Genomic DNA, 57,671 nt, shown 5'->3' with positions numbered 1-57,671 from the left:
ACAGATTCGGCACAAAACCTTCCCATTCAAAAATTTCAATATCAGAAAACGGGCCCCACTGTTTAAACTCAGCCTTTCCTTCTACAATTGCCTCAAGGATGCCGAGAGTATCTTTTGGCTGTACCTTTTTGCCCATAAATTCTCCGGTATTAATAATGTAACAATCTACATTTTTGCTCTCTACCAGCGTCTTAAATTTATCATAATCATGAGCCAGCGGATAGGTTCTGAATGGATTTGCATATGGCTCCACAACCAGTGCATTTGGATCTACCCCTTCTTTTAAACGTTCCGCTGTACTTCTCTTAGTCGCCAGTGTCGCTCCCATCACAGAGGCCAGACTTGCTCCTTTTAATTTTACTACCGGCGGAATAGTAGGATCTTTCATAATCCAGAAAATGGAATTTACAGGACTGTCAATTTTATCTACCCGGTTTGGTGACCAGAGCTTTGACTTAATGGCACGCCCGTTGCCATTTCTGATATCTTCTGTTACCAGAACCACTTTTCCGTCTTCATCCATTGTAGCAGAACAGTTCTGTGCTGTCAGAAGATATTTATTATCCTCGCAGGCCGTAGGGTAATCTGCTGTTTTATCAAAATATGTCGGCTCAAGAGCTACAGATGCGCAGGTCTCAGCATTAATAATAAACGCATCATCATGAAGCACATTGATCAGTTCATATTTATTGTCATGCTTTGCATGTGTCAGAGTTGACTTTCCGGAGCCGGAAAGGCCGAATACTGCGGCTACATATTTGCTGCCGTCAGCCAGTGTGTATTCCTTCTGGCCTCCGTGGCAGGACGCATAACCGTTACGGTTTGCAATGGCCCATGCAAGTGTCAATGTACCTTTTTTATGTTCCCCGAAATATCTCATTCCAAGAATTGCCGCACAGTTGGTGTCTGTATTGAAATAGCACAGGCAGTTTGGATCCGAAATATCTACCTGATCTGTTCCTTTCCACTGAGGATCAGAGAAAATATAAATATCGGCTTCATTTTCGTACATTTTAGATTCTTTGTACATTTTTACATAGTATTCAGACATATACTGGAAATTTAACATCCAGGAATACATCAGATTTTCTTCTCCTTCCGGAATCAGAAGATGTGCTTTTACCATAAACTCTGTATCCAGACCGATAAATACTTCTGCGTGATACATTTTTTTCCATCTTGTATCATAAATCGCATCCATCACAAGCTTATCCAGTTTATCGCACTCTACCCCAGGTTCTCCGGTAATACGTCTTGCCGGAGCATACCGTCCTGTAATAGCGCCGTCGTTGAAAAGAAGAACTTTTGCATCACAATCCAGTCCAAATTCTTCCCCTTTATAAACCGGCATATCGGTTACAATCGTACCCGGTGAATTTTTTGCCAGCTTATACGCCTCTTTTAATGTATTAACTTTTACCACATTGTTTCCATAAAAAGCCGCTTCAATAATAGATCTGGTTTTTGAAAACCCTACTTTTCCAGGTCCGATTTCGCTCCTTTTATAATTAGCCTTTGTTGCCATCTTTTAACTTCCTCCTGCTACATTTATTATTTCAATTAAAAACCAAATGACTCCGGAAGCAGTTCTCCCAATGTCATGATTTTATAATCTCCGTTACTGCGGCACATCAGAATCTGAAAGTCCGTACCGCAAAATTCTGCCAGGGCCTGTCTGCACACACCGCATGGGGAAACATAATCTGCGGAATCACTGACCACCGCCAGAGCCAAAAACTCCTGTTCTCCTTCTGACACAGCCTTAAAAAGGGCTGTTCGTTCTGCACAGTTTGTAACGGGATATGCTGCATTTTCAATATTGCATCCGGTATATATCATCCCGCTTTTTCCAAGAAGAGCCGCTCCCACACGAAAACCAGAATAGGGCGCATACGCTTTCTCTTTAACCATTTGCGCCATTTGAACCAGCTGCCCAAAATCTATCATCGCTGCTCTCCCGCTTCCAGCATCGTAATTGCACTGCTGGTGCCGATACGGTCTGCCCCTGCTGCAATCATGGCTTCCATTTCAGCCTGACTTCTGATTCCGCCTGCCGCTTTGATCTTTACATTGGGCCCGATATGCTTTTTCATAAGTTTCACATCAGAAAGCACAGCACCGCCTGTACCAAATCCTGTAGAAGTTTTAATATAATCAGCACCTGCCTCTGTTACAGCCTGACACATAGCAATTTTCTCATCCTCATTCAGATAACAGGTTTCTATAATGACTTTTAAAATATGCTCTTTGGTTATCTCTTTTAAAAGCCGGATTTCTTCTCTCACAGCCTCATAATTTCCGTTCTTTACCTCAGCAATATTAATCACCATATCAATCTCTGCGGCACCATCAGCCAAAGCCTGTCTGGTTTCTGCAGCTTTGGCGGCAGTATTGCAGTTTCCTAGCGGAAATCCCACTACCGTACAGATTGAAAGATCCGGATAAACCTCATGGACCTTTTTTATATAACAGCCAGGGATACAGACAGACGCCATATGGTATAACAGCGCTTCCTTACACAGCCGGTCTATTTCTTCCCAGGTCGTAAACGCTTTTAACGCAGTATGGTCTACATACCGGTATAACTCTTCTTTTTTCACACATGCCACCTCATTTTTGAAAATACCATCTTTTTTATTTTATACTATTTACAAAAAAAAATCTATATGAACCGCTAAAATCTGCCGTTTCGGCAATTATTTTTTTGTATTTTTATCAGAACAAAAATTTCTCCTATGTGAAATTTATTATTATAATTTTTTTTGTATTTTTATTCTTTGTGCAAATTTTTTTAGATATTTATTGTATTTTTATACAAAATTATGGTAACATAAATGGTATAAATTATTTAAAAAGGGGGTACACAGCTTGACAACACGTTTTTATGAAATCACACCAGAGCTTTTAAGCCTTTCTGACAAATGTGCAAAAGCTTCCAAAATTGATCCGGAGTTTTACACAAAATATGACGTAAAACGCGGGCTGCGCGATATCAACGGAAAAGGCGTCCTGGTAGGCTTAACAGAAATTTCTGATGTCTGCGCAACAAAAACAATAAACGGTGAGCTCGTCCCTGCCAATGGTGAACTTTATTACCGGGGATATAATATTAAAGACATTATACATGGTCTAAAAGACAGCAATCACTTTGGTTTCGAGGAAAGCACATATCTTTTATTATTCGGAAAACTGCCAGACCAGCAGGAATTAAATGAATTTACTTCACTTCTTTCCGGATACCGCACCCTTCCAACCTCTTTTGTCAGAGATATTATTATGAAAGCACCCAGTAAGGATATGATGAATACACTTGCCCGAAGCGTGCTTACATTATATTCCTATGACGAAAGGGCAAATGACACATCCTTTTCCAATGTACTGCGTCAGTGTCTTCAGCTAATCAGTCTGTTTCCGCTGTTATCTGTTTACGGGTATCAGGCATACAAACATTATCATGACGGAGCCAGTCTGTTTATCCATTCCCCTAAACCGGAATTTTCCACTGCGGAAAATATACTGCATATTTTACGCTCAGACAGCAGTTTTACTCCTTTGGAGGCCAAGCTGCTTGACATTGCATTAATCATTCATATGGAACATGGCGGCGGTAACAACTCCACCTTTACTACCCATCTGGTGTCTTCTTCCGGAACCGATACATACTCTGTCATCGCCGCATCTCTTGGCTCATTAAAAGGACCGAAACACGGCGGCGCCAACATTAAAGTTGTGCAGATGATTGAAGATATGAAGGCCAAGCTGAAAGACTGGAGCGATGAGGAAGAGGTTGGAAACTATCTGCGGGCGTTACTTCACAAAGAAGCTTTTGACCATGCCGGTCTGATCTATGGCATGGGGCACGCAGTATATTCACTTTCCGATCCCCGAGCAGAAATTTTCCGTTCTTTCGTACAGCGGCTTTCCAAAGAAAAAGGCCAGGATAAAGAGTTTGCTCTCTACAGTCTGGTGGAACAGCTTGCTCCAAAAATTATCGCTGATGAACGGAAAATGTATAAAGGTGTCTGCCCTAATGTAGATTTTTACAGCGGATTTGCATACAGTATGTTAAATCTTCCCCTGGAACTTTATACTCCGATTTTTGCAATTGCAAGAATTGCCGGCTGGAGCGCCCACCGGATGGAAGAAATCGCCGGAAACGGCAAAATTATGCGCCCTGCATATAAAAATATTCAGGAACATTTAGAATATGTTCCAATGCCCCAGCGTGACTAAAACAAATCCAGAACTTACGCTGCAGGCAATGTTTTTGACATCAAAAAAGGAGAAACTGACCGATACAGTTTCTCCTTTTTTCAAATAACAATTATTGGATTTTTAAAATCGTTTTTACTGTTTTTGGCATATCTTCTACCTCACAGACTGTATCATGAAGTACTTTAGCATTTCTGATCTCTTCAATAGCCTTAGGCACCTTTACATTTGCAATTTTAGACAGCTCATCTACCAGCTCAAAATCTGACATAGCATCATATTTTTCATCAATGGCATTCATAACGCTTCTGGTAAATTTGAAAGGACTTGCCGTGGAAGCAATTACCGTTTTTGCAGTATCCTTTGTTTCTGCTTTGTATTTTTTATATACTTCGGCGGCAACTGCTGTATGTGTATCCAGAACATAGCCTGTTTTTTCATAAATTTCTTTGATAACAGCCGCCGTTTCCGCTTCACTGGTGTAATTTCCATAGAATGAATCCAGCTGCTCTCTCATTCCCGGAGTCAGAGTGTATTTTCCCTCTTTGGCAAGCTCACCCATGAAAGATGCGTTCTTTTTGGCATCATCTCCGGCAATCCGGTAAATCAGACGCTCCAGGTTGCTTGATATCAAAATATCCATAGACGGAGACGATGTCAGCATAAACTCACGGTTTTTATCATAAGTTCCGGTCTGGAAAAAGTCATAGAGTACTTTATTCTCATTGGAAGCGCAAATGAGCTTATGAATTGGAATACCCATATTTTTAGCATAAAATGCCGCAAGAATATTACCAAAATTTCCGGTAGGAACTACTACATTGATTGCCTCATCCTTTCCGATAGCGCCATTGGCGTACATCTTTGCATAAGCATATACATAATAAACAATCTGGGGCACCAGGCGGCCGATATTGATGGAGTTTGCAGAGGAAAACTGATATCCTGCTGCTTCCATTTCTTTTGCCAGTTCAGGATCTGAAAACATCTGTTTTACACCAGTCTGAGCCTGGTCAAAGTTTCCGTTGATCCCCACAACATAAGTATTTTCTCCCTTTTGTGTTACCATCTGTTTTTCCTGAATGGGGCTGACACCGTTTTTGGGATAAAATACAATGATTTTTGTGCCCTTTACATCTGCAAATCCAGCAAGAGCTGCCTTTCCGGTATCTCCGGAAGTAGCTGTTAAAATTACAATATCATTTTTTACATGATTTTTCCGGGCTGCTGTAATCAAAAGGTGCGGCAGTATTGACAGGGCCATATCTTTAAAGGCAATGGTTGCACCATGAAACAGCTCCAGATAATAAGCCTGATCGGCTTTCTTCAGCGGAGCAATTTCTTCCGTATCAAACTTCGAATCATAAGCGCTGTTGATACAGTGCTTTAATTCCTCTTCGGTAAAATCTGTGAGAAACCTGCTCATAACTTCATATGCCGTCTCCTGATATGTCATTTCTGCAAGGGCTTCCACTGTAATGTTCAGTTTTGGAATGCTGACAGGTACATACAGACCGCCATTTTTAGCAAGTCCGTTTAAAATTGCGCGGGATGCAGTTACTTTTTCTGACGCGTCTCTCGTATTTGTATATAAAATATCCATTCTACCTTCCTTATCTTTTCTTATACTATTTCTGGTTGATATAGTTTACAAGGCCTTCACATGCAATAATTTTCTGCATAAACGGCGGGAAAGCCTGCCCCTGATAAGTAGTCCCTTTTGTTTTATCAGTAATCACACCGGTATCAAAATTCACTTCCACAACATCTCCCGCTTCAATTTCTTCTGCCGCCTTTGGACATTCAATGATAGGAAGACCAATATTTATAGAATTGCGGTAAAAAATTCTTGCGAAGGTATCTGCTATTACACAGCTGACACCTGCCGCTTTAATTGCGATGGGTGCATGTTCTCTGGATGAGCCGCACCCAAAATTCTTTGCCGCTACAATAATATCTCCTTCTTTTACCTGATTTACAAACTCTTTATCAATATCTTCCATACAATGAGCTGCAAGTTCCTTAGGATCAGAAGAATTCAGATATCTTGCCGGGATGATAACATCTGTATCTACATTGTCACCATATTTAAATACTGTTCCGCATGCTGCTTTCATACTGTTACCTCCTACATTCTGGCCGGGTCTGCGATTTTTCCGGCGATTGCGCTGGCAGCTGCAACTGCAGGACTTGCCAGATAAACTTCAGACTCTACATGTCCCATACGCCCCACAAAATTACGGTTTGTGGTAGACACGCAGCGCTCTCCAGCTGCCATAACACCCATATAACCGCCCAGACATGGTCCGCAGGTTGGTGTACTTACAACTGCACCGCATTCAATAAATGTTCTCAGAAGTCCCTCTTCCATAGCTTCAAGATAAATCTGCTGTGTAGCTGGAATCACAATACATCTTACATTTTTAGCAACTTTTCTGCCCTTCATAATATCCGCCGCCACACGAAGATCTGTAATATGTCCGTTTGTACAAGAGCCGATGACTACCTGATCAATCGACACCTCTCCCACCTGGTCAATGGTACGTGTATTCTCAGGAAGATGCGGGAAGGAAACAGTTGATTTTAAAGAGCTTAAATCAACGGTATACACTTCATCATATTCGGCATCTTCATCAGCTTCGTATACTTTATACTCACGTTTGGAATGTTCCTTTAAATATTCCTCTGTTACTGCATCCACAGGGAAAATTCCGTTCTTTCCGCCGGCTTCAATGGCCATATTCGCAATGGTAAAACGGTCATCCATATTAAGATACTGGATACCATCCCCGGTAAACTCCATAGATTTATAAAGGGCTCCATCCACACCAATCATTCCGATAATATGTAAAATAATATCTTTTCCACTGATATACGGCGCCGGTTTTCCTGTGAGAACAAATTTTAATGCAGATGGTACTTTAAACCATGCTTTCCCGGTGGCCATCCCGGCCGCCATATCTGTGCTTCCAACACCTGTAGAAAATGCTCCCAGAGCTCCATAGGTACAAGTATGGGAATCTGCCCCGATAATCACATCTCCGGCAACAGTCAATCCCTGCTCCGGAAGCAGCGCATGTTCAATTCCCATCTGTCCAACATCAAAAAAATTAGAGATCTCATGCTTGCATGCAAATTCACGTACACATTTACAGTGCTCCGCAGATTTGATGTCTTTGTTTGGCACAAAATGGTCCATAACAAGGGCTATTTTATCTTTGTGAAAAACACCGTCTACTTTCATTTTTTCAATTTCATGTATTGCCACCGGTGATGTAATATCATTTCCCAGTACGAGATCCAGATCCGCCTCAATTAACTGTCCGGCACTTACCGAATCCAAACCTGCGTGAGCGGCAAGGATTTTCTGTGTCATTGTCATTCCCATTGGACAAAACCTCCTGTTTTTTCTTAAAAAAGCAATATTGTGCCTTACACACAATATTGCTTTTGATTACTCTATGTATCAATCTGAATTAGTTGTTGATTAATTTATCACTTTCATCATTCCAGCTGTATAATTTACGGAGCTCTTCACCCACTGCTTCAGAAGGATGTTCAGAAGCAAGCTTTCTCATAGCGCTGAAATGTACCTGGCCTGCTGCCTGCATATCTAACAGGAAATCTTTTGCAAAGGTACCATCCTGGATATCGGATAACACTTTCTTCATTGCTTTCTTTGTATCTTCTGTAATGATCTTTGGTCCTGTAATATAATCACCGTATTCTGCTGTATTGGAGATGGAATATCTCATGCCTGCAAATCCTGACTGATAAATCAGATCAACAATTAATTTCATCTCATGAATACATTCAAAATATGCATTCTCCGGAGCATATCCTGCCTCTACTAATACTTCATAACCAGTCTGCATTAATGCACATACACCGCCGCAGAGAACCGCCTGCTCACCAAAAAGATCTGTTTCTGTTTCCACACGGAAAGTAGTCTCTAAGACACCTGCTCTTGCGCCGCCGATTGCCAGAGCATATGCCAGTGCCATATCTTTTGCTTTTCCTGTTGCGTCCTGCTCTACAGCAACCAGACATGGAACACCTTTTCCAGCCTGATACTCGCTTCTTACTGTATGACCCGGTCCTTTTGGAGCGATCATAGTTACATCAACATCTGCAGGAGGTACAATCTGTTTAAAGTTGATTGCAAAACCATGTGCAAACATCAGCATATTTCCTGCTTCCAGATTTGGTTCAATAGATTCTTTATACATCTGAGCCTGTTTCTCATCATTGATTAAGATCATGATAATGTCAGCTTTTTTTGCAGCTTCCGCTGCTGTATATACTTCAAATCCCTGTGCTTGTGCTTTGGCCCAGGATCTGCTTCCTTCATAAAGACCAATGATAACATTGCAGCCGGATTCTTTTGCATTAAGGGCGTGTGCATGTCCCTGACTTCCGTAACCGATTACTGCAATTGTCTTTCCTTCCAGTAATGAAAGATTGCAATCTTCCTGATAATAAATTTTTGCCATTTTTTTATCCTCCTGATTTAAAATTAATCAATAAATGTCACATTTGCAATTCCTCTAGAAAGGCCGGTGATACCGGTTCTTGCCAGTTCCAGGATCTCATATCCTGCCAGCAGATCACAAAATGCTTCCAGTTTTTCCTGGTCTCCTGTCAGCTCAATTACCATGGAATCTTTCTGTACATCCACAATTTTTGCTCTGAAAATGCTGGTAATTGAAAGAATCGCCTGTCGGTCTGTATCCTTTGCACGAACCTTTACCAAAATCAGTTCTCTGCAGACAGACTCGCCGTCCTGAAGCTTTTTGATGTCAATCACATCTTCTAATTTCGCAAGCTGCTTTTCAATCTGCTCCAAAATCAGTTCATCTCCGCTTGATACAATGGTTATTCTTGTAAAACGGGGATCTGCTGTCACCCCTGCGGAAATACTGTCAATATTGTATCCACGTCTGCTGAATAATCCTGATATATGACTCAGTACATTGGAAGTGTTCTCAACCAAAATAGATAATGCCAGTTTTCTCATAAGAAACCTTCCTTCTATCGCACTTTATCGTACTTCTTTACGATAACTGTAATTCTAGCAATATATAATTTTTTTGTCAATAGTTACTAATTTAGCACCATACCGCTTTACTGCGCTAAATATCTGTGTTTTTTCATCTTCAGATTCCGCCAGACATTCCACTGCTGCAATTCCCGAATAATTTCTCAGGACTGTCTCTACCGTCTCAGCATGGCGGGATGCAATGACAACCGGGAGCGAAACCACTGAGGTCACTTCCTGTATCAGAGAAAGCAGCGCCTCAGCCTCATCAATTCCATCCGCATCGGCAAAGAACCGGAGAGCATCGGCCTCATCATCCAGAAGATCGAAGGCCAGGTCTGTTGCAGTCTCATACTCATCCCGCCGCAACTCTTCCATCAGCTCCTCATCCTTTGTCACATCAATACCCTCTCCCAGCTTCAGCTGCTGCCCTTCTGTAAATGCAAACACTTCCCGTTCAGAAGCAAGATACAGTTTTGACTTACCTGTCTTTACCGGTCTTTCAAAGGACTTTGTCAGCGCTTTTAACTCTGCAATATATTCCGGATTAGTTCCGCAGCAGCCGCCAATCAGCTGTGCACCCTCACCGATCAGCTCCTTCATGTAAGTACAAAAATCCTCTTTATTCATATCGTAAACAGTATTTCCGTTTTCATCCAGAGAGGGAAGGCCCGCATTTGGTTTTGCAATCAGAGGAATTTTGGACACTTCCGCCATTTTTTTCAAAACCGCTTTCATTTTGTCCGGTCCCGCAGAACAGTTAAGCCCCACAGCATCTACACCAAGCTCCTGCAGCACTGCCACTGCAGACTCTGCACTGGCACCGTACAGTGTTTTTCCCGCTTCCGTAAAACTTAACGCAGCCATTACCGGAAGTTCAGGGCAGACTTCCCTGGCCGCAATAACGGCGGCTCTTGTTTCCTGCAGACTCATCATGGTTTCTATGGCAATCAGATCCACTCCCGCTGCCGCCAAAATAGAAAGCTGTTCTTTATATACTTGTATCAGTTCCTCAAATTTCAAATCCCCAAGGGGCTCAAGCTGCGCACCTGTCATGGTAATATCCGCGGCTGTCAAAACATGCCCCGCCGCGTTTTCTTTGCAGATTTGTACAAGCTTTGTATTAATTTCCTCTAATTGATCACCAAGTCCATATTCTTCCATTTTTATACGGTTTCCGGAAAAAGTAGGAGCATATAAAATGTCACTGCCTGCCTTTATGTATTCTGACTGCAGCTGCTGTAAAGTCTCCGGATGCTCTGTAATCCAAAGTTCCGGACAAATTCCCGCCGGCATCCCCCGCTTCTGAAGATTAGAACCCGTTGCCCCGTCAAGAATCAGGATTTTCTGATCTGTCAATTGTTTAAATTCTTTTTTTGTCATAGTTATCCTCTCTATACTTTTTTATACAACAGAATCGAAGGTTTCCTGGTGTATAAATTGCATAAAAAATGTGGTACCTGTTTAAGATACCACACTTTTGTGATTTTTTACAGTACAAGTGACGGCGCTGTATAGGTACGTGCAGCCAGCTCGCTGTTTAACATATATAAACTCTTAGGATCAGAACCAAACATATTCATTTTATCAATGAGATCTCTTGCATTTGTTTCCTCTTCCCCCTGCTCTTTGATAAACCAGTCCAGAAACTGCATCGTCCTGAAATCTTTTACTTCAAAAGCAGCTGCATAGATATCATTAATCAGAGATGTCACATACTGCTCATGAGCAAGCCCTTCTTTTAACGGGCTCATATTGTTTTCAAATTCCAGATCCGGTTTTGCAATGGCTTCAAGGGTTACTTTTACATCATTGTTTTGCATATACTGATAAAACAGCATTGCGTGGTCACGCTCTTCCTGCGCCTGTACTTTATACCAGTTGGCAAATCCATTCAACCCGGCTGCTTCATAATAATTGGAAAAATCCAGATAAAGATAAGCAGAATAAAATTCTTTATTTACCTGCTGGTTTAATAATTCAGAAACTCTTTCGTTTAACATTAGCCTCTCCTCTTTTTTGTTCTTTTTTTATTTTATAACAGTAATTTCTTTAAGCTTTCCAAAGTCCATGAAGATTACAGTATGCATATACATTTGTTACTTCATCCCCGTCACTGATGAGAAACTCTGCTTTCGGTGCATCCCCCGCTTTCAGCACCTTTCTCTGATTTCCCTGTTTTGTCTCAAGAGAAATCCACTCGATCAGGTGTTCTTCTAACATCGGATGCTCTAAGCTGCTGACTGTTACACAGACCTTATTTCCTTCTACAGTATATACCGGAATATGTTTTTCGGTAGCCGCTTCTGTTGTATTAGGCACCAGTTCTTTCATTTTTTCACCGCAGCACATTACCGGTACACCTTTATTTTCCACAAAAGCAATAATATTTCCACAGTGTTCACATTTAAAAAATTTCTGTTCCATAATATGTCCTCCTGATTTGATGTTTTTAAATTTAAATCGTATAAAGATACCATTAATATTCTGACACTATTAAAGAAAAATATCAATCTTTTCATTAAATTATAACATTTTTCATTTATCAGCAGTTGTATTTGCAACATTTAAACAAAATTCCAAAACGGAATGTCTCCATGCGTATTATCAATTTTCTATTTTTTGAGTCTCGTTTTATAATTTTTATAACAAATCCGGCACACCGCCCGGATCATAAGACCAACAAAAAGGATGAACTGATATGACACCACGTGAAAACTTAATAAGAACCTATGAACATAAGCTTCCGGCATACGTACCAAATGCTTTTACTGACTATGACGTCTGGTTTGCCTACGGAGAACGCTATTTTGGGGAAGGAACCGGAAAAGACTGGTTCGGAGTAGAATGGACTTACACCCCACAGCTGAATTCCCAGACTGTCACCCCCGGCCAGGAAGAGCTTGAAGATCTTGAAAACTGGAAGGAACACATTACGTTTCCGGATTTGTCCTCCTATGACTGGGAAACCATTGCCTTGGAAGGTACAAAAAACTGGGACCGCACCAACCGAATGTCTCTGTGTATGTTCCTGAATGGACCATTTGAGCGGCTTATGACTCTGATGGGATTTGAAAATGCATTATGTGCTTTTTTAGAGACCCCCGACGAAGTTCATGAATTTTTTCAGGCTCTCACAGAATATAAATGTGAATATCTGGACATTTTGAAAAAATATTTTAACTTTGACATAATTGTTTATCATGACGATTGGGGAAATAACGGCAACATGTTTTTTTCTATGGATATGTGGAAAGAATTTCTGATGCCCTACATTCAGAAAGTTATTGACCATACTCATAAGCTTGGCATGATCTTCGAAATGCATTCCTGCGGATATATAGAACCTGCCATTCCTTATCTTGCAGAAATGGGAATCGACGCACTGCAGCCGCTGCAGTTCTGCAATGATGTGGCAACTATCAAGGAGAAGTTTGGCAGTAAAATTGTTTTAAATGGAGCTTTTGATACCCAGGGAGTTCTGGAACGGCCAGGCGCTTCTGAAGAGGAAATCCGCCGGGAGGTCAGACGCACTATTGACGTTATGGCTCCCGGAGGGAATTTCAGTACGGCAGTTCCAATTATAGACCCCCGTGTCACTGCCATTGTATCTGATGAGATAGACCATTATGGAAAAGCATTTTACAGCAGCATGAAATAAACTGCCGGAAAAGGTAAAAGCCGGAGCAGGATTCAAACAAGTCCGCTCCGGTTTTTTTATTTCCTGTCAGTCAAAAACATTCTTTGCATTTACGCGTCTTTCCTGGTCAGTTTTTTAATCCACTTATAACTGCGCATTCGTATAAAGGTCGGCAGACATTTAAAAATCTGATCGGACTGGATCATAATAACAACCAGCACCACCGGCCACTGCCACCAGAAAGCACTCATAAAGGAAAGAGGAATAACAATTGCCCAGGTGCTGACCATATTCATAATCATTGTAAAACGGGCATCCCCTCCGCCTCTGATAATCCCCATACTCACAGGCATCTGATAAGACATTCCAACCATTACCACGCTCATAACAACAATCAGCTTCATGGCCAGTGAAGTTGCATTATCATTCAGATTATAAAACTGAAGCAGCGGTCCCCGCAGCGCAAACAGCGCCACACCAAGAACAATTCCAATGATAAGATCAATTACTTCTAGCGTCCTCGCGTCTGACTTGATGCGCTTCATATCACCGCGTCCCACAGAACTTCCGATCATAACTGCTGTGGCAGAACTCATAGCAACTACAATTACTTTTAAATATTGATAAAATGTAGTGGCCACCGAATTAGCAGCTATAGCATCGGAAGACAAATGGCCCAGAATCGCCGTCTGCATCGGTACAGAAATAGCCCATAAAACCTGAGACAAAATTACAGGCACACCTACTTTCCGGTAATCACTTCTTAAATCCTTATCTATTTTCAGAAAATTGTTTTTAAACAGCTGAAGCTTTTTATCCCTGAAAGCAGCATATAAAACTACAATCAGCAGCTCTAAAATTCTAGCGGCCAGTGTTCCGATAGCAGCTCCCCGGATTCCCATTTCCGGCAGACCAAATTTCCCGTAAATCAGACAGTAATTAATGGCTACATTCAGCAGCAGCGAAACTACAGAGATATAGAATGAAATATTAACCGTTTCCACACATCGAAGGGCAGCCATAATTATGTTTGTAATGATAAATAAAATAAACGTATATTTTATTATTGCAAGGTATTGTGTCCCAGCAGTAACAATGGCGGCATCATTGGAAAAAATTCCAAGAATCTGAACAGGCGCTATACTCACTGCCACAAAAATAATAACACCGCAGATCACACCAAGCTTCAGAGCAATTCCTGTCAGCCTGCAGATAGGACCTGTCCTTTTCTGTCCCCAGTACTGGGCACCAAGTACTACCATGGCCTCACCAAATGCAAGCGTCACCTGCTGTACCATAAAAAAAACCTGGTTTACCGTAGCGGCTCCGGAAAGCGCTGTCTGATCGTAGCTTCCCAGCATAATATTATCCGCCATATTTACACTGTAAGCCACCAGATTCTGAAGTGCAACAATTACCATTAGATGAAACAGTGTTTTATAAAAGGTTTTATCCCTTGTAAAAAATGTATCTCTTTCCATTCCTCCATACTCCTTTGTATAATCTTTCCCTATTATACTTCTATTTTTTCTATTCTGCAAAATCTTACTTAAAAGTAACTGGTATGCAGCTTTTTATTGCAAAGCATTCTGACTGTCCTGTTCTTTTCATACTTATATTTTTGTTCCAGAATATATGTTCGATTTTTCTTGCATGTGCAGATTTTCTGTGATATAATTTTTGCAGAACATACATTCGAGGTATTAGATTATGAATTTATCTGTAAAAACACAGACACTAAAGGAAAAATTAAATATTCTGGCAGATGCTGCAAAATATGATGTTGCCTGCACTTCCAGCGGTACAAACCGCCGGGGAAAGAAGGGGCATATCGGTAATTCTGTGACCGCAGGTATCTGTCACAGCTTTGCCTCTGACGGACGCTGTATCTCACTGCTTAAAATCCTTTTCAGCAATGACTGTATTTACGACTGCAAATATTGTCAGAGCCGTTCGTCAAATTCAGTAGTCAGAGCTACTTTTCTGCCAGAAGAAATCTGCAGCCTGGTAATAGAATTTTACAAGCGGAATTATATTGAGGGACTTTTTTTAAGTTCAGCTGTTGTGAAAAGCCCGGCGTATACAATGGAACAGATTTTTTATACAATTCATCTGCTCCGTACCAGATACTGCTTTAACGGATATATCCACATTAAAGCCATTCCAAATGCTCCCGCAGAATTAACAGAGCAGCTGGGTTATCTAGCAGACCGCATGAGTATCAATCTGGAGCTTCCCACTGCCGGTCAGCTGAAAAAACTTGCCCCCCATAAGACCCGCAGTTCTATTCTGCTGCCTATGCGTCAGATTCAAAACCGGATCTGCGGACATCGGTTAGCCGCCGGGAAGTCCCCAAAACTGGAACGCCGCGGCAGCAGCAGCTTTCTGCCTGACAATATTTTTGATTCAAAGACTTCTGGGCTGCTGGCAAATGATATTGGCGGCGCTGCACTTCCCGATATACTTCATCCGGAAAAACCTTTTGTTCCCGCAGGCCAGAGTACCCAGATGATTATCGGTGCCTCCCAAGAAACTGACTTTGAGATACTGTCTATTACCCAGGCGTTATACCAGCAGTTTGATTTAAAACGTGTTTTCTTTTCCGCATACATTCCATTGAATGAAGATGATGCCCTTCCGCCCCTTGATACACCGGTTCCTCTTCTCAGAGAACACCGTTTATATCAGGCCGACTGGCTTTTGCGATTTTACGGATTTCATGCGGAGGAACTTTTAAGTGCCAAAAATCCTCATTTTAATCCTTATCTTGACCCGAAATGCCACTGGGCTCTGCGGCATCTGGAAAAATTTCCTATTGAAATTCATACAGCATCCTACTCTGAGTTGCTGCGTGTTCCAGGTATTGGAAATAAATCTGCATACAGAATCGTAAAAGCACGCCGGGAAGGCCCTTTAACATTTGATACACTGAAAAAAACAGGCGTCGTTTTAAAGCGCGCCCAATATTTTATCACCTGTAACGGAAAGATGCTCTACCCTATCCGACTGGAAGAAAACTTTTTAACCAGACAGTTAACAGGCGCCAGCCAGCAGGAAAACTGGCAGATTACGCAGCAAAATTCCTGGCGCCAGCTCTCACTTTTTGAGGATATGAACTTAAGCTGACACTTGAAACCTTTTTCATGGGAATCTCAAATTATGAAAGGACTGACAAAATGACTATCTTTACCTGTGATGATACATTTGAAGCTATGATGAGCTGCATCTACGATGCCTGGGCTTCAGGGCACGGGCATCAAAATATCAGACTAAAAACAGAACCTATCGGTAACCTTGAGCTGTTCTGCGAATATGTGCACATTACTGCAGATACAGCCAAAAGCCAGCGTGTCATCCATGCTGTCCGGAAAAAAATCTCACATTATGCATATGAAATGGTTTACCGCTGTGCCATGTCCTGTTCAGAGGATAAGCTGGATATCATTTACCGTTTTCTTCTTCTTGGTTTTTCCCAGGGCGCAAAAGTAACGAATATGCTTCAACAGCCGGCTGTTATGAACCTTTTTAAACAAAACCGCGCCGTTATTAATGAAACTCATCTATTCCGTGAATTTGTCCGCTTCAATTCCGCCAAAAACGGAATCCTGGTATCTTTTATTGAACCAAAATCTAACCTTCTCACCCTGCTTTCACCGGCCTTTGACGACAGAATTCCTTCTGAAAACTGGATGATCATTGACAAATCTCATATGACCGCCGCAGTTCATCAGGCAGACAATGAAACTTATTTCACTCCCCTGACCCATTCAGAGCTGAAACAAATCAGTAATTCCCTGGCAAATGCAGACCAGTACATAGAACTGTGGAAAGATTTTTTTAAAACCACCGGGATCAGGGAACGTTTCAATCCTGTATGCCAGCGGCCCCATCTGCCGGTCTGGTACCGTAAAAATGTAACCGAATTTCTATAAACCGATGTTACAAAATCCCTATTGCAAACCGAATCCGATGGCATAATAAAACATGCAGACAAATAAGCTCTGCCTGCATGTTTCTCCGGTTATTCTGTTAATTTCTTCTTATCTTTATTACTTTCCAGAAAAGGACGCATACTTAACGCTGATATTCCCATTGTTGATACATTGTGAAACAGAGCCGTTGCAGAAGGCGCCAGAATACCAAGCAGACCAAACAGCAAAAGACCTGTATTAAAGGTCAGAATAAATCTGTAATTTCTTTCAATTCTCAGGAAAAGTTTCTCACTCAGCTCTCTCATTACAACCAGATGCTCAAGATCTGAAGTCAAAAAGGTAATATCCGCCACTTCTCTTGCTATATCAGATCCATCCTTGACAGCCACAGATACATCGGCAGCCGCTAAAGCCGGAGAATCATTTACTCCGTCTCCAACCATAATGACCGTATGGCCTTCTGCTTTCAAACGTTCTATCATAGCTGATTTATCTTCAGGAAGAACCTGAGAATACCATTGTGTAATTCCGACTTTTCTGCTTACTTCCCTGGCAGCAGACTCACTATCTCCGGTCATCATAATCAAATTCTTAAATCCGCATTTTTTAAGTTTTTGAATTACCTGGGGGGCATCTTCTCTGGGAGGATCATCAATTCCAATAATACCTGCCAGCTCATCACCAATTGCAAGATATAAAAGGGAACATCCGTTAAATTCCAGATCAATCAAACGCTGTTGTTCCTCTGTAATCTGAATCTGTTCATCCTCAACAATAAAATGCCTGCTTCCAATTAATGCCCGCCTGCCTTTCATTGTCGTTACAACACCATGAGCTACAACATACTCTACCTCCGAATGTTCCTCCTCATGCCGCAGATTCTCTTTCTGTGCCTGACGAACCACTGCTTTCGCCATGCTGTGCGGAAAATGTTCTTCAATACATGCTGCAATTTTCAAAACCTCATTTCTGGAATAAGGCTCAAACGCATACACTTTTGAAACCCGAGGGCATGCTGCTGTCAGGGTCCCCGTTTTATCAAACACAATTGTATTAGCCTTTGCAAATGCTTCCAGATACTTGCCGCCTTTTACAACCATTTTTTTATTGGATGCTTCCCGCATAGCTGAGATGACGCTGATTGGCGTGCACAGCTTAATAGCACAGGAATAGTCCACCATAAGAACCGAAAGCGCTTTGGTAAGATTCCTTGTAAATCCAAATACAAGTCCTGCTCCCAGAAAGCTAAAGGGTACGATGGAATCCGCAAGGCTTTCTGCTCTACACTGAACCCCTGCCTTCATCATCTCTGACTGATCAATCAGATCAATAATTTTATTAATTCTTGTATCCGAGGCCAGAGCAGTTACAGAAATAACAATTGATCCCTCTTCCACAACTGTTCCCGCGTAAACAGAAGAACCCGGCCTGCGCTGTACAGCCAGCGGTTCACCGGTCATAGAGGATTCGTTTACCATTGCCTCCCCTTCTGTAACCGTTCCATCTAACGGTATAACAGAACCGGATCTGACTCTGATTCTGTCACCAACTGCCACTTTCTCTATCGGACAGGAAACCTCTGTTTCATCTTCATTGCACAGCCAAACACTGTCCACATTCACAGCAAGACTCTGAGTAAGAGCACTGCGCATTCTTCTGTGGGTATAATCTTCCAGCAGATCTGACACAGAGAGTAAAAACATAATAGAACCTGCGGTCTTTTGATCTCTCTGTATAAAAGCCGCCGCAATAGACGCTCCGTCTAAAACATCCACATCCAGTCTTCCCTGCATCAGGCTGACTGCTGCTCTCCTCCAGTATCCAAGCGCTTTTACTACCGTTGTCAGCAGACGTACCGGAGCCGGAAGCAGCGGACGGATTACATAACGCCGGACAATCATTTTCACCAGGCTCTTTTTAAACTGCTGGTCAATCTCTCTTAACTGCGTTTCTGAAGAAGGCTCTGCCTCAGCCAATTCTCCGCGCTTCAGACCGCTGATAATGTCTAAAATACGTTCTCTGTTTCCCTCTTCATACTGAACAAGAATCCCGCCGTTCACACAATTTGTCTGAACTTCTGTTACCCCTTTCTCAGAAGAAAGCAGGGATTCTATTCCATATCCCTGCTTTTTAGAAAACGCATATTGTCCGCACCGGAGACGAAGCCGTCCCCAGGCATCATATACTATCTCATACTTCACCGCTGAAGCCTCCCTTATTCTTCAGAAACTGTCTCTTCAGATGTTTCTTCTTCCTCATTTAAGATTCCTGCTTTTTTCTGGGCTTCATAACATAAATCTTCTGCTTCTTCTTTCATATTCTGAAATGCTTCCTGAGCATTTTTCTGTACCTTCATTCCTTTTGCCATTGTTGCAACACAGGCTTTACGAACTGTTTTATCCTTTACAAGCTTAGTGCCGACCAATGCTGCTAAAACTCCTGATGCAAAACAAATAAATTTCATGTTTTTATAAAATTTCATATTAATGTTCTCCTTCACTATGTAGTTATTTACTTGTGTCTTTTTCCACTTATAATTGCCAAAATCATACAAATTACTGCCGCATAAGCCCAAAATTTATGTCGCTTCATATTGAATCACCTTCTTTTTTGTAACTTTCTGATTTTGATTTGTTTCATTATAAAACGATTAAAAATCATCGTCAATGTATCAATGCCTTGAAAAATCGAGAAATTTTATCAGTTAAATAGTTAGTTTTAGTTAACATAAAGCATCCTGTTTTCTTTAAACTTCATCTTTCCAAAAGGAGGCCAGCAATACTATAACTGCACCTGTAAACAGACAAAAATCTGCAAGATTAAAAATAAACCAGTTCACTTTTGGAAAAGGTGTTCTGATACGGAAGTAATCAACCACATATCCCCGGACAAACCTGTCTGTCAAATTAGAAAGCCCGCCTCCAAACAGCAGCGCTGCTCCTGTTTTTAACCCTTTCCGTCCTTTGACAGGCAAAAGAAGAAAAAAACAGATAACAACTACAGCCATAATAATTGTTCCCGTCCACTTAACAGCCGCCGGCTTTTCTTCCATTTTATTTCCTGCAAATCCATAATTATGATGCTTCTCTAATATTACCGGTAAGCGCCTGCACCTTCTTTGAACTCCTTCTTTCAGCTCCTTTTCTGCTTTTCCCTTTAGCAGAATCTCTGCTATACAGATTCCTGCGGCAATCATGATATAGATCATACCATTCTCTCCCTTATTCCGGCGGATAGTTTCTGTCATTTAAAGCAGGGTAAATGAATCTCCTGTTTTTACAGTTCCGCCATGTATTACTTTACAAAATACACCTTCTCTCGGCATAATGCAATCTCCCATCGTCTGAAAAATAACACATCCGTGATGACACTCTTTTCCGATCTGAGTCAGCTCTAGAATAACATCATTACACTGAAAACGGCTTCCAATTGGAAGTGTTTTAAAATCATATCCTTCCACTACCAGATTTTCTCCAAATGCTCCAAACTCCACATCAGCGCCTCTGCTTTTAAAATCTTCTATCTTTTCAAAAGAAAGCAGACTTACCTGTCTGTGCCAGTTCCCTGCATGGGCATCATCTTTTAATCCAAAATTTTCGATTATTTCAGCACTTCCCACATCTATTTTCTGAGTCCCTTTCTTTTCACTTGTACAGACCGCTAAAATTTTACCCATAAAGTTCTCCTCCTGTTTTCATACTTTTTCTCTCTGTAAACTATCATATTTTACCGCCTTCATCAATTCAGAAATAAGAACTTGTAATGCAAAAATCAAAATATACAGGGCACTTACACAAAAACAGCCTGAATAAAGTATAGAAACTTTACCCAGACTGCATCCGTTCTTCTGCCATCGGTCATTACCATGTGAAATTTAAAAGCTCAGAATTTTACTTGTAGAATCTTTTATAATTTTTCCAATATGTCCAGAAGTTCTTCCAGATTCTTTTTCCCAAAATATACTTCCTTTTCATTTATTATCATACATGGGACACTCATAATCTGATAACGCTCTCTTAATGCCGGAAAATGAGCCATATCATAGATATCTGCCTGTATTAAAGTATTTTCCAGGGCAATTCGCTGGACTGCCATAACCAGATCCGGACACATTGTACAGGAGAGGGAAACCACTACCTGAATTTTTATTTTTTGATTTATCTGCACAATTCTATTTCGGATATCCTCTGAGATCTGCTGTCCGGGTCCGGCAGCATTGTAAAGAGCGATTATAAAGGAATTAAATTCATGCCCTCCCGGAACTCCGTGAAAAGCGGTTCCAAGGTAATGATTTTGTGCATCGCAGATACGGATAGCCGGCAGATCTCCTTCTTCCTCTTCATCACCTATCTGCTTTACACTCCATTGGATTTTTTCAGACAGCCTTGTAATTTCCAATGCAAACTGCTGTACTTCTTTGGAAACCGGTGTATCATCCACCAAAAGCTCAAGATTCAGACTGTTTTGAAATTTTTCAAATAAAGATTTTAACTGCCCGCTCATAGAGGACGTAATAAAACTGCCTTCCTCTGCGTCAGCTGCCCCATTTTTTTCATCTGTTTCTTTTGTGTCCCATGCTTTTTGGCCCGTCTCTTTCCCCCCTGCGTCCGTTGATGCTTTTCCAGTTTCCAGACGTTTTGGAAGCTTCCAGGCTTCATATAAAGCGGAAAGATACTTTTCTAGAGAAGTAGCGGCAACTGCCCCGTCTGAAACAGCAGTTACAACCTGTCTTAAATTTTTCACGCAGACATCTCCCGCTCCGTATACTCCATCCAGACTAGTTTTCTGATTCATGTCAGTAACAAGATATCCCTGACGGGTTTCTACCAGTTCCCGGAAGAGACCGCTGGCAGGCTCATAGCCTGCAAACACAAAGATTCCAAATCCTTCTCCCTTTAAAGGCCTGTATTCCCAGGTGCTGCCGGAAAGATTGTCTTTAAATACCGCATATTGAAGCTTTCCATCTCCCCCAGCTTCTACAATCTCTGTATGAAACTTCACCTCAATATCCGGATGGGCCAAAACCTCATCAACAATGGAGCCTGCGCAGGAAAATGCCTCTTTCCGTACCATAATGGTTACCTTTTTGGCATATTTGGTTAAAAACACTGCTTCCTCAGCGGCTGCATAACCGCCGCCAAGAACAAAAAGTTCCATACCTGTAAAAAATTCCCCGTCACAAGTGGCACAATAAGCTACTCCACGTCCCCGAAATTCCATTTCTCCTTTAAAGCCAATTTGTCTTGGGCTTGCCCCTGTGGCCAAAACGACTCCCAGAGTCTGAAAGCTGCCTTTTGATGTCACAACTTCTTTTACATCCTCTGTCAACCCAAGTTCCTTTACCTCTGCCAAAAGAAACTCTGCGCCAAAAGACTGGGCCTGTTTTTTCATAGAGTCTGTCAATTCTTCTCCGCTGGTTCTTAAGATTCCTGGATAATTTACTACCTCTGAGGTAATGGTAATCTGACCGCCCAGCTTCTCTTTTTCAACTACCAGAACCCGATATTTTGCCCGGGCCAGATAAATTGCGGCAGACAGCCCCGCAGGGCCTCCGCCGATAATAATACTGTCGTATACCTGCTCCATATTCAGCTGTTTCATTAAATCAATCCTACCAGATCAAGGCTTGGTTTCAGTGTCTTAGCACCAGGCTGCCATTTTGCAGGGCACACTTCATCACCATGTTCTGCAACAAACTGAGAAGCCTGCACACGGCGGTACAATTCGTCTGCATTTCTACCAATGTTTCCTGCAATTACCTCATATGCAACAATTTTTCCTTCCGGATTTACAATAAAGCTTCCTCGTTCTGCCAGTCCGTCTTCTTCAATCATCACATCAAAATCTCTTGCCAGCGCCCCGGTAGGATCTGCAAGCATAGGATACTGTATTTTCTGAATTGTTTTTGATGCATCATGCCATGCTTTATGAACAAAATGTGTATCACAGGAAACAGAATAAATTTCACAATTTATCTTTTTAAAATCCTCATATTTATTTGCCAGGTCTTCCAATTCTGTAGGGCATACAAAAGTAAAATCCGCAGGATAAAAGAAAAATACAGACCATTTTCCAAGGATATCCTCTCTGGTGACCTCTTTAAACTCATGATTCTGATATGACTGAACTTTAAAATCAGAAACTTCTCTTCCAATAAATGACATAATTTACCTCCTATATTTAATTTTTTAAGTTAGTTATAGCTAACTCATTAAAACTTAACATTCTTTCTTATTTTCGTCAATTCTTTCATTCATATTCAAAAAAAATTCTTAATAAAAGCCAAAACTCATAATATTCCAGCTTTTATTAAGAATTATCAGTAACAAGTTACCTATACAGATAACCTTATGCTTTTTAACAGAGTTCATCCGAAAATACCTGTAAAAAATGTCTATCATTTACATCATACAGGCCATTTTCGGTAAGGCGTATATCCGGAATCACAGTCAGTGCCAGAAACGATAGTGTAATAAATGGATCCAATGTTTCAGGCACCCCAAGTTTCCGCGCAAGCGCCACCATCTCCTGGACTTTTTTCTGCACATGTTCCGCTGTATCCAGACTCATAAGCCCTGCAATTTCAAGAGGCAGAAAAGCTGCGACCTTTCCTTCTGAGGCAATGACATACCCACCCTGTATTCTTCGCAGTTCTTCTACCGCAGCAATCAAATCAGCATCATTATCCCCCGCCGCAATAATATTGTGGGAATCATGGGAAACACTAGTAGCTACCGCTCCATTTCTAATTCCGTATCCTTTCAGTGGACAAATTCCTACATGTCCGGTTTTTCCGTGCCGTTCTACCACGCAGAGTTTTGTATACTCTTCATTTGGACAAAATATACCATGTTCCCCCGGAATCTCTTCTAGTCTGCAGATCGTTAAAAGCTGGTGGGGTACCATCTCAATTACATGATCCTCTATCATTTTTTTGTGGCTTAATTTCTGCACGGTCAAAGCATCACAAATTACAGTACGCAGCAATGTCTCATCCTTTATTTTATAAGAAAAAGAAGAAAGCCATTGTTCATCTGCAACCTGTCCGCCTTTTATAACAATCTTAGGATTTACCTCTTTTAGATCATCCATAATCAAAATATCAGCCCTGTATCCGGGACCGATGGCTCCCAGATTTTTCAGTCCATATGCCCGCGCCGCATAATAAGAAGCCATTTTATAAGCTTTTGCAACGGGAATCCCAAGTTTTACGGCTTTTCTGACACAGTGATTGATATGCCCCTCACGTTCAATATCCTCCAGATGTTTATCATCGGTACAGAACATACACTGTTCTAAGGGCAGCTGACAATCCCGGAGTACTGTCACCAGTGTTCCCAGGTTTCTGGCGCCGCTGCCTTCCCGGATCAAAATATAAAACCCGGCCCGAAGCTTCTCAAGCATTTCTTCTTTTCCGGCACATTCATGATCATTACAGATGCCGGCTGTCCGGTAGGCCTGAACATCTTTCCCGGAAAGTCCCGGTGCATGCCCATCCATGATCATATCTTCAAATGCCCGGATCTTATCCATGGTCTCTTCCTGTTCATCAATCACGTCCATAAACCGCATCATCTCGCCAAATCCAAGGACACGTTTATGTTCCCGGTAACGTTTCATCTCCTCCGCCAGAAACTTTCCGGCTCCGTTGATCTCTACATCACTGGAGGGAACACTAGAGGGTACCATCACAAAAGTATTGACCGGTATGTCCTCAGTAGCATCCAGAATATAATCCATGCCCCGGGAGCCGGAAACATTTACAATCTCATGAGGATCCACAATCATCGTTGTGGTACCCTTCTTCAAAATAAACTTTGCAAATTCAAGAGGAGAAATCATGGAACTCTCAATATGAAGATGTCCGTCAATCAAACCCGGTGTCAGGTATTTCCCGGTACAGTCAATTTCTCTGTTACCCCGGTAATTTCCAATCCCCACAATGGTATCTCCAACAATGGCCACATCAGCCTTTACGATTTCCTCGGTAAAAACATTCAGTATATTTCCGTTTTTTAATACCAGATCTGCACTGCACTCACCCCGGGCTGCTTTGATCCTGCTTCTTTTCACGCGCGCTCCCCCTTATTTCGACAAATTATAGTGTTACTATACTAACATTTTTTCTAATCTGCCGCAAGAAAGGTTTCCAACTTAACGCTCATAAATGAAATTTACCTTGAACAAAATTTATTTTGAACAATTTCCCTTTGCAAATGGTGCAAACTCCAGACGGATAAAATACCCTCTGTCAGACTCACAGACCGGACATTTTTCCGGAACACATTCTCCCTCATAAATATGCCCGCAATTTAAGCAGATCCACCCGGTTTTAACATCAGAAACATGCAGTTTTCCTGTTTCAAGAAGTTCTGCCAATTTGCCAAACCGGTCGCCATGGGTCTTTTCAATTTTGGATATCATATAAAATTTCGCAGCTACCTGATCAAGTCCCTCTTCCTTGGCTTTATCGCCAAAGTTTTTATAAACATCGTCATGCTCCTGATACTCATTGTGCTGAGCCATGCGGAGAAGTTCAGCCAGATTTTCAGAAATATCCACAGGATAGCCTCCGTCTACATGAATCGTCTCACCGGCCAGTTCTGTCAGAAGATGATAAAAAACCTCTGCGTGTTCCTTTTCCTGATTTGCAGTATACGTAAAAATCTGTGCCAGCGCCTGCTGTTTCTGCTTTGTTGCACAGGATGCCGCAAAGGTATAGCGGTTTCTTGCCTGGCTCTCACCGGCAAATGCTCTCATAAGATTATCTTTGGTTACACTGTTTTTAAATTCTACTGCCATATTTTTCCCTCTTTTCTGGATATTAATTTTTCAATTGATATTTATAATATGTACCAGTTTTTGAAAAATATGTAATAAAAAGAGTTGGCCGGCTTCGGAGCGTTTATATATAAAACACCTTCCGCACATTTACGAAAGGTGTTCTTGATTTATTTATGTCCAAGAGCTTTTAAAGGACGGATTTTAATTCCCTCCTGCATGAGAGTGCTGCGTATTTTTTTCACAAACAGCAGAGCCTTTTCTCCATCACCATGTACGCAGATGGAATCTGCCTGAATTGCAATTTCTTTTCCGGTAATGGCAGTCACTTTTCCTTTTTTAATCATTCCAATTACCCGCCGGATTGCCTCTTCCTCATCATGGATCACAGCTCCTTTTTTGCGGCGGTCCATCAGGCTTCCGTCTTCTTCATAAGCCCGGTCTGCAAAAACCTCCAGGGCGGCATTTAATCCGCAGTCTTTAGCCGCCTGAATGGTCTGGCTTCCTGAGAGTCCAAGAATGATCAGTTTTGGATCAAATTCTGCCACAGCTTCGCAAATAGCCCTGGAAAGCTTGTAATCTTTTGCCGCCATATTGTACATAGCCCCGTGAGGCTTTACATGCTGCAATTTAAGTCCGTGTACTTTACAGATTCCGTCAAGAGCTCCAAGCTGATAGAGCGTGTATGCCTTTGCTTCCTCAAAAGAAATATTCATATTTCTTCTGCCAAAGCCCATCAGATCCGGGAATCCCGGATGTGCGCCAATCTGTCCGCCGGCTGCTTTTACAGATGCAGCGGCTTCCATCATAACCACCGGATCAGAAGCATGAAATCCGCACGCCACATTTGCTGACGAAATCAACGGTATAATCTCCTGATCCATTCCAATTGTATAACGTCCAAAGCTTTCACCCAGATCACTGTTTAAATCTACCTGATACATGTTTCTTCACCTGCTCTCATTAATCTAAATTCATCATCCGCTCAATAAAACCGGTGTCCGCCTTTCCGTCACAGAATACAGGATGGCGCATAATCTGATACTGAAAATCCAGATTTGTCTCCACTCCAAGGATTACCATCTCATCCAGTGCAGAGCGCATTTTCTGCAGGGCTGCATCCCGTGTAGGCGCATGAACAATTACTTTGGCAATCATAGAATCATATTCAGAAGGAATCTTATATCCGGTATACAATGCGGTATCCACTCTTACACCGTTGCCCGCCGGAAGATGCATATGTTTCACAATCCCGGGACTTGGCATAAAATTCTTTTCCGGTATCTCTGCATTGATCCGGCATTCAATGGCATGTCCCTTTATTTTCACATCTTTCTGGGAAAAGCTTAAAGGCTCTCCCATGGCAACGCGGATTTGCTCTACGATCAGATCTGTCCCTGTTACCATTTCTGTGACCCCGTGTTCTACCTGGATACGGGTGTTCATTTCCATAAAATAATAGGTTCCGCAGGGATCTAAAATAAACTCAACAGTTCCCGCATTGGTATACCCCACTGCTTTAGCCGCAAGAACAGCGTCTTTGTTCATGGACGCACGCATTTTATCAGAAATTGCCGGTGACGGGGATTCTTCAATGAGTTTCTGGTGATTCCGCTGTACGGAACAGTCCCTTTCGCCCAAGGCTGCTATATTGCCATGCTGGTCTGCCATAATCTGAATTTCTACGTGCCGGGGATTTTCCACAAACCGTTCTATGTACATGGTATCATCCCCAAAAGCATTGGCAGATTCCCGCTGGGCCATATTAAACTGAAATTCAAACTCCTCTTTGTCTCTGGCAACACGCATTCCCTTGCCGCCGCCTCCGGAAGAAGCTTTTATCATAACCGGAAATCCAATTTTTTCTGCCTGAACAAAGCCTGTTTCAGCATCATACACCGGCTCTTTTGTTCCGGGAACTACAGGCACTCCAGCATCCATCATGGTCTTTCTGGCCTGGGATTTGTTCCCCATACTGTCAATGACATCTGCCCCGGGACCGATAAAAGTCAGCCCATTCTCTTCACAAAGCCTTACAAACTCCGCATTCTCCGACAAAAAACCAAATCCGGGATGTATAGCATCAGCTCCGATATTTAACGCTGCCGTCACAATCTGTTCCTTATTCAGATAATTATTTCTGGCCGGTCCTTCCCCGATGCAGACCCTCTGGTCCGCCAGCTGTACATGCAGACTATTTTTATCTTCTTTGGAATAAACGGCTACACTGCGAATACCAAGATTCCGGCAGGCGCGGATTATGCGTACTGCAATCTCTCCCCGATTCGCTACCAGTATTTTTCGAAACATCACTGCCTCCTTAATCTTGTATCTTCTTCACCCGAAACAGCGGCTGTCCGTATTCTACCTTTTGCTCATTACTTACCAGCACTGCCTCGATTTCACAGTCATATTCACAGTCAATCTCATTCATCAGCTTCATTGCTTCCAGAATACAAACCGTCTGTCCTGCTTTTACAACGTCTCCTACTTTTACAAAAGCCGGTGCATCCGGTGACGGCGCAGAATAAAAAGTTCCTACAATGGGGGAGGTGATAAAGTTCTCATCTTCCGTCTCCTCCGGCATCTGCTGTACATCGGATACGAAAACCTCTCCTGTCTGCCCTGCTCCTCTGCTGCGGCTCATTGAAATTTTTGTATTTCCCTCTTTAATTGAAAACTCCAGCATGGATGAATTTTCAACAATTTTTACTAGTCGTTCAATTTTATCCAGATCCATGATTTAAGCTCCTTTTCTAATGAAATAATTTTGCCAGTCTTTTTGCAACCAGTCTGCAGTCTAATACTTCCTTACAGGGCTGATAAATCTGTTTTCTCATCTGATCAAACTCCTTCATTTCATCCACCAAAAGCTGCTGCGCCTCTGATACCGAAATCTCCTGAAAACGAATTTTATGCTCTGTTTTCCGCTGCACCAGTTTTGGAATATCTACAGATGCTATCGTAGCAATTTTGGCATATCCGCCTGTTGTCTGACGGTCGGATAAAAGTACAATGGGCTTTCCGTGGGACGGCACCTGTACCGCTCCAAAAGCAATTCCATCCGATATAATATCTGCCGTCTCTTTATGAGCAATAAACGGCCCTTCCAGCCTGCATCCCATACGGTCAAAGTCACTGGTAACTGTATATTCACTGGTTAAAAAGGTCTCTTTTCCCTGTCTGGTAAACTGCCCATCCTGAGGTCCCATCACTACCCGGATATCTGCCTCATCCTGATTAAAGTCATCCGGCTCTAGATGGCGGGATAGAAAATACGGAAGATACCGCCTTTTGATCCGAAATCCCAGATAATCATCAGCCATCAGCCTGCGTCCTTTAAATCCGCCAATGCTGCACTTGATATTTGTAGAACGGCTTCCCATAACCACCGGAACATCCAGATAGCTGGAAAAGGCAAGATAACCTCTGCTTCCCGTTTTTGCTCCCTGAAATTCCAGAATATCCCCCCGGTTCATATAGATAGCTGTATACATGGGAGCAGGCTCCTTATTGATCAGAGGCTGAAAATCTCCGCCGGTAATAGCTACAATAGTTTCGGATGTAAACTGTAAAGTAGGCCCTACCAGTGAAAATTCCAAAACAGCTTCATTCTCCGGATTATCCAGCAGCAGATTCGCGATCTTAAACGAACGTACATCCATCACCCCGGAAACACTAAATCCCTGGCTTTGATAACCGGTTCTTCCCAGATCCTGAACCGTTGTCATCATACCGCCTTTTAATACACGAATTCCCATCTTTACACCTCCATGCTGCGAATAGCGCATTCATAGGTACCTGCATCCACCTGATCTTTGATATTCAGATATTCTTCCTCGGAAACCGGAACAAAACGGATATAATCTCCCGCTTCGAATAAAATCGGCTGATTCCGGTTTGGATCGTAAGTTTTTACAGGCGTCATGCCAAGAAGCTGCCAGCCCCCCGGTGAGTCCAGAGGATAAATACCGGTCTGGGAACCACCAATTCCAACGCTTCCGGCACTGATTTTAATTCTCGGATTTGCCAGTCTTGGTGTATGAATCCGCTCATCAAGTCCTCCCAGATAGGAAAATCCCGGAAGGAATCCCAGCATATAAATCAGATAATCTCTGGAAGAATGGATTTTAATAACTTCTTCTCTGTTAAGCCCTGCATGTTCTGCAATATTATCCAGATCTGGTCCGTACTCTCCGCCATAGCATACAGGAATTTCAATGACCTTTTTCACACTCTGCTTTGCTTCCACTTCCAGTTTCAGCAGTTTTTCCAGCCTTTTTTTTAATTTAGAATAAGTAATAACCCTGGGATCATAATTAATCAGCAGAGAACAAAAAGCCGGAATCAAATCCACAACACCCTCGATCTGCTGGGCTTTTAACAGATGAACAAGAGCTGTAATTTTCCCGTTAATTTCAGGTGAAATCTCTTTTCCAAATTCAATCAGTAAGGAAGAATCCCCTTCTGTGAGAATTTTAACTCCATCCATGTTCTTTCCTCCTAAATATTAAGCAAACAGCTGTCCCAGCCCGCTTAAAGAAGTAATACAAAGATACACTGCCAGAACTACAACAACAATTCCCACAACCAAAAGCCATTTTGGATGTTTATATCCCTCTCCCATAATCTTTTTCTTCTGAGAAGCAACCAGACAGATTCCCAGTGTCAGTGGAAGAATCAGACCATTAAGAGCTCCCGCCAGTACAAGAAGTTTTGCCGGCTGTCCTACAATCGCCATAACAATAGTAGAAAGGGCGATAAAAGCAATGGTCACCCACTTTTCATTCTTTTCAATACTCTTATGGAATGTTTTTAAAAAGGAAACAGATGTGTAAGCTGCTCCGATAATAGAAGTAATTGCCGCACACAGCAGTACCAGACCAAAGAAACGGTATCCTAACTCTCCTGCTCCCTGCCGGAACGCATCCGCTGCCGGATTGTCCATATTTAACGCAACACCGGCCACAACAACCCCTAATACAGCCAGGAATAAAAATACACGGACAATAGTTGCAATAATAATTCCCGTTACAGAACTTCTTGTTACTTCTTTTAAATTTTCTTTTCCTGTAATCCCGGCATCAATTAATCTGTGAGCCCCGGCAAATGTTATATAGCCGCCTACGGTTCCGCCCAGCAGTGTCAGAATCGCCGGCATCAGATCTGTAATTCCTGTAGAAGGTGCAAAGGTCTCTTTGAGAGCCTGTCCTGCCGGAGGCTGTACAATACAGATAACAATAAAAATTACAACGATCATTACCCCTGCCAGTATTTTAGTCAGCGTATCCATAGCTTTCATGGCATTTTTTAATAAAAATACTATAATAGCAATTCCGCCTGCCAAAAAGCAGCCCACTGTCTGGGGAATACCAAGCAGAGTATCAAATCCCAGTGCTCCGCCGCCTACATTTCCAATGTTAAAGATCAATCCTCCTGCCGCAATCAGAAATGCCAGCACAAATCCAAGGCCCGGAAGCAGCTTATTTGCCACATCCTGTCCTCGCATACCGCTGACGCATAATACTCTCCATACATTCAGCTGCACTACAATAGACAGCAGAATGGAAATCAGAATAACAAAACCAAAGCTGGCTTTGAAATCGCTTGTAAATTTGGCTGTCTGAGTCAGAAAGCCAGGCCCAATTGCTGAAGTAGCCATAATAAATGCGGCTCCTAACAGCGCTCCGCTGTTTTTCTTTTTCGTCTCATTCATATAGTTTTCTTCCTTTCACTCAATATCTTTTCTATTATAACTAAAACTGACATTTAAGGCAAGATTTTACATAATACAAAATCGAACCCTGTCAGTTTTTCATTTTCTGCCTGATCAATACACTAAAAACTCCTCTTTTCATTCATTTTTCAATTCTGATTTCTCCATTACAAATTTCTGAACCATCCGCACATATTCTTTTCTGTTTCCATAAAAACTCATTCCGTGGCCGGCTCCCGGTACAGTAAGAAGATACTTTTCTCCCAGGCAGGCGTTGTACAGTTCTTTTGTCATTTTGCATGGAACATACCTGTCATCTTCCCCATGAATAAACAAAACCGGTATCCTGCATTGTTTTACAGCATTCACAGCATCGCTCTCACTTAAGTTTAAGTGTGCAAATAATACCGCTCCCAGACGGACAAAAAAGTATACACACCCTGGCAGCCCCATGGAACCTATGACAGACTTTATAATTGCTTCCGGCGACGTATAACCGCAGTCCGCTACAATGCCGGCAACATTCTCTGGCAGCCCCAGGTCTGCCGCCATTAAAACAGTGGCCGCTCCCATGGAAATCCCAAACAATGTAATTTTTGTTTCTTTCCCAAACCGCTCAAGGGCATATGTAATCCAGGACAGGCAGTCCCTGCGCTCCCTGATTCCGAATGTGGTAATATGCCCCTGGCTTTTTCCGTGAGCCCTCTGGTCCACCAGCAGAAAATTACACCCCGCCTGCCTGCTGATCTGCATACCACCTTCAAAGTCCCGTTCTGCCAGAGGAGTTCGATAACCGTGAAACATAATCTGCAGGGGGGCGTGATCTTTCACATGATAATATTTTCCGTACAGCGTCAGACCGTCATACGATTTAATGGCAACCGATTCATATGGAAGGGCCAGCGCCTCAGAAAGCAAACGCAGAATCTCTTCCTTATATGGACGATACTGGTCTGTATCCGGAATCCTGTGGTCCGGACAGTCAGGACGGGGACCGGAATAAAAAATTCTCCGGTAAGAAATATAAGCTGCCAGAATCATCAGACAGCATAAAATAATTATCATTATCAGAAAAATAATCATATGAAACCTCCTGCATATCTTCCTTTTACTTTTCTGTCTTCTTCCAGGTAAATGTACGCTAAAAAGCAGAAAACCGCTTCCCTGTTTCAACCAGTAAAAACGCATTTTCTGCTTTTTCATTATTCTGTCACAATTTCTCCATCCCAGTCAGAAATACCGCCAAATTCTACAACATCGGTATATCCCAGGGCTGCAAGCTTAGACGAAGCCTGTTTACTTCTGTTTCCGCTCCTGCAGTATACGAATATCGTCTGATCTTTTTGGGGCAGTTTTTCGGATACCTCTTCTCCAATGGTTTCATTTGGTATACAAACTGCTCCTTTAATATGCCCCTGGTCATACTCTTCTTGTGTCCGTACATCCAAAATCACATAATCCGATGCATCTTCCATCAGCAAAGCGGCATCCTTAGCATCAACCTGCCGCCAGCTTCCTGTCTGTTCCCCGCCTTCCTGGGCTTTATCTGCTTTCCCCATACAGGCGTTCAGCAAAACTCCCGCCGCCAGAACCATACAAAGCATAATGCATAACTTAATTTTCTTCATACTCTCTGCTTTCTAAACCTGTTATATCAGTGTTTCATTTATCAGTTAAAAATAATCAAAGCCATAAAAACAAGATCTTTCGTTCCTGTATTTTCTATATCATGTCCGCTTCCATCCGGAGTAAATGTTACATCACCTGCTTTGACCGGACGCGTAACACCGTTATCATTATAACACCCTTCTCCGGACAAAAGATAATACGTCTCGCTTTCTCCATGATGCTCATGATAACCAAGAATACATCCCGGTTCTAAAGTCACTTCTGCATACAGACCACATTTTCCGTTCAATTCTGTTTCACCAAGCAGGTGCTTTACTGTGTACATACCTTTTGCTCCCTGATGCTGCTCTGTTTTCATGTTCTCATCCTCCGATTCTTATATTTCTTAAATCATACCATAACTGCGCCATAAATCCAAAAAAATATTCATATCCGTTCTTTTTTCCAAAGATCAAATAAATCCTCCTGCATCGGCATTTCTTCATTATATTTATATGGCAAAAAGATTCTGAATAATAAATTTATTAAGATTTGTATCAATTACAACAAAATCACATTATAATTTCTCGATATATTTTCTTTTCCTCCTATTGATAAAACGCTGCTTTTCGCATATACTAAAGAAAAGTGCAGCAAAAGGAGGAATCACAAATGGCTATTACTTCTGATCTATTAAACAGCCTCGTTTCTGTCACCCAGTTTAACAAAGGGCAGGCTTCCAAAATTTTTGACCGCCTGCGGACGGAACGCCAGCTTGTCGTTTTAAAAAACAATGCGCCTTCTGCCGTTATTCTCTCCCCGGAGGAATATGAACGTCTGTCTGACATTGAAGAAGACTACCGTCTCCTGCTCCTGGCACAGGAACGAATCAACGGCGGTGCCTTGGAACACACCATCTCTTTCCATGATGCAATGGCTGACCTTGGAATTTCCGATTCCGAAATTGAAGAAGCGGAGGAATTAGAAATCGAATGAACTACCAGATTAATTTCATCCCCGAAGCACTCACCGATATGAAAAAGCTGGATCACTCTGTCCGTCCGCAGGTCGTGAAAGGAATCCAGAAAGTCAGCCAGAACCCGGTCTCCATTTATCAAGGCGGATATGGAAAGCCGCTTGGGAATAAAGACGATTCTAATCTGACAGGTCTTTTTAAAATCAAATTCCGTGGAATTGGCATCCGTGTTGTCTACTCTGTGGAAGAAAAGCAAGGCGTCATGACAATCATTATCGTATCCGTAAGAGCAGACAACCAGGTCTATCAGGAAGCTTCCAAGCGCAAAAGCAAACATAATCTTTAAAAAATACCATAACTGCACCATAAATCCAAAAAAATATTCATATCCGTTCTTTTTTCCAAAGATCAAACAAGGGGTTGTAAAATAAGTCCCTAACTTAAATCATTATTGGTATTTTTATTTAGTCACATAATTAATTATGCCAAAAAATCGCTCAGGCCTCACGGTCTGGGCGATTTTTCTTTTAGGGGAGTTTTTTTACAGCCCCTTATTACTTTTTTATTGAAAATTAATATTCTTTTACTTCCATTCCTGCTTTTTCTCTCTTCCGCCTGATTCCAGCCAGAAGACAAATGGCCGCAATCACTGCAGCACAAAGTATTCCCCATTGAACCATCTTTTGTTCATCTCCTGTTTTTACCACACTGCCTGTATCTATCCGGGAGGTATCATCACCTTGATAGGTATTTACAAATTTAAGATGACCTGTTTTCTCTCCATCCTCATTCCTGACAATTACTTCTGCCAGAAGCCCTCCGGCCGGATCATTTTTAACATATACTTCCAGCTGATATACCTGTTCATCACAAATATAGCCCTGCTGTTTTTGTCCGGTCAGCTGCCGAAGCTGATATTTATATACTCCGCCATGTGTATATACGATATCTCCAATGTTCACAGTAAGATTATCTTCTATTGTAAAAATATAACTATTATCCTGAATCCCTTCCGGCATGGGATTTAATAAATTCAAAGCCTTAAATTCATATTGAAAGGTTCTGTCCAGCTCTTCCGGTATCTGATTCTCTGTCTGAAAGACCTGTTCCACTGGAATCGATACGGAAACAGAACTTTCCGCCGCCCGCACCCTGCCGCAAAACACCAGCAGAAAGCAGAGCGGAAGCAGAAAAAAGCCATAATATTTTATTCGAATTTTTTTCATACACATTTCCTTTTTAACTGCCGTTTCTCCGTTTTCTTTTTAACATTATCATTAATCCCAAAGAAATAAGTAACAGAAAAAAGAAATAACACCATACCGGCAGCTTATACAATGCGGCAATTTCATAGCCGCTGTCTGCAGTTTTATTCTTCTGCTCCTGTTTTTCACTTTGAAACGGATCTTCAAAATTTTCTGAACTGATACGTGCTGCTAGCAGTATTCTTCCATTGGTATCGTCAGAAGTACATGTAGACAGCAGCACAATGTGATCCTGGGAAGTGACACCGGTTTCCCGGTACTGTTCTGCCTGTTCCTTTAATCGGTCAAGAAAAGACTGTCTGTCACTTTTTTTTGTAATTCCGGTATTATAAACTACAGAATCATAGGCATCTGCATAGAAAAAAGCAAAAATTTCTATTCCATGATCCGCCCCATCAAAATACAAACTGCCATATTGATGTTCCTCAAAAAAATCTTCCTCTGCAAACTTATCCAACTCCCCAAACATCGTATCTTCCTGCATATGGTGTCCATAGATAATACTATTAAAATCGGAAAAATCAGATGCATTGTTACAATCCAGAAATAAACTTCCAGAAAGCGAATAAGCTCCTTTGGCATCCGTATTCACATATTTTGAATTATTGTCTGCCTGTGTTAAAGGATAATCAATTTCTGTTCCGTATACTGTCAGCCAGCCAAACACTTCCGGATTCACCGCTTTTAATTCCGAAAAGGAATCTGCGTCCGCCTGAGGTTTATAGCTTTCATAAACAACTGAGTCTGCTTTCTGATACAAGGTACGCGTATCCCAAAATACATATGCCGCATACGCCGCGAAAATCAGACAGACAGCCATTGCCGCTGTATTAACAGCGGCATCTGCTGCCAGCACTGCCCGTTTTCCCAGAACTTTCATTCTTTCAAAAAAATTTTGACACTTCCGTTTTTTCATATGCTATATCTGCATCTGTTTAGCGATAAAATCTTCGTCTGCTTACAACAGCCAGAAGCACAACTGCACACACGGATGCTGCCCCCAGAAGGAAAATCGGATAATTATTCATAAACAAACCGGTAATGGGATGGTCTTGGTATGCATTTGTAAATACTGCGCTGTTTTCCTTTTCGCCCACCAGGCTGGTTTTACCAGAATCTGCGGTAGCCAGACTATCCGCTTCATTTCTTACTGATTTTTCAAACATTGTTCCATTTTCTTTTACAACAACGCTGGGGGTATAATTATCTTTTTGTCCCACTTCTTCTACTACATATCTTGTACCGGCTGGAAGCTTTTCAAATACCAGTGTCTCACCATCATGAAGTTGAAATTCCGTCTCTTTTCCTGCCTCACATCTGACAGCTTCTGAACCTATTTTTCCTTCATAGACAGTCTGATCTGTAGTGGCCGCTTTGGTAAATGTTATTTTAAATGTAAAGTCTTTCGTTTTGTCGGCCAGTTCTCCAGTAGTTTTTTTGGCAATAGATAACGATGCATTATTATTGACATATGTATTAACAAACTTCAGATCCGTTACTTTTTTTCCATTACTATTTGTTGCTGTCAGAGCTTTTATATAAAGCCCATCCTTACCTTTATTAGCTACATATACATGCAGATCATATTTTTCTGTTGAATATGTTACTCCATCTGCATTTCCTGTCTTCTCTGATACTTCATATACATATTCGCCTGCATGGTCAAACTTGGCAAATTCCATGGCTCCGGTCCCAGCCACATGATAAACGCCCTGATCTAAATTTCCCTTTTCGCTTTCTTTATCAAAGCTGATATCGGAAATCGTAACATCTGCTGCATCTTCTGTCTTTGGTTTTGCCTCAAAGGAAAAGGTTACATCCGGAACCTCTGTTCCTTCTGCTACATTCAGTACTTTTGTAACCTGGGCTTTCACCCCCGGCACTTTTGACGCCGCATCTTCTGTTGTGCCGCTGTTTTGTGTGGTTTCACTCTGCTTTGTTTCAGCGGCCTGCACAACAGCGCCTGCACACATAACGGTACTCATAACTCCTGCCAGAAATACCGCTTTCCATTTTTTTCTTCGCATCATTTTTGTCTCCTCTCGTTCTGCTTTTTTATATAAACAAACATATTGTCTGGTTTATATACTGTTTCTTCTGATCATGATACCTGCACATCCATAAGTATCCTGAATCTCTACACAGCCATAGATACGGCTGTCTTTCGCATTTTCTCTCCGGTCTCCCAGTACAAAGATTTCTCCGGTTTTTACCGTTAACGGAAAGGTAATTCCTTCTGTGTAAGCCAGTGTCTCCTCATAGATACCGGTTTCCTGCTGAAGATAGCCGTTGATTACTAGTCCTTCTTCTGTTATGTCCACTGTGTCACCTGCCACCGCTGCAACTCTTCTTATCTGTTTCTCTCCATCCTGCTCCAGTACCACAACATCTCCGGCTTTGTAATCTTTGTATAACCGATAAAAAATCACCAGATCTCCGGCTTTTACAGCAGGCGACATAGAATCATCGCTGCATCGCGCCGTACCGAATACAAAGAAAAACATCATCCCCATAACGGCGGCTATTAAAAGAATTTTTAACAACAGATACATCAAGTCACCAGCAAGTGTTGTCCCTGCCCGGGAAACCCGTTCTTTTCTTCGGACCTGTTCTTTTGTATTTTTTCGTTCCTGCTTTCTCATACTAGTGTTTCATTCTTCGTCTTAACATAAGTCCACAGACCGCTCCCGCAGCAAGTATCCCTGCAGCCGGAAGAATCCCATCTCCCGCCGTCCCATCAACAATACCGGTATCCGGTACATACTCCTTTTGATTTACAACGGCTGCGGTCTGATCTCCGTCCAGAATACCGGAAGCACAATCTGACTGCTCTCCATTGTAGGTCACAGTATAACCTGTGTTTCCTTCTGCATTTTCTGTTACTTCAAAGAAATATCCGTCTGGAAGATTTTTAATAGTAAGCGTCTGCCCGTGTTTCAGACTGACCACAGCAGTCCCGTCCTTCTCAAATTCCACCGATGACTGCTCTGGTGCTTCCACTCCGGTTACTCCCGGTAAAATTCCACCTTCACAGGCATAAACAGCAGCCTGAATGCCGGTTCCTTCCCCGGAAACCGGATTTTTGTTTTTATCCTTTAAACGTATTGTAAATGAGAACGTTTTTTTCTTATCTCCCATTTCACCGCGCACTTCTTTGCTAATGGTTAACGATGCATTTTTATCCTGTACAGATACCTGAATTACGGGCTTCTCTTCATATTCAGCAGTATAAGAACGGGCATTCTCACTGGTTCCATACGTATAGGTGAGCTCTGCCGATGTATTTGAAAAAAATCCCTTTTTACCGGAACTTGTACTATTTCCCGAAGCATCGCTGTTAGCACTCCCTGTAGCTGAATATCCCTTGTCTGCAAACTCATCAAAAGCCTTCTGACTTGGATGGATATTAAAATGAATCGAATAAGTTACGTCCGCATCCAGTACAAAATCTTTTGGAAATTGGACCGTTACAGTTCTGGCAGAACTATCATAGGAAAATTCCACATCCACCTCAGATAAATCAACATCCCTTCCCTGACTGTCCACAGCAGTTACAGAATATGCCGGATCTTCATCATCTAGTTCCACATATTCACTAAGGGTATCTGTAATCGTTACATTCCGACAGGTGTATTCTGTAATATCTGCTGTAATATCCTCAAATATCTTTGTGAGCTTCGCTGCTGTATCTGCATGATATGTTCCTTTTTCCCGGGCATTTACCTGCTTCACAAGTTTTTTCAGAAACTCAGTATCACTTTTTTTTGAAATACCAACCGTATAAAATCCGGAAAGATCTGTCATTTTTTTTGCCTGGCTATAAGCCGCTGAAGCACTTTTTCCTCCCTCATCGAAATTTCCTGATCCCTGTGTCTTACCATTTTTATCATAATAATAAGTTGGTTCTCCATCTGACAGAAAAATAACAACTTTCTGTGCATCTGATCTGGCTGATTTCAAAACCTTCTGGCCTTCATATAAACCGGCCTGACAATTCGTCCCGCCCTCTGCATAGATTCTTTTCAGCTTTGCATCAAGATCAGATTTCTGATCGGTCCAGTTTAATACCGTACTGGCATCATTCCAGGAAGTATCTCCCCTGCCGGCAGAACCGCTGTAGCTGACAATTGCCATGCGTCCGTCAATATTTTCATTCTCTAAGATTGCGCCGGAAAGACTGTTTTTTCCTGTTATAATTTCTTTTAAGACATCCAATCTGGATCCACGGCTGCCCATAGAAGTTCCCATACTTTTAGACTGATCCACAATCAACAGAACATCCAATTTAGACTTGCTGGTCTCTGATTCAGACACACCTGTCACATCCAATGTAAGAGTATAACTGTCATCATCGTTATACCTGATATACTTATGATGTTTTGGCACAGCAGTGTTCTGCGAATCTGTACTTTCACCGGCTGTATTGTCCGCTGTCGTGTCAGATGCACCAGACGCAGATGCAGACAGCCCAGGGAGCAGCAGCAATATCATTAATACAGCTAACCCTTTTGTGAAAGCGGAAACCTTTCGTTTCTTTTTCCCCACCTCTATTCATTCCTCCTATCTTTAAAATCTGACTATGTCAGTTAAAATTTCACAGCTTATTGCTGTCTGCGGCAACATAATATTAATTATGTTGCAAACAAAAAGAGCCTCTCACCGGAGACTCTTTAAATTAGTATAGATTCTTATTGAAAAGTTTGATATTCTCTGATCCCTAATGATCAGCATAGAAGCGCAGCACAAAGCTATGTCCTGGCAAAGGAAGGGCATTACAAAAACACAATGGCAGTTGTGAGCACTAATCATCATCTGAAATAAACGACTGCCTATTGACTTTCCCTAAATAATAATTTAGAATAAAAAAGAATTATATGCGGTTGATCTATGTAAATATCTACAACATAATTAATATTATGTTGTTATTTTTTTGCCCAGCAGGTCTAAGCGATTGATATTTTTCTTCCAGATATTTAATCCGTCAGATGTATAGATTCTTGTGACTTCCATATTGCTGTGCCCCAATATATCTGCAAGATTTACCAGATTTTTTGTAACCTGATAAAAGGTTCTTGCAAACAGATGTCTCAGATTATGAGGAAATATTTTAACAGGATCTATCCCGGCATCACAAGCCAGCTGCTTCATTTCACGCCAAATATTGCTTCTGTGTTTCGCTTTACCATTTCTAGTTCGAAATATCGGACCCGAAGCAATTTTCTGTTCTTTTATATATGCCAAAAGCCTGTACTGCATCTTTTTAGGCAGTATAATCACACGATATTTCCCTTTATTCCATATATTGACTTTTCCCCTGTGAACGCCTGATACAGTAAAATACTCAAGTTCACTGACTCTGATTCCTGTGGAACAGATCGTTTCCATAATCAGTGCCAGCTGTTCCTTTCCCTTTCTTCTGGCGGTATTCACAAGCTTAAGGTATTCTGACCGGCTTAAATTTTTTTCTTCCTCTAAAAATAACTGTCTTTGAATTTTCAAAAGTCTTACTTTCATTCTTCCAAGTCCTAAAAAATCCAAAAACTGATTACATGCCACCAGCATGGAATTTACACTGCTCCCTGAATATTTCGATATCAGCCATTTCTTGTATTCTATCAGCCGTTCTTTTGAAATCTCCAGATTCCCGCTTAGAAAACCATAAAACTTTTTCACATCTGAAATGTATTTTTTTATAGTGTTACTGGCACATTCTTTTTCCACCAGATATTCTTCAAATCCTGCTAAATATTCTTTCTGTAATATAACTTCTTTCTCAGTATTTGGGTAATTCACACGCATTCCTCCTGTATTTCATTATAAATTCAGTCTGCGTAAAAAACTCCCATTTATACTTTTCATACTCTTTTTACCGACATAAATCACAATTTTTTATTTTACATTTTTAAGATTTATTTATATTCCATAAAAAGAATCCTGCCACGGCAGGATTCTCCGCCTGCGGCGGGTTGCGCAAGCAACATGATTCCACTCTGCCGCAGTGCGATCCACAGCGGAGCGTTTTTTTGCTCTATAGGAATCGGTACTTTTCTGCTTTATCGCAACACAGTATTTCCTATAGAGGAATAAATAAAACCGGAGCCTGACAAAGCTCCGGTCTTATTCTATGATTCAGTTATCTGCATACGTTCAAAATGACACCCAGAGCCCAAAGCGTCCTCCCAGATTACTTTTTGATCATCCGGCACGCCTTCCATATAACAGGAAATAAATCCTTTCACAGACTCCGGTTTTAATCCCTTGATATACGAAATACCAAGATAATTTCCCTTTAACCCCGCCAGCACTTCATTCAGGACTTTTTCATCCCACTTATTTCCATATAAAATTAACTTCTGATAAGAAGTTCCTCCATCAAGGCCATCAAGATCTGTCAGCTGATTGCCGCTAAGATCCAGCAAATAGACAGAAGAGGCAGTAATCTTTGGAAATCCTGAAAGAGAACCCAGCTGATTATCCGACAGATTCATTGACTTTAACCCCCGACACCCTGTAAGATTTCCGAGCTTCTTTAGACCACATCCACTGGCAGTTATTGTTTCAAGCTCTTTCCCTTTGGAAAACATCTCAAGGGTCGTAAGGCTTTTATTATCATCTATATGTACTTCCTTTAACTGAGTGCAATCTGCAAACATGCGCTCAATGGCAGTCTGTGAAAAATCATTTCCGGAAAGATCTGCAATCTTTAAAACTGCCGCACTCTTCGTTATACATTTAAGACCTTCTTTGTCTGATATCCGGCTGTAATCATTCCCACTGATATCTATTTTTGTCAGCACAGTCAGGTTATCCAGACCGGAAAAGTCTGTTATCTGATTATCTGACAGGTCCAGATTACTAATGCGCAGTGATTTAAATGGGGAAGAAATTTTTTCAATTTTATTCTCTGCAAGAGAAAGGGTTCCCAGATTTTCAAGTTCTGAAACAAAAGCCACGTCACGAATACTGTTTCTTTCCAGTTTCAATGAAGAAAGTTCCGGGAAATGACTAAGCCATTCAATCTCAGATAACTCAGGATTTCCGGATACAGTAAGAACCTGCAGCCGGTCCGAAGATTTTATCTGATCAAATGATTTATTGTTTATCCCGCAGTCTGAAAGCTCTAAGCGGTAAAGCCCGGTAAGCTCATTGACAAACGTAAGGTTTTCAATGTTTTCGCAGTGTTCCAGCTTTAACTGCGTCAGCTCCTGGAGTTCTCCCAGCCCATCCAGTGCCTGGGGCTCGAAGGTACAATTTTTAAAATCCAGCATGTGCAGTTTTGAAAAGCTTTTCAGCTTCTGAATCAGCTCTTCCGTCACCCTTTTGTCAGCTACTGTCAGGCTTGTCTCTTTTCTGCTGTATTTCTCACCATCAATCTCTACGGTATGATACACCTTCATCCCCACACCTGCAGCTGTCAGACCCAAGGCAGCTATTATAATAATAACCAGCCAGAAATAGTTTCTTTTTCCGGATTTTTGTATCCTTTGAGAATGTTCTTTTTCAGACTGTCGAAACGTCTCTGTCCCGGTTTTTGCACTGCCGGCGGGAACTTCCCCGGATGCATCTCCTGCTTTCATCTTTTGAGGTACAATCTGTTCCGGCTGCCCCTCTTTTTCTTTTGTTACAGGCAGTTCTTCAGCTGTAAACAATTCTTCTCGCCTTTGACACTGCTCTAATACCGCAGAGGTATTCAGTACTTTATAAAACTGCTCTTCTGTTGGAAATTCATAATGCCTTACCGCCTGTGATACACAAAGCTGCATCTCCACGCCCGGAGTCAGCAAAACCGGTTGCAGCATAATAGAAATCAGGCTTTTATTTCTGGCCACCGCAAAATGCAGCTCCCGGATACAATTTTGCGACTGCATATAATGATCAGAGATAAACACCATAAAAACTGTGCATCGCGCCAAATGCCCGGCTACAATTTCCGGCCACTGGCTCCCCGGATGAATCCCCTTATCAAACCAGATCCGGTATCCGCTTTCTATCATTTTTTTCAGTACCGGAAATACCCGGTCTTTGTCTTTATGAGAATAACTGACAAAAATATAGTTTTCCCTTCCCTCGTATAAATTAAATTCGTCTCTCATATGTACTCCCGTGTTTTTTATGTTCCATTTTCAAATATTATATTATTATATCAGGACCATATGGTTTTCTTCAACCGGAAATGTCCACAAAAACCATTCCGCCCTGCAGCGGGTATCAGGGCTGCAAATATTTCTGTCCTGCCAAGGATTGACAATTTTGATATTTGTTACAATCGCAGGTATTGGTTATATTCATAAAAAACAGAAGGTTTGAGGCCTTCTGTTTTTTCATGGCAGTCTAATTTACATCCTTTGGGAAAGATAATAAAAAATATATCTTTTATACCCCGCCGGAAAAAATCAGCAATATTAAAACATCTGTAATGCTTTTCCGATCTTTATCAGATCTCTGATGGTTCTCTCGTTATATTCCTTCATCTGTTCCTGTGTCCAGGTCTGAATTCCAACGCCTCCGGTTTTAAATCCTAACTCTTTTCGGGATGCTTTTTCTTTTAAGATAGGCAGTGCCTCCTTGGAATCTTCAAGATCCTGAAACAGATAATCTCCAATATTAATACACAAATCTATGCCAATGGCATCAATCTGCTCAATAGGACCGATACTGCCAAGACGCATACCAAATCCGTATTTTACAGCATCATCTACATCTTTCGGATCTGCCAGCCCATTCTGCACAATAGAAAGCGCTTCTCTCCCAAGAGCATTCTGCATTCTGTTGGCAATAAATCCCGGAACATCTTTTTTTGCCACAATGGGTTTTTTCCCTATGCCCCGCAGCGTATCACATACAATTTCAGCAATCCCCTCTGCCACATGTACTGTTTTTACTACTTCTACCAGAGGAATTAAATACGGAGGATTCCAGAAATGAGTTCCGATGATACGCTCCTTATGTTCTGACTTTGAAGCAATCTCTGTAATACTCATGGCGGATGTATTGGTACACAAAATTACATCTTCCGGTACTATACTGTCAAGGTTTTTAAAAAACTCCTGCTTTAATTCCATATTTTCAAGAATACATTCAACAGCCAGATCTGCGCTGAACGCCACTTCTTCAAAATCTGTAGTAATTTTTATTCGATTTAAAATATCCGGTATTTCCTCTGGTGAAAGAATATCATTTTCTGCCAGAAGCTGCAGATTTTCTTTCATAGTTTTAAGAGCTCTTTCTTTTTCTGCCTCATCAAATGCCCACAAATATACCGGGTACTTTCCTGTGGCAAACAGCTGGGCAATTCCACTTCCCATTTTACCGGCTCCAAAGACGGCTATTTGCTTAATTTCTCTCATTCCGTTTCTCCCCATCCTAAATCCGTTTCAACAGTGCCGCGGCACCCTGTCCCCCGGCCATGCAAAAGCTTACGATGCCATATCCGGCCCTGCGGGCTTCCATCTCATATATCAGCTTAGTAGTAAGTATTCCGCCGGTTCCGGCCAACGGATGCCCAAGGGCCAGCGCGCCTCCATTGACATTTACCTTATCTGTATCAAGTCCCAGTTCCTGAATACAGGCAAGAGACTGAGAAGCAAATGCCTCATTTAATTCAATAAGGTCAATGTCCTGTAATGTAAGACCATTCTGCTTTAACAGTTTTCTGACAGCTTCCACCGGACCAATGCCCATAATGGAAGGATCGCACCCTGTCACCGCAAAATCCACAAACTGCGCCCGGATTTTTTTATTTTCTTTCAAAGCTCTTTGCTTTTCCATAACAACCACTGCCCCGGCCCCGTCACTCATAGGAGAACTGGTTCCCGCTGTGATCCGGCCGTCCTTACGAAAAACAGGCTTCAATCCGGCAAGAGTTTCCATAGTTGTATCCGGCCGGATACACTCATCTTTTGTAACTTCTGTGATATTTCCTTTTCTATCTGTGACAGGGACAGGAACAATCTGTTCCTGAAACACTTCGTCTTTTGCTGCTCTTGCCGCCCTCCTGTGGCTCTCCTGTGCAAAGGCATCGCATTGCTCTCTAGTAATCTGGTATTTATCACATAGATTTTCGGCTGTTTCTCCCATACTGAAGTTCATGCCTTCCGGCGCCGTATAACGGGTCAGCCATTCCGGCGGATTTAATTGATAAGCCTGCGTCGGTCTTGCTAAAAGATTCGGCCTTGAGGAATCGCTTTCCACACCTCCTGCAACAAAAACCTCTCCATGACCGGATTCTATCATCATTGCCGCCAGCGCAATGGCATTTAATCCTGAGGAGCACTGTCTGTCTATGGTGAATCCCGGCACACTTACCGGAAATCCGGCTTTCAGCGCCGCAACTCTGGCAAGATTGGCATACTGGTTATTTCCAAGATTTCCAAAAATCACATCATCTATCTGCTCCGGTAAAATACCGGCTCTTTCTACTGCTGCCTTCATCACCAGCGCTCCCAGATCTGTCGCCGCCACGCCGGCCAGCGCTCCACGCATCCGGCCCACAGGAGTTCTGGCCGCAGAAATAATTACCGCTTCCTTTTTCATCCCTTTATCCTCTTTTCTACCTTAACGGTTCCTGTTCTCTGTATTGCCGGGCAGTCTCCTCCCCTTTTAATACACGGGTAATTCCCGCCGCCAAAGCTTCCATCTCATATTCACCGGGAATCACGGTAACCGGATGAATAAATTCCACACGTTTTTTCAGTTTACTGATAAACATTTCAGAATTTGCAATTCCACCGGTAATAATAATTCCGTCCACTTCTCCGTTTACAGCAGCAGCAAGTGCACCGATTCCCTTAGCCGTCTGATAAATCATCGCATCGTACACCAGTCCGGCATAAGCATCACCTTCCAGAATACGCTGTTCTACTTCCCTGACATCATTGGTTCCAAGATATGCGGTGAGTCCGCCTTTTCCCCTTACCATGGCACTGACCTCATCAAAGGTGTAATCCCCGGAAAAACAAAGCTTTGCCATGCCGATGCTTGGCAGCGCACCGGCTCGTTCCGGTGACATGGTTCCATCCTCATCTGTCATAATATCCGCAATCACGCCTTTTTTGTGAAGACCGATACTGATGCCGCCCCCGGTATGTACCAGAATCAGGTTTAATTCCTCATAAGCTTTTCCAATAGTTTCTGCATACATCCGGCCAACAGCTTTGGTATTTAAAATATGCCCCATACTGAGTTTTTCTACCAGGGGACAACCGGAAATCCTTGGAAGATCTTCCATCTCATCTGCCGTGTTGCCATCATAAATATATGCTTTAATTCCCAGTTTCCGGGCGATCTCATAACCGATCAGAGCCGCCAGTGTTGAAGCATGCTGTCCGCTGGGCCTGTGCTTTAACACATCAATCATCTCATCATTTACTTCATAGGCCCCGGTATGAATGGGCGGCAGAGAACCCCCTCTGCAGGCAATGGCTGTCAGTTTTGAAAGATCATAATGTATTTCCGTTAAAAATTTTTCTACCTCTGCCTTTCGAAAAGGGGTCTGGTCCGTAATCTTTTTATATTTTTCAATCTCTCCGGCGGAATGCACAAGATTTTTCCGGTAAACCTCTGTTCCGTTTTCAAAAACAGAAATTTTTGTTGAAGTAGAACCCGGATTAATAACAAGCAAATTGATTTCTTTCATCCCTGCACTCCCTTCTGCGCTGCAATGGCCCCCAAAATAATGGACTGAAATTTGTCTTCTACTTTTGCAGCCCTTGACATCAGAACAATAGGAACCTTGGCCCCTACAATAATGCCGGCGGCTTTGGCGCCTGTAATGGTCATTCCTTTTCCCATAAGATTTCCCGATACCAGATCCGGACAGATTAAAAGGTCTGCATCACCGCCTACCGGACTGCCATAGTTTTTAATTCTTACCGATTCTTTTTCCAGAGCCAGATCAATGGAAATGGGGCCTTCCAGATAGCAGTCCGTAAATTCTCCCCGCTCCCACATCTGTTTTAACTCCCAGGCATCTGTACTTTCCTGGAGTTTGGGATTTAAGGTTTCCGCCGCAGCAAGCACCGCAACCTTTGGTTTATAAATCCCCATAGAATAAAGTACTTCCAAGGAATTTTGAATGATCTGTTTTTTTGCCATAAGATCCGGCTTCGGATTTAATGCAGAGTCAGAGAGGGCTACCAATTTGTGATAGCCCGGATTTTCAATAAAATCAAACTTGGACATAAGTCTTCCCGTGCGCATTCCGGATTCTTTTGCAACAATCTGTTTCATTAAATCCTTTGTTTCAACGGTTCCCTTCATAAGAAAATCCGCCTGCCCCGCATGTACCAGGGAAAGGGCACATGCAACAGCTTCTTTAGCTTCTATGGCTTCTATGATTTCATAATCTGAGGGCTTTTCTCCGATTTTCTCTAATAGAGGGTTTATTTTTGCTGTTTCTCCAATCAGCACCACTCTGATCACACCTGCATGTTTTGCCCGGGCGGCTGCCGCTAATGTATGATCATCTTCCCCTTTGATAACGGCCAGCGTTTTTACCGGTATGTGTTCCATACAGTAAGGCAGCAGATCCTGCAATGTTTTCAGCTGCATCTTTATACTCCTCCCATTCCTGAATATTTATCCGATTGCGGTCATACCGCCGTCTACATACAGAATCTGGCCGGTAACAAATCCTGCTGCCTCTGACGCCAGAAATACAGCCGGTCCCATACAGTCTTCTACCCTTCCAATTCTCTGCAGCGGTTTATCATCCCCCAGATGTAAAATTTCCGGATGCTCTTTAATCAGTCCTTCCATCATTGGCGTCACCGTATTGGTAGGTCCGATGGCATTAACGGTTACTTCCGGACCAAGATCGCAGGCAAGAGTCCTGGTAAGCATATCCAGCGCTCCCTTTGTGGTACAGTAGCTTGCATTTCCACCAAGACACGCCCGGCTTCCTCTGGTAGAAGATACATTGATAATTCTTCCATATCCCCGGTCTTTCATATGTTTTCCAAAATGTTTACAAAGCATTGCAATCCCAATAACATTTACATTCATCATGCCTTCCATAATTTCAACCGGAAGCTCTGTAATATGATATTTCACATTATACCCTTGTGAATTCACAAGAATATCAATATGATCTTTGTCTGCCAGAACGGTATCCACCAGTGCAATAATACTTTCTTCTTTGGACGCATCTACGGTATAAACGGATACATCCTTTCCTGTGCTTTTTTTAATGTTGTCTTTTGTCTGCAGCAGATTTTCCATTTTTCTGCTTGCAATAGATACATCCGCCCCATAAAATGCAAATGCTTCTGCAATTGCTGCTCCAATTCCTCCGGCACCGCCGATTACAATGGCATTTTTCCCTTCCAGGGTAAATAATTCTTTCATCCTTTTGCTCTCCTTATCGTTTTTATTTGCGGGCAATTATTTCTTTTACTGCGTTCATCAGATCTTTGGCGGTCAGTCCGAAGCGTTCTTTTAAATAATTTACATCACCCACTTCACCGTACAGGTCCTGCACCCCGATCCGCTTTATCGGAACCGGGCATTTTTCTCCCAGAAGCTCGCATACTGCACTGCCAAGCCCTCCAACTACAGTAGCATTTTCAGCAGTAACTACGGCGCCGCATTTTTCTGCATAGGAAAGAACCGTTTCTTCATCCAGAGGCTTGATGGTAACAGGATCAATTACTGCAATCTTAATTCCTTCTTTTTCCAGATGTTCCGCCGCATTTAAAGCCTCGGCTGTCATAATTCCGCTTGCAATGACAGCACAGTCCGTCCCTTCTTTTAATACATTTGCTTTCCCAAATATAAATTCTGTTTTGCTTCCGTACACTTTCGTGCAGCCCTTTCTGGGGCAGCGGATATAGGTTACCCCTTCACGGTCTTTGGTCTGGCGGACTGCCGCCTCAAACTGCACCTGATCTGCCGCGTCTATAATCATAGCTCTCGGTATTGCCCGATACAGAGCGATATCCTCAAAAGGCATATGGGTTCCGCCATTATAGGCCGCCGTTACACCGGCATCTGAACCAATGATTCTGACATTGTTTTTTGCATATCCCACAGAGATAAAGACCTGATCATAGCATCTGCGCCCGGCGAAAGGACCAAAGGTATGTACGTACGGCTTTTTCCCCACAGCAGAGGCCCCGGCCGCCACGCCGATCATATTCGCTTCCTGAATTCCGCAGTCTATACAGCGGTCCGGATACCTTTTGGCAAGCTTGTATGTCCCCATAGAATTCATCAGATCCGCATCCAGATAAATAACATCCGGATCTTCTTCAAATAACGCTTCTAGTACAGCCCCAAAGGAGTCTTTAATGGTTATTTCATCCTGTTTTCCGTTATATGCCAGCTCTATCATGTCTTACAGCCTCCCCTCTAACTGCGCAATTGCCGCATCGGCCTGTTCATGGTTCAGTGTGATATGATGATTAAATTCCATAGCTTCGATAAAATCCACGCCATATCCTTTTTTCGTATTTAAGATCACGGCAATCGGACGGTCTTTGTGCTCTTCTTTTGCTTTTAAAACCGCATCTGCAATCTCATCCGGATTGTTGCCGTTTACATCCACAGCATACCATCCGAACACCTCAAATTTTTCTCTCAGATCTCCTAAAGAAAGTATGTCATCGGTACTTCCATCCAGCTGTTTCCGGTTATAATCTACAAATACCACATAATTATCCAGTTTCTTTGCAGCTGCAAACAAAAGCATCTCCCATACCTGTCCTTCATCACATTCACCGTCTCCGAGAATACAATATACTGTATTTTTTCTGCCGTCTAATTTCAGCCCAAGAGCCATTCCTGCTGATGTGGATGCCCCCTGTCCCAGGGAACCGGTTGTCATATCAATTCCCGGGGTCAGATTTTTATCACAGTGGCTGGGAAGCCTTGTATGAGGTTCATTTAAAGTTAAAAGCCATTCCTCCGGGAAGAATCCTTCCACTGCCAGGGCCGCATATAATCCCGGTCCGCAGTGGCCTTTAGACATTACAAGATAGTCTCTGTCTGCCCAGTCCGGCCGTTGGGGATCATATTTCATCAATTTTCCATACAGGGCAGCTAAAGCATCTGCAATACTTAAAGATCCCCCTACATGGCCAAATCCTCTCTGTTTAAAACATTTCATTTCCGCAATTCTGATTTTAACAGCAAGTGTTTCTAATTCTGTCATTTTTGCTTTCCCTCCTTTATACAGGCTGGTTTTTACTGTACGGATGCGGCGGGATTCCAAGAATCTCCCGGGCTTTAGCGGAAGAAGCAGGCTGTTTGCCGAATACTTCCACTGCCCTGACAGCCCGCTCTACCAGCATCACATTAGCAGCAGGAACGCCCTTGCTGTAATAAACGTTATCCTCAAGACCTACCCGGATATTTCCCCCCAGAGCCAAAGCCGCATACATAATGGGAAGGTGTTCCTTTCCGACCCCAAAAGCCGACCAGGTGGAGCCTTCTGGTATTTTACTTACCAGATACTGCAGATTTTCTACCGTAGCCGGCATTGCCCCCAGCACTCCAAGGCAGAACTGAAAATGAAGAGGTGTGGGCAGATGTCCCTTTTTCACAAAATAATCCGCTACTCCCAGCATCCCGGAATCAAAGATCTCTATTTCCGGTTTAATGCCCCGTTCTATGTACACATCTCCAAGCTGCTCTAAAAACTTTGGTGAATTCTCAAATACGCCCCCGGGCATCCAGTTAAAACTTCCGGCGTCATAACTGCCCATTTCAATCCCGTCCACTGTTTTCATATGAAGCATTCTTGTTTCATCTGTAGCGGTACCGGTATTATCCCCGGAGGAAGTACAGTTGATAATCACATCACAATCTTTCTTTTCCCGTATCAGCCGGATGGTTTCAGCAAACTTTTCGTGATCCATACAGCCGATCCCCTGATCGTTTCTCATATGCAGATGCACAATGGCTGCTCCGGCCTTCCAGCAGTCATAAGCATCCTTAGCAATCTCGGCAGGTGTCAGCGGAATATTTGCATTTTTCTCTTTTGGTGTAACAGCCCCTGTTAAAGCCGCTGTAATGATTACGCTGTCCATAAGTTTTCTCCTACTCTACCGGCTCCGGATCATGAAGTTCTACAATCGTACCCATTAATTCCCCGCAGTCAAAATATTCAAAGCTTTCACCTTCCGCGGGATTTACATCTCCCTTTAAAATAGATTCCACATTTTCTTCTTTCATCAATGTTCTAAACGCCGCATTATCCGGTGTTACAATAGCAATATGATTGATGACTCCCTCACCATGTTTTCTTAAATGTTCTGCATAAATGCTTTTATCATCCAGAGGCTGAATCAGCTCAATCTCTACGGCTTCCAGCTTACAGCATGCAACAAGTACTTCAAAATCCTGCAGCTTTCCGTGCACTTTTAAATTCTCTGCTTTTGCTCCGATTCCGTTTGCTCCGTCCACTACAATTTCAAAAGGTCCGATTCCCAGTTTTTCCTCGTAGTTTTTCATCATTTTTTTCAAATCACCTGTTACAATTCCAATCTGTGTAATCTGAGAAATCTGTTTTGCTGCCATAATGTTATTCCTTCCTTTCATATAAGCCTTTTATTTGGTATTTTTAATTATCTGCTAAATGATCTGCCAGGTGCTGGGCATACACAATAGATCCTGCCAGAATATATTCACTGTAATCGCAGTTTAAGTTCACCATAAAATGGTCTCCCTGAAGCCCCTGGGCCAGAAATTCTGCTGTTTCTTTGATATTTTCAACGCCCATATCTCCTATGCATACCGGCAGTCCTGCCGCCCGGCCAAACTGCATCAGCTTTATAATCTCTTCCACCGGATACTGCTCTAATACCATCTGAATCATAAGACCGATATACACACGCTCACCATGTAAAAATCCGTGTCCTCCCGGCAGCTTACACAGGTAATCTCCAATTCCGTGGGCCGCCGCGCATCCGGAATTCAGTCCTCCGATTCCGGAGAGGAAGCAGTTGGCTTCTATGACATTCTCAAGCTGTGTAGTTACAGACTTGCATTCTACTGCACGGTAAGCTGCCATACCGTCTTTCACAATAATATCTTTGCAAAGCCTGCACATAGCCATTGCGGTCTGAGTAATTCCAATGCCTTTTGGATTAGCATAATTAGTACTTCCTTCATAAATAGTAGCCATAGCATCTCCCATTCCTGCCGCCAGCAGTCTGGGGGGAGCTTCCGCGATGATTTTAGAATCCACCATAACCATATCCGGACATTTGTGGTAAATGGCATCACTGATAATCTCACTGCCGTCTTCCGAATAACACAGCGCCACAAAGGTACACGGTGCATCAGAAGAAGCAGTTGTTGGTACCATAACCAGAGCTTTTTTCAATGTATTGGCAATGGTCCTTGCAATATCCATACATCCACCTCCCCCCACTGCACAGATCACATCAGCATCCTGCACCTGGGGCAGACTCTGAATTCTTGAAATTTCTGATCTGCAGGCCAGTTTCCCGCTGGTTATAAAATCGCAGGTACAGGAACGGTCCTGAAAACTGCCGGCCAGCTGCTGCCTGGAAACCCCAAGGGAAATTTCATCTCCAATAAATACAAATTTATTCCCATAACAGGATGTATATTGAACAAAGTCTTTTAAAATATCATTTCCGACACAAAAGGTGCCCGGGAAAAATAATCGTTTCATTTCATTCTCCTTTAAATTGTTTCTGCCAGGCACTGTGCATACACGAAAGCTCCTGCCAGAATATGCTCACTGTAATCACAGCTTAAATTCACCATAAAATGATCTCCCTGAAGTCCCACAGTCAGCATTTTGGCCGTCTCTTTTATATTCTCAACTCCAAGGTCTCCAAGGCAGACCGGGAGTTTGATGCGCTTTCCAAAAGTCATCAATTTCCTGATCTCCTCTTTTGGATACTGTTCCAAAATCATCTGAACCATCAGCCCCACATAGACCCGCTCCCCATGCATAAAATCATGTCCGCCGGGCAGTTTACAAAGATAATCTCCGATTCCGTGGGCTGCCGCACATCCGGTGTTCGCGCCGCCCACGCCGGACAAAAAGCAGTTTGCTTCAATGACATTTTCAAGCTGCGTCGTAACAATCCCCAGTTCCACCGACTGATAAGCCGCATATCCGTCCCGCAGTACCATTTCTCTGCTAAGTCCAGCAAGCGCCATGGCTGTGGCTGTAATACCTGTTCCATTTGCATTTTGTTTACAGGTTCTGGCTTCATAAAAAGTTGCCAGAGCATCTCCCATTCCTGAAGCAATTTGTCTCGCCGGAGCATCCGCAATCACCTTAGAGTCCACAAATACCATATCCGGACATTTATGATACAGTTCATCCCCAATTACTTCACTGCCGTCATCCGAATAAAAAACGGATACAAAGGAGCACGGTGCATCAGAAGCTACTGTGGTTGGAATCATAATCAAGCTTTTTTTACTTCCATTTCCAATGGTTCTTGCAATATCCATGCAGCTTCCGCCCCCTGCCGCACAAATCACATCAGCATCTTTTACCTCCTGCAGCCCGGCAATCCGGCGGATTTCCGAGAGACTTGCAGTTTTCCCGCATTCCACAAATTCGCAGGAACATTCACTATCCTGAAAGCTTTCTGCAAGAAGTTCTCTCACTGCCAAAAGGGAGCGGTGTCCCCCGATAAAAACCATTTTCTTTCCATAACAGGATGCATATGATGCAAAATTTTTTAAAATATCATTTCCCACACAAAAAGTGCCTGGAAACCGTAATCGTTTCACTTGCCAAACCTCCTTTTTCTTATTACCTTATTTTGACTGATCATCTGAAAATCTTTGATCGGCTTCCTGAAATCCGTGTTTTTTCACAAATCTCGGCAGATCATCTTTGATATCATCCCAGCTTCTGATTGGCTGCTGCAGATATTCATTTTCTCCCGCAGTATACCGGTAATGATGTACGGCAGACATATCCTTCTCATCCTGCTGTGCCTGGCCGTAATCCTTTTGTGCAATCCGGTACATGGTGCTGTACTGCTCGCTTAATGTATGGATTTTCAAATCATCAACCAGCAGACGCTCCAGAGGACGTTTACATAAATGTGAATATATGGTCCGTGTTTCAAGGGGCAGCGATTTTATCATCTTTGCAATCTCCCATGCCCGGTCCACCACGGTTCCCTTAGGACAGAGTTCATTCACCCATCCCCAGTCCAAAGCCTGTTGTGCAGTCCACTGGCGACAGGTATAAGCATAATAGTTGGCCCTTTTTGTTCCAAGGAAATGCTGCATCAGCATAAACATGCCGTCTCCCGGAATCAGCCCGAAAAACAGATGGTCATCATCAAATTTTGCATCCTCAGATGCCAGCGTAATATCGCAAAGCAGTGCGGAATCCCAGTGAAAACCAGGTCCGGGAATCACACCGATGGTTGGAATATCTATATCAAAAATCATATTTTTAATTAAGTTATAATCATCAATATACTGATGCTCAAACCGTTCTTCCGCATAAGTGTTCCAGCCATTTGGATCTTTGTCCATCATCCAGTTGTCTCCATAATGCGTCCAGATCAGAATCTCATTTTTGCGGTCCATGGAAATCACACGGCTTAACTGACTCATGGCCCGGTGGCTGGAACCGCTCCAGCACATTACATGATCTTTTGTTTTCATGGTTACCTGTAAAATTCCGTCTTCACGGTACAGATCAAAATGGTCCTTAAACCATTCTCTATACTCTTCCAGTTCCGGCAATTTAACGTAATCCGCCATAATATCTTTTTTCATTTTCCTTATCCTCCTTCAGTCTGCATTTATCTGATGTTTTATATATCTGCAATTCTCATGCCAGTTTTTAATTTTTTTTTGGACTTTAAAAGAAAGGAAACATTGTTGGAACAATAAAGGTTTTTCGTGTCTCCCTTACCTATTTCTAATATTTTCTTTCACCCGATATCTTTTAATTTCTTTGCATTTTAACCACTTTTTGCGGGAATGCAAAAAGCAACCGGTTTCCCGATTGCTTTTTTACATGATCGTTTTATTTTATTTTTCTCTCTAACCACAAAATTATAAATATCTTCCCTCACTTCGTTTTACAATTTTAAGTTCATATCCCAGTGCATTTAAAATATTACAAACAGTTTTTAAAGATGGACTATTCTCTCTTTTCTCAATTCTTGAAATAACCTGCTGCTTACTGCCGGTTAATTCAGCAAGTTCTCCCTGGGTCATTTTTTTTTCTTTCCGCAAGGAAACCATTTCACCAATTAATCTGTATTCTTCTCTGCTGTCGTCCCATGCTTTTTGAAAAGCAGGATCATTGCTCCGTTTTCGGTTTATCACTTCGTTGATATCCGTATTTACAAATGGCATAATTCTCCCTCCTTTTAAATTAAAGATCTTCCCATTGTTTTTCCAAGTTCTTTTGCTCTTGCTTCGATTATTTTTTTATCTTTTATTTCAGTCTTATTCTTCTGCTTTCTGCAGGCATGCAGCAGATAAATTCTGTCATTTTCCGGCCATACATAAAATATCCGGTTATGTTTATAAAAATTATATATGTCTTTTTGACTATCTTTTTATATCTTCTTAAATGTCCGCAAAGCCTTATTTTATAGGCTCTACGGGCATTTTTCTTTTGTGGTAAACCTCACATATCTAGGTCTATCTTCTTATATTTTCGCTATCAAGCGTGGTTAAAATCGTGGTAAATACTTCTTATGCGATTAGACGCTGAACCTCTGATTTTGCGGTATCTATGGACGCATGAGCATACCAGTTCATTGTGATACTGATATTTGAATGCCCCATGATATACTGTAAATCTTTCGGGTTCATGTTCTTGCTTGCCAGCCTTGTGCAGAATGTATGGCGTAGCGTATGCGGTGTGATATGTGGCAAGGGATTGTCCTTGTGGTGCTTGTTGTATTTCTTTATCATACGGACAAATAAGGCGTTGTAATCAATCGCAACTTTGGGCTTGCCTTTATGATTGACAAATAGGAAATTGCTCCGTCCGTCTATCACAAATGGTTCTGCCTTTGGGTGTTTCTTCATAACCCGTTGAAATGCCTGTATTGTTTCTCTGCTTAATGGCACTTGCCTTATTCCGCTCTTTGTCTTAGGCGTTTCAATATAATAACCCTGTTCCTTGCTCTTTAGTAACTGGTGGTCGATAACCACAACCTCATGGATAAAATCAACGTCCATGATTGTCAGTCCGCACAGTTCCGAGATACGAAGTCCTGTCTTTAACAGTATCAGCACATCATCATAATACTTGTGATACACATTGTCCGTCTTGATGAATGAGAGTAGGGCTTGTTCCTGTTCCTCTGTCAATGCGACTTTCTCTTTGGTATCATTTTCTAGGACTTCACTTAACTTGAAATCAAAAGGGTTTTTCCTTACACAATCGTCTTGTATGGCGATATAGAATGACGCTTTTAACGAGCGTTTATGGTTGTTAATGGTGTTATAGGAAAAGCCTTTGTCTTTCATGCGTAATGCCCATTCCTTAGCGTCAGAGGGTTTTATCGTATCAATGCTCCTAGCACCTAACTTGTCCTCTTTCAATAACCGCATGAGCTGTTCCCGTTGTTTCTGTGTGCTTTTCTTCACGTTTGCCCTCTGTGTGTTCTGTTTAGCGTAGAGTTGGCAAAGCGTCATTTTCTTGCCTGTGCTGTCGATACCGTCCTCAATATCCCGTCTTATCTGCTGTTCCAGTTCACGAAGTGAGGGTTTTTCCCGTTTTCCCTTTGGTGTCGGGTCTGTGGGTGTCAATCTCCAAGCATACACATATTTTGTGTTTCCAAATGCGTCCACATATTTATATAAGTATTTTCCGTCTGTTCGTTGGCTCTCTCCAGTATGCAGGATACGTTCTTTGCTATCCCGTCTTTTTTCTTTCATGGTGTCTGCTCCTTTCCTTGTTGGAAAGAGCCTTGATATGACTTGTGTTCATCATAACACATACAAGGCTCATTTGCATTAGATTGCGTCCAATTTGTCAATGACCTTTTCAAATTGTCGGCGTTTAATCTGTATGCGGTTGCCATTCATAATGAGCCAGCCAGCGTCCTTGTTTTCCTCTGCCAATCGTCTTAACTTGTTTTCTCCGATACGGAAATATTTTGACGCTTCTTCAATGGTAAGGGTGTACTTTTCCCATACAGGAATATCGTTGTTATTCATTAGATACCCCCTTTCCCTTGTTTTGTGTCATACTGGATATAGGGGATAAGGTCGGTGCGGTTTATCCTCTGTAAGTGGGCGGTTAGTTTGCTGGAAAGGGAATTACTGTATCTTGCCTTATCAAGCATAGTTCCCACTTTTTCCAGTCCACCTAATGCGTCATGTTCTTCTAAGAAGTAAAAACTTTTGACAGCGGAAATCACGCCACCCTCTGTGAGCCATTGCTGTGTTTCTTCAAGAGAATTATGTAGTTTCGGTACTTGCACTTTCAAGACTTCCACAGCCCCTAAAAAGCGTTCCCAAAACCGACACGTTTTCCATCTGCTCTTATTACTTTCATTTCTGTTTGGCACGACAAAGCGTAGG

Annotated in this window: 59 protein-coding genes (1 of these 59 running past the window's edge); 6 read left to right on the top strand and 53 right to left on the bottom strand. The window is 42.2% G+C overall.

All coding sequences use genetic code 11. The features are described 5' to 3' along the window. The 3 genes in view from OCV88_RS02145 to deoC are tightly spaced (at most 35 nt apart) and all read right to left on the bottom strand, a layout consistent with a single transcriptional unit that may run on beyond the window. Positions 1–1,525, bottom strand: partial view of a phosphoenolpyruvate carboxykinase (ATP) gene (locus tag OCV88_RS02145; RefSeq protein WP_158423981.1) — the 5' portion only. It extends 155 nt beyond the left edge of the window; the window shows 1,525 of its 1,680 coding nt (coding positions 1–1,525); its start codon is at positions 1,523–1,525; its stop codon lies off the left edge, out of view. Positions 1,526–1,560: 35 nt separating this feature from the next. Continuing rightward, positions 1,561–1,947 (bottom strand): cytidine deaminase, encoded by a 387-nt coding sequence (cdd, locus tag OCV88_RS02140; RefSeq protein WP_262590602.1) that lies wholly within the window; start codon positions 1,945–1,947, stop codon positions 1,561–1,563. Continuing rightward, positions 1,944–2,600: a deoxyribose-phosphate aldolase gene (gene deoC, locus OCV88_RS02135; protein WP_158423980.1), complete on the bottom strand. Its 657-nt coding sequence runs from the start codon at positions 2,598–2,600 to the stop codon at positions 1,944–1,946. The genes cdd and deoC overlap by 4 nt, the downstream gene beginning before the upstream one ends. 268 nt (positions 2,601–2,868) lie before the next feature. On the opposite strand from deoC, the gene OCV88_RS02130 reads away from it, so the two are divergent. Then, a complete protein-coding gene (locus OCV88_RS02130) occupies positions 2,869–4,233 on the top strand; it encodes a citrate/2-methylcitrate synthase (RefSeq protein ID WP_158423979.1) in 1,365 nt (454 codons plus the stop codon). Positions 4,234–4,324: 91 nt separating this feature from the next. Here the strand turns inward: OCV88_RS02130 and thrC are convergent, their stop codons facing one another. The 8 genes from thrC to OCV88_RS02090 form a co-directional block, all read right to left on the bottom strand. Continuing rightward, the gene (thrC, locus tag OCV88_RS02125; RefSeq protein WP_158423978.1) at positions 4,325–5,815 is read right to left on the bottom strand and encodes a threonine synthase; all 1,491 of its coding nucleotides are present in this window, start codon (positions 5,813–5,815) and stop codon (positions 4,325–4,327) included. 25 nt (positions 5,816–5,840) lie between these two features. Continuing rightward, entirely contained in the window at positions 5,841–6,329 is a 489-nt protein-coding gene (leuD, locus tag OCV88_RS02120; RefSeq protein WP_158423977.1) for a 3-isopropylmalate dehydratase small subunit, read from the bottom strand. An 11-nt stretch (positions 6,330–6,340) separates the two neighbouring features. Beyond that, complete coding sequence (gene leuC, locus OCV88_RS02115; protein ID WP_158423976.1) at positions 6,341–7,600, bottom strand: 3-isopropylmalate dehydratase large subunit; 1,260 nt, start codon at positions 7,598–7,600, stop codon at positions 6,341–6,343. Positions 7,601–7,688: 88 nt separating this feature from the next. Further along, positions 7,689–8,705, bottom strand: coding sequence for a ketol-acid reductoisomerase (gene ilvC / locus OCV88_RS02110; protein ID WP_158423975.1), 1,017 nt, complete (start codon positions 8,703–8,705; stop codon positions 7,689–7,691). 23 nt (positions 8,706–8,728) lie between these two features. Continuing rightward, positions 8,729–9,229, bottom strand: a complete 501-nt coding sequence (gene ilvN / locus OCV88_RS02105; protein ID WP_158423974.1) for an acetolactate synthase small subunit — start codon at positions 9,227–9,229, stop codon at positions 8,729–8,731. A gap of 54 nt (positions 9,230–9,283) precedes the next feature. Beyond that, a complete protein-coding gene (locus OCV88_RS02100; RefSeq protein WP_158423973.1) occupies positions 9,284–10,633 on the bottom strand; it encodes a homocysteine S-methyltransferase family protein in 1,350 nt (449 codons plus the stop codon). Positions 10,634–10,740: 107 nt separating this feature from the next. Continuing rightward, positions 10,741–11,253, bottom strand: a complete 513-nt coding sequence (locus OCV88_RS02095) for a ferritin (RefSeq protein WP_158423972.1) — start codon at positions 11,251–11,253, stop codon at positions 10,741–10,743. A gap of 49 nt (positions 11,254–11,302) precedes the next feature. Beyond that, complete coding sequence (locus OCV88_RS02090; RefSeq protein ID WP_158423971.1) at positions 11,303–11,677, bottom strand: desulfoferrodoxin family protein; 375 nt, start codon at positions 11,675–11,677, stop codon at positions 11,303–11,305. A gap of 274 nt (positions 11,678–11,951) precedes the next feature. On the opposite strand from OCV88_RS02090, the gene OCV88_RS02085 reads away from it, so the two are divergent. Further along, a complete protein-coding gene (locus OCV88_RS02085; protein ID WP_158423970.1) occupies positions 11,952–12,911 on the top strand; it encodes a uroporphyrinogen decarboxylase family protein in 960 nt (319 codons plus the stop codon). A gap of 89 nt (positions 12,912–13,000) precedes the next feature. Here the strand turns inward: OCV88_RS02085 and OCV88_RS02080 are convergent, their stop codons facing one another. Next, on the bottom strand, positions 13,001–14,371 hold the full coding sequence (locus tag OCV88_RS02080; RefSeq protein WP_158423969.1) for an MATE family efflux transporter: 1,371 nt from the start codon (positions 14,369–14,371) through the stop codon (positions 13,001–13,003). 229 nt (positions 14,372–14,600) lie between these two features. Here OCV88_RS02080 and OCV88_RS02075 point away from each other — a divergent pair, with 229 nt between their 5' ends. Further along, positions 14,601–16,016, top strand: a complete 1,416-nt coding sequence (locus OCV88_RS02075; RefSeq protein WP_158423968.1) for a putative DNA modification/repair radical SAM protein — start codon at positions 14,601–14,603, stop codon at positions 16,014–16,016. Positions 16,017–16,066: 50 nt separating this feature from the next. Beyond that, positions 16,067–16,822, top strand: coding sequence for a TIGR03915 family putative DNA repair protein (locus OCV88_RS02070; RefSeq protein WP_158423967.1), 756 nt, complete (start codon positions 16,067–16,069; stop codon positions 16,820–16,822). 89 nt (positions 16,823–16,911) lie between these two features. On the opposite strand, the gene OCV88_RS02065 is transcribed toward OCV88_RS02070, so the two are convergent. The 17 genes from OCV88_RS02065 to OCV88_RS01985 all read right to left on the bottom strand — a co-directional run bounded on the left by OCV88_RS02065 (position 16,912) and on the right by OCV88_RS01985 (position 33,306). Then, on the bottom strand, positions 16,912–19,023 hold the full coding sequence (locus tag OCV88_RS02065) for a heavy metal translocating P-type ATPase (protein WP_158423966.1): 2,112 nt from the start codon (positions 19,021–19,023) through the stop codon (positions 16,912–16,914). 14 nt (positions 19,024–19,037) lie between these two features. Next, entirely contained in the window at positions 19,038–19,304 is a 267-nt protein-coding gene (locus tag OCV88_RS02060; RefSeq protein WP_158423965.1) for a DUF1490 family protein, read from the bottom strand. A gap of 264 nt (positions 19,305–19,568) precedes the next feature. Next, the gene (locus tag OCV88_RS02055) at positions 19,569–20,030 is read right to left on the bottom strand and encodes a signal peptidase II (RefSeq protein WP_262590601.1); all 462 of its coding nucleotides are present in this window, start codon (positions 20,028–20,030) and stop codon (positions 19,569–19,571) included. Positions 20,031–20,069: 39 nt separating this feature from the next. After that, a complete protein-coding gene (locus OCV88_RS02050) occupies positions 20,070–20,498 on the bottom strand; it encodes an MOSC domain-containing protein (protein ID WP_158423963.1) in 429 nt (142 codons plus the stop codon). A gap of 230 nt (positions 20,499–20,728) precedes the next feature. Next, a complete protein-coding gene (locus tag OCV88_RS02045; protein ID WP_262590600.1) occupies positions 20,729–22,423 on the bottom strand; it encodes an FAD-dependent oxidoreductase in 1,695 nt (564 codons plus the stop codon). After that, positions 22,423–22,986 (bottom strand): alkyl hydroperoxide reductase subunit C, encoded by a 564-nt coding sequence (gene ahpC / locus OCV88_RS02040; RefSeq protein WP_158423962.1) that lies wholly within the window; start codon positions 22,984–22,986, stop codon positions 22,423–22,425. The genes OCV88_RS02045 and ahpC overlap by 1 nt, the downstream gene beginning before the upstream one ends. A gap of 193 nt (positions 22,987–23,179) precedes the next feature. Next, positions 23,180–24,895, bottom strand: coding sequence for an adenine deaminase (gene ade / locus OCV88_RS02035; RefSeq protein WP_158423961.1), 1,716 nt, complete (start codon positions 24,893–24,895; stop codon positions 23,180–23,182). A 117-nt stretch (positions 24,896–25,012) separates the two neighbouring features. Continuing rightward, positions 25,013–25,624: a rubrerythrin family protein gene (locus OCV88_RS02030; protein ID WP_158423960.1), complete on the bottom strand. Its 612-nt coding sequence runs from the start codon at positions 25,622–25,624 to the stop codon at positions 25,013–25,015. Between the two features lie 149 nt (positions 25,625–25,773). Next, the gene (locus tag OCV88_RS02025; protein ID WP_158423959.1) at positions 25,774–26,547 is read right to left on the bottom strand and encodes a LamB/YcsF family protein; all 774 of its coding nucleotides are present in this window, start codon (positions 26,545–26,547) and stop codon (positions 25,774–25,776) included. 19 nt (positions 26,548–26,566) lie between these two features. Then, on the bottom strand, positions 26,567–27,913 hold the full coding sequence (gene accC, locus OCV88_RS02020; protein ID WP_158423958.1) for an acetyl-CoA carboxylase biotin carboxylase subunit: 1,347 nt from the start codon (positions 27,911–27,913) through the stop codon (positions 26,567–26,569). A gap of 10 nt (positions 27,914–27,923) precedes the next feature. Beyond that, positions 27,924–28,343: an acetyl-CoA carboxylase biotin carboxyl carrier protein gene (gene accB, locus OCV88_RS02015; protein ID WP_158423957.1), complete on the bottom strand. Its 420-nt coding sequence runs from the start codon at positions 28,341–28,343 to the stop codon at positions 27,924–27,926. A 16-nt stretch (positions 28,344–28,359) separates the two neighbouring features. After that, positions 28,360–29,364: a 5-oxoprolinase subunit C family protein gene (locus tag OCV88_RS02010; RefSeq protein WP_158423956.1), complete on the bottom strand. Its 1,005-nt coding sequence runs from the start codon at positions 29,362–29,364 to the stop codon at positions 28,360–28,362. Between the two features lie 2 nt (positions 29,365–29,366). After that, on the bottom strand, positions 29,367–30,095 hold the full coding sequence (pxpB, locus tag OCV88_RS02005; protein ID WP_158423955.1) for a 5-oxoprolinase subunit PxpB: 729 nt from the start codon (positions 30,093–30,095) through the stop codon (positions 29,367–29,369). A gap of 18 nt (positions 30,096–30,113) precedes the next feature. Beyond that, positions 30,114–31,319 carry an NRAMP family divalent metal transporter gene (locus OCV88_RS02000; protein WP_158423954.1) on the bottom strand — a complete coding sequence of 402 codons (1,206 nt, stop codon included), beginning with the start codon at positions 31,317–31,319 and terminating at the stop codon, positions 30,114–30,116. Positions 31,320–31,457: 138 nt separating this feature from the next. Further along, positions 31,458–32,402 (bottom strand): alpha/beta hydrolase, encoded by a 945-nt coding sequence (locus OCV88_RS01995; protein ID WP_262590599.1) that lies wholly within the window; start codon positions 32,400–32,402, stop codon positions 31,458–31,460. Between the two features lie 119 nt (positions 32,403–32,521). Continuing rightward, positions 32,522–32,947 (bottom strand): rhodanese-like domain-containing protein, encoded by a 426-nt coding sequence (locus OCV88_RS01990; protein ID WP_158423952.1) that lies wholly within the window; start codon positions 32,945–32,947, stop codon positions 32,522–32,524. 41 nt (positions 32,948–32,988) lie between these two features. After that, the gene (locus OCV88_RS01985) at positions 32,989–33,306 is read right to left on the bottom strand and encodes a cupin domain-containing protein (protein WP_158423951.1); all 318 of its coding nucleotides are present in this window, start codon (positions 33,304–33,306) and stop codon (positions 32,989–32,991) included. Between the two features lie 293 nt (positions 33,307–33,599). On the opposite strand from OCV88_RS01985, the gene OCV88_RS01980 reads away from it, so the two are divergent. Further along, on the top strand, positions 33,600–33,923 hold the full coding sequence (locus tag OCV88_RS01980) for a type II toxin-antitoxin system Phd/YefM family antitoxin (RefSeq protein ID WP_158423950.1): 324 nt from the start codon (positions 33,600–33,602) through the stop codon (positions 33,921–33,923). Next, positions 33,920–34,249 carry a type II toxin-antitoxin system RelE family toxin gene (locus OCV88_RS01975; RefSeq protein ID WP_158423949.1) on the top strand — a complete coding sequence of 110 codons (330 nt, stop codon included), beginning with the start codon at positions 33,920–33,922 and terminating at the stop codon, positions 34,247–34,249. Before OCV88_RS01980 ends, OCV88_RS01975 begins: the two co-directional genes overlap by 4 nt. A gap of 226 nt (positions 34,250–34,475) precedes the next feature. Here OCV88_RS01975 and OCV88_RS01970 read toward each other — a convergent pair whose 3' ends face one another. The 24 genes from OCV88_RS01970 to OCV88_RS01855 form a co-directional block, all read right to left on the bottom strand. Further along, positions 34,476–35,129 carry a Spy0128 family protein gene (locus OCV88_RS01970; protein WP_262590598.1) on the bottom strand — a complete coding sequence of 218 codons (654 nt, stop codon included), beginning with the start codon at positions 35,127–35,129 and terminating at the stop codon, positions 34,476–34,478. Positions 35,130–35,142: 13 nt separating this feature from the next. Further along, the gene (srtB, locus tag OCV88_RS01965) at positions 35,143–36,084 is read right to left on the bottom strand and encodes a class B sortase (RefSeq protein ID WP_158423947.1); all 942 of its coding nucleotides are present in this window, start codon (positions 36,082–36,084) and stop codon (positions 35,143–35,145) included. A gap of 19 nt (positions 36,085–36,103) precedes the next feature. Next, the gene (locus tag OCV88_RS01960) at positions 36,104–37,198 is read right to left on the bottom strand and encodes a DUF7601 domain-containing protein (RefSeq protein WP_158423946.1); all 1,095 of its coding nucleotides are present in this window, start codon (positions 37,196–37,198) and stop codon (positions 36,104–36,106) included. A 51-nt stretch (positions 37,199–37,249) separates the two neighbouring features. Then, a complete protein-coding gene (lepB, locus tag OCV88_RS01955) occupies positions 37,250–37,810 on the bottom strand; it encodes a signal peptidase I (protein ID WP_158423945.1) in 561 nt (186 codons plus the stop codon). A gap of 1 nt (position 37,811) precedes the next feature. Further along, positions 37,812–39,713, bottom strand: coding sequence for a vWA domain-containing protein (locus tag OCV88_RS01950; protein ID WP_158423944.1), 1,902 nt, complete (start codon positions 39,711–39,713; stop codon positions 37,812–37,814). Positions 39,714–40,082: 369 nt separating this feature from the next. Continuing rightward, a complete protein-coding gene (locus OCV88_RS01945) occupies positions 40,083–40,961 on the bottom strand; it encodes a tyrosine-type recombinase/integrase (protein WP_262590597.1) in 879 nt (292 codons plus the stop codon). A 329-nt stretch (positions 40,962–41,290) separates the two neighbouring features. After that, on the bottom strand, positions 41,291–43,261 hold the full coding sequence (locus OCV88_RS01940) for a TIR domain-containing protein (RefSeq protein WP_158423942.1): 1,971 nt from the start codon (positions 43,259–43,261) through the stop codon (positions 41,291–41,293). 309 nt (positions 43,262–43,570) lie between these two features. Beyond that, on the bottom strand, positions 43,571–44,515 hold the full coding sequence (locus OCV88_RS01935) for a 3-hydroxyacyl-CoA dehydrogenase family protein (RefSeq protein ID WP_158423941.1): 945 nt from the start codon (positions 44,513–44,515) through the stop codon (positions 43,571–43,573). 16 nt (positions 44,516–44,531) lie between these two features. Then, positions 44,532–45,701, bottom strand: a complete 1,170-nt coding sequence (locus OCV88_RS01930; protein ID WP_158423940.1) for a thiolase family protein — start codon at positions 45,699–45,701, stop codon at positions 44,532–44,534. 16 nt (positions 45,702–45,717) lie between these two features. Further along, the gene (gene buk / locus OCV88_RS01925) at positions 45,718–46,803 is read right to left on the bottom strand and encodes a butyrate kinase (protein ID WP_158423939.1); all 1,086 of its coding nucleotides are present in this window, start codon (positions 46,801–46,803) and stop codon (positions 45,718–45,720) included. Beyond that, positions 46,800–47,717 (bottom strand): phosphate acyltransferase, encoded by a 918-nt coding sequence (locus tag OCV88_RS01920; RefSeq protein ID WP_158423938.1) that lies wholly within the window; start codon positions 47,715–47,717, stop codon positions 46,800–46,802. The genes buk and OCV88_RS01920 overlap by 4 nt, the downstream gene beginning before the upstream one ends. 27 nt (positions 47,718–47,744) lie before the next feature. Then, a complete protein-coding gene (locus OCV88_RS01915) occupies positions 47,745–48,512 on the bottom strand; it encodes an SDR family NAD(P)-dependent oxidoreductase (protein WP_158423937.1) in 768 nt (255 codons plus the stop codon). Between the two features lie 22 nt (positions 48,513–48,534). Next, entirely contained in the window at positions 48,535–49,497 is a 963-nt protein-coding gene (locus OCV88_RS01910; RefSeq protein WP_262590596.1) for a transketolase family protein, read from the bottom strand. Positions 49,498–49,500: 3 nt separating this feature from the next. Then, positions 49,501–50,316 (bottom strand): transketolase, encoded by an 816-nt coding sequence (locus OCV88_RS01905; RefSeq protein ID WP_158423936.1) that lies wholly within the window; start codon positions 50,314–50,316, stop codon positions 49,501–49,503. A gap of 16 nt (positions 50,317–50,332) precedes the next feature. Beyond that, positions 50,333–51,193 (bottom strand): beta-keto acid cleavage family enzyme, encoded by an 861-nt coding sequence (locus OCV88_RS01900; protein WP_158423935.1) that lies wholly within the window; start codon positions 51,191–51,193, stop codon positions 50,333–50,335. Between the two features lie 10 nt (positions 51,194–51,203). Then, positions 51,204–51,683, bottom strand: a complete 480-nt coding sequence (locus tag OCV88_RS01895; RefSeq protein ID WP_262590595.1) for a VOC family protein — start codon at positions 51,681–51,683, stop codon at positions 51,204–51,206. 43 nt (positions 51,684–51,726) lie between these two features. Then, a complete protein-coding gene (locus tag OCV88_RS01890) occupies positions 51,727–52,806 on the bottom strand; it encodes an iron-containing alcohol dehydrogenase (RefSeq protein WP_158423933.1) in 1,080 nt (359 codons plus the stop codon). An 11-nt stretch (positions 52,807–52,817) separates the two neighbouring features. Continuing rightward, positions 52,818–53,888 (bottom strand): iron-containing alcohol dehydrogenase, encoded by a 1,071-nt coding sequence (locus tag OCV88_RS01885; RefSeq protein ID WP_158423932.1) that lies wholly within the window; start codon positions 53,886–53,888, stop codon positions 52,818–52,820. Positions 53,889–53,915: 27 nt separating this feature from the next. After that, positions 53,916–54,896, bottom strand: a complete 981-nt coding sequence (locus OCV88_RS01880; RefSeq protein ID WP_158423931.1) for an enoyl-CoA hydratase/isomerase family protein — start codon at positions 54,894–54,896, stop codon at positions 53,916–53,918. A gap of 282 nt (positions 54,897–55,178) precedes the next feature. Beyond that, entirely contained in the window at positions 55,179–55,484 is a 306-nt protein-coding gene (locus OCV88_RS01875; protein WP_158423930.1) for a helix-turn-helix domain-containing protein, read from the bottom strand. Between the two features lie 14 nt (positions 55,485–55,498). Continuing rightward, a complete protein-coding gene (locus tag OCV88_RS16050; protein ID WP_262590705.1) occupies positions 55,499–55,645 on the bottom strand; it encodes a type II toxin-antitoxin system RelE/ParE family toxin in 147 nt (48 codons plus the stop codon). 184 nt (positions 55,646–55,829) lie between these two features. Beyond that, on the bottom strand, positions 55,830–57,023 hold the full coding sequence (locus OCV88_RS01865) for a tyrosine-type recombinase/integrase (RefSeq protein WP_003127058.1): 1,194 nt from the start codon (positions 57,021–57,023) through the stop codon (positions 55,830–55,832). 78 nt (positions 57,024–57,101) lie between these two features. Further along, complete coding sequence (locus tag OCV88_RS01860; protein ID WP_002610247.1) at positions 57,102–57,305, bottom strand: excisionase; 204 nt, start codon at positions 57,303–57,305, stop codon at positions 57,102–57,104. After that, positions 57,305–57,671: replication initiation factor domain-containing protein (locus tag OCV88_RS01855; protein ID WP_158424396.1), on the bottom strand; the 367-nt coding region annotated here is incomplete at its 5' end. The genes OCV88_RS01860 and OCV88_RS01855, both read right to left, overlap by 1 nt.

The organism is Brotonthovivens ammoniilytica (assembly GCF_025566885.1).
In the GTDB taxonomy this organism is placed as follows: Bacteria; Bacillota; Clostridia; order Lachnospirales; family Lachnospiraceae; genus Brotonthovivens; species Brotonthovivens ammoniilytica.
Note: the sequence above shows the minus strand (reverse complement) of the source record. Positions and strands in the feature narration are given on the sequence as shown.

What these genes read in the sequence shown, in the direction of transcription:
- cdd (WP_262590602.1), bottom strand. Translation starts at nt 1,947, where the DNA reads ATGATAGATTTTGGGCAGCTGGTTCAAATGGCGCAAATGGTTAAAGAG.
- thrC (WP_158423978.1), bottom strand. Translation starts at nt 5,815, where the DNA reads ATGGATATTTTATATACAAATACGAGAGACGCGTCAGAAAAAGTAACT.
- leuD (WP_158423977.1), bottom strand. Translation starts at nt 6,329, where the DNA reads ATGAAAGCAGCATGCGGAACAGTATTTAAATATGGTGACAATGTAGAT.
- leuC (WP_158423976.1), bottom strand. Translation starts at nt 7,600, where the DNA reads ATGGGAATGACAATGACACAGAAAATCCTTGCCGCTCACGCAGGTTTG.
- ilvC (WP_158423975.1), bottom strand. Translation starts at nt 8,705, where the DNA reads ATGGCAAAAATTTATTATCAGGAAGATTGCAATCTTTCATTACTGGAA.
- ilvN (WP_158423974.1), bottom strand. Translation starts at nt 9,229, where the DNA reads ATGAGAAAACTGGCATTATCTATTTTGGTTGAGAACACTTCCAATGTA.
- OCV88_RS02100 (WP_158423973.1), bottom strand. Translation starts at nt 10,633, where the DNA reads ATGACAAAAAAAGAATTTAAACAATTGACAGATCAGAAAATCCTGATT.
- OCV88_RS02095 (WP_158423972.1), bottom strand. Translation starts at nt 11,253, where the DNA reads ATGTTAAACGAAAGAGTTTCTGAATTATTAAACCAGCAGGTAAATAAA.
- OCV88_RS02090 (WP_158423971.1), bottom strand. Translation starts at nt 11,677, where the DNA reads ATGGAACAGAAATTTTTTAAATGTGAACACTGTGGAAATATTATTGCT.
- OCV88_RS02085 (WP_158423970.1), top strand. Translation starts at nt 11,952, where the DNA reads ATGACACCACGTGAAAACTTAATAAGAACCTATGAACATAAGCTTCCG.
- OCV88_RS02080 (WP_158423969.1), bottom strand. Translation starts at nt 14,371, where the DNA reads ATGGAAAGAGATACATTTTTTACAAGGGATAAAACCTTTTATAAAACA.
- OCV88_RS02075 (WP_158423968.1), top strand. Translation starts at nt 14,601, where the DNA reads ATGAATTTATCTGTAAAAACACAGACACTAAAGGAAAAATTAAATATT.
- OCV88_RS02070 (WP_158423967.1), top strand. Translation starts at nt 16,067, where the DNA reads ATGACTATCTTTACCTGTGATGATACATTTGAAGCTATGATGAGCTGC.
- OCV88_RS02060 (WP_158423965.1), bottom strand. Translation starts at nt 19,304, where the DNA reads ATGAAATTTTATAAAAACATGAAATTTATTTGTTTTGCATCAGGAGTT.
- OCV88_RS02055 (WP_262590601.1), bottom strand. Translation starts at nt 20,030, where the DNA reads ATGATCTATATCATGATTGCCGCAGGAATCTGTATAGCAGAGATTCTG.
- OCV88_RS02050 (WP_158423963.1), bottom strand. Translation starts at nt 20,498, where the DNA reads ATGGGTAAAATTTTAGCGGTCTGTACAAGTGAAAAGAAAGGGACTCAG.
- OCV88_RS02045 (WP_262590600.1), bottom strand. Translation starts at nt 22,423, where the DNA reads ATGAAACAGCTGAATATGGAGCAGGTATACGACAGTATTATTATCGGC.
- ahpC (WP_158423962.1), bottom strand. Translation starts at nt 22,986, where the DNA reads ATGTCATTTATTGGAAGAGAAGTTTCTGATTTTAAAGTTCAGTCATAT.
- OCV88_RS02030 (WP_158423960.1), bottom strand. Translation starts at nt 25,624, where the DNA reads ATGGCAGTAGAATTTAAAAACAGTGTAACCAAAGATAATCTTATGAGA.
- OCV88_RS02025 (WP_158423959.1), bottom strand. Translation starts at nt 26,547, where the DNA reads ATGTATCAGGTAGATTTAAACAGTGATCTGGGTGAAAGCTTTGGACGT.
- accC (WP_158423958.1), bottom strand. Translation starts at nt 27,913, where the DNA reads ATGTTTCGAAAAATACTGGTAGCGAATCGGGGAGAGATTGCAGTACGC.
- accB (WP_158423957.1), bottom strand. Translation starts at nt 28,343, where the DNA reads ATGGATCTGGATAAAATTGAACGACTAGTAAAAATTGTTGAAAATTCA.
- OCV88_RS02010 (WP_158423956.1), bottom strand. Translation starts at nt 29,364, where the DNA reads ATGGGAATTCGTGTATTAAAAGGCGGTATGATGACAACGGTTCAGGAT.
- pxpB (WP_158423955.1), bottom strand. Translation starts at nt 30,095, where the DNA reads ATGGATGGAGTTAAAATTCTCACAGAAGGGGATTCTTCCTTACTGATT.
- OCV88_RS02000 (WP_158423954.1), bottom strand. Translation starts at nt 31,319, where the DNA reads ATGAATGAGACGAAAAAGAAAAACAGCGGAGCGCTGTTAGGAGCCGCA.
- OCV88_RS01995 (WP_262590599.1), bottom strand. Translation starts at nt 32,402, where the DNA reads ATGATTATTTTTCTGATAATGATAATTATTTTATGCTGTCTGATGATT.
- OCV88_RS01990 (WP_158423952.1), bottom strand. Translation starts at nt 32,947, where the DNA reads ATGAAGAAAATTAAGTTATGCATTATGCTTTGTATGGTTCTGGCGGCG.
- OCV88_RS01985 (WP_158423951.1), bottom strand. Translation starts at nt 33,306, where the DNA reads ATGAAAACAGAGCAGCATCAGGGAGCAAAAGGTATGTACACAGTAAAG.
- OCV88_RS01980 (WP_158423950.1), top strand. Translation starts at nt 33,600, where the DNA reads ATGGCTATTACTTCTGATCTATTAAACAGCCTCGTTTCTGTCACCCAG.
- OCV88_RS01975 (WP_158423949.1), top strand. Translation starts at nt 33,920, where the DNA reads ATGAACTACCAGATTAATTTCATCCCCGAAGCACTCACCGATATGAAA.
- OCV88_RS01970 (WP_262590598.1), bottom strand. Translation starts at nt 35,129, where the DNA reads ATGAAAAAAATTCGAATAAAATATTATGGCTTTTTTCTGCTTCCGCTC.
- srtB (WP_158423947.1), bottom strand. Translation starts at nt 36,084, where the DNA reads ATGAAAAAACGGAAGTGTCAAAATTTTTTTGAAAGAATGAAAGTTCTG.
- OCV88_RS01960 (WP_158423946.1), bottom strand. Translation starts at nt 37,198, where the DNA reads ATGATGCGAAGAAAAAAATGGAAAGCGGTATTTCTGGCAGGAGTTATG.
- lepB (WP_158423945.1), bottom strand. Translation starts at nt 37,810, where the DNA reads ATGAGAAAGCAGGAACGAAAAAATACAAAAGAACAGGTCCGAAGAAAA.
- OCV88_RS01940 (WP_158423942.1), bottom strand. Translation starts at nt 43,261, where the DNA reads ATGAGAGACGAATTTAATTTATACGAGGGAAGGGAAAACTATATTTTT.
- OCV88_RS01935 (WP_158423941.1), bottom strand. Translation starts at nt 44,515, where the DNA reads ATGAGAGAAATTAAGCAAATAGCCGTCTTTGGAGCCGGTAAAATGGGA.
- OCV88_RS01930 (WP_158423940.1), bottom strand. Translation starts at nt 45,701, where the DNA reads ATGAAAAAGGAAGCGGTAATTATTTCTGCGGCCAGAACTCCTGTGGGC.
- buk (WP_158423939.1), bottom strand. Translation starts at nt 46,803, where the DNA reads ATGAAAGAAATCAATTTGCTTGTTATTAATCCGGGTTCTACTTCAACA.
- OCV88_RS01920 (WP_158423938.1), bottom strand. Translation starts at nt 47,717, where the DNA reads ATGCAGCTGAAAACATTGCAGGATCTGCTGCCTTACTGTATGGAACAC.
- OCV88_RS01915 (WP_158423937.1), bottom strand. Translation starts at nt 48,512, where the DNA reads ATGAAAGAATTATTTACCCTGGAAGGGAAAAATGCCATTGTAATCGGC.
- OCV88_RS01910 (WP_262590596.1), bottom strand. Translation starts at nt 49,497, where the DNA reads ATGATAGAGCTGGCATATAACGGAAAACAGGATGAAATAACCATTAAA.
- OCV88_RS01905 (WP_158423936.1), bottom strand. Translation starts at nt 50,316, where the DNA reads ATGACAGAATTAGAAACACTTGCTGTTAAAATCAGAATTGCGGAAATG.
- OCV88_RS01900 (WP_158423935.1), bottom strand. Translation starts at nt 51,193, where the DNA reads ATGGACAGCGTAATCATTACAGCGGCTTTAACAGGGGCTGTTACACCA.
- OCV88_RS01895 (WP_262590595.1), bottom strand. Translation starts at nt 51,683, where the DNA reads ATGGCAGCAAAACAGATTTCTCAGATTACACAGATTGGAATTGTAACA.
- OCV88_RS01890 (WP_158423933.1), bottom strand. Translation starts at nt 52,806, where the DNA reads ATGAAACGATTATTTTTCCCGGGCACCTTTTGTGTCGGAAATGATATT.
- OCV88_RS01880 (WP_158423931.1), bottom strand. Translation starts at nt 54,896, where the DNA reads ATGAAAAAAGATATTATGGCGGATTACGTTAAATTGCCGGAACTGGAA.
- OCV88_RS01875 (WP_158423930.1), bottom strand. Translation starts at nt 55,484, where the DNA reads ATGCCATTTGTAAATACGGATATCAACGAAGTGATAAACCGAAAACGG.
- OCV88_RS01865 (WP_003127058.1), bottom strand. Translation starts at nt 57,023, where the DNA reads ATGAAAGAAAAAAGACGGGATAGCAAAGAACGTATCCTGCATACTGGA.
- OCV88_RS01860 (WP_002610247.1), bottom strand. Translation starts at nt 57,305, where the DNA reads ATGAATAACAACGATATTCCTGTATGGGAAAAGTACACCCTTACCATT.